This window comes from Pseudomonas sp. 20P_3.2_Bac5 (assembly GCF_025466035.1).
Taxonomy (GTDB): domain Bacteria; phylum Pseudomonadota; class Gammaproteobacteria; order Pseudomonadales; family Pseudomonadaceae; genus Aquipseudomonas.
In genome coordinates this window covers 1-55,821 of record NZ_JANLOA010000105.1, presented here as the reverse complement: position 1 = coordinate 55,821, position 55,821 = coordinate 1, and the positions used below count along the sequence as shown (strand labels likewise).

Below are 55,821 nucleotides of genomic sequence, written 5' to 3'. Positions count from 1 at the left end.
CGGCAGCACTTTCCGCGGACAGCATGACGGCGTCGGTGTAGTCCAGCACGGCGTTGGAGACGTCGGACACTTCCGCGCGGGTCGGCATCGGGTTCTGGATCATCGACTCCATCATCTGGGTCGCAACGATCACAGCCTTGTTGTGGCGGCGCGAGTGCAGAATGATTTTCTTCTGGATGCCCACCAGCTCGGCGTCGCCGATTTCCACACCCAGGTCACCACGGGCAACCATCACCGCGTCACTGGCGCGGATCAGGCCGTCGAGGGTCTCGTCGTCGGCCACGGCTTCGGCACGTTCGATCTTGGCCACCAGCCAGGCGGTACCGCCGGACTCGTCACGCAGGCGACGGGCGTATTCCATGTCGGACGCATCGCGCGGGAAGGAAACGGCCAGGTAGTCCACGTCCATTTCCGCAGCCAGCTTGATGTCGGCCTTGTCTTTCTCGGTCAGGGCCGGCGCGGTCAGGCCGCCACCCTTGCGGTTGATGCCTTTGTGGTCCGACAGCGGGCCGCCGATCAGTACCACGCAGTGCAGCGAATCTTCGGTGGCGGTCTCGACGCGCATGACCACGCGGCCGTCATCGAGCAGCAGTTCGTCGCCGACGCCGCAGTCCTTGACCAGATCCGGATAGTCGATGCCGACGATTTCCTGGGTACCGGCAGTCAGCGGGTGTGCGGTGGAGAAGGTGAAGCGGTCACCGACCTTCAGTTCGATACGCTTGTTGGCGAACTTGGCGATACGGATCTTCGGACCTTGCAGGTCGCCCAGCAGCGCCACATGGCGGCCGTGGCGAGCGGCGATTTCACGGATCAGCACGGCGCGAGCCTTGTGCTCGTCCGGGGTGCCGTGAGAGAAGTTCAGGCGGGCGACATCCAGGCCGGCAAGGATCAGTTGTTCGATCACTTCCGGTGAATTGCTGGCGGGGCCAAGGGTGGCGACGATTTTGGTACGGCGGATGGTCATGCACAGACTCCTGTAGTGAAGCGCAGCGAAAGGCTACTCCTGAAAAACGCTGTAGTCATTGTTCCTTTGCACTACCTTGGGAGGGGTGTGGGTGGCGTTTGAACGGCCATCGCGGGCGTTGTCGGGCCACTGCAGTCAAACCTGACAACGGCTATAGATTTGTAGGAAAACGCCGATATAGTGCTCAGCAAAGGAGAACCCCCATGCGAGCCCTGATCATCCTGGCGCTGGCGACCAGCGTCGTCGGTTGCACCCGCTGGTCCATGGACCATCATCTGAACAACGCCTACCGGGCTTACGACCGGGGCGATTGCGAGCGCGTCATGCTGGAGCTGTCGCAGGTCGACCGGACCAGTCGCGCGCGTCCGTTCATTCACCCGGAAGCCTCGATGCTGCGTGGCCAGTGCCTGGAGCGACAAAAGCTGTTCGTCGACGCGGCGCAGACTTACCAGTTCATCATTCAGCAGTACCCGCAGAACGAATACGCCTACCGCGCCCGCGCGCGTCTGGAGACCCTGGAGCAGTTGGGGCACTACCGCGCCGGTGAAGCGGCGGTGACCCATCCGGTGGGCGTGACGCCTCTTCGCTGATAACGCGCCGGGGCATTTTTGCTGTGGAACCTTTGTACCAGTCTGCGCTACTCTGATTGAAACAGACTGTGTACAAAGAGTTCACATCTGTACAAGAGCGGCACTAGCGCGACCCTGCTCAAAGGGTCATCCATTGCGATCCTCGCCATGCATACAGAGCGCCGAATAGAGCGTCACCTGCTCCCCTGTTTCCTCAAGGTATTCAACCGCTTCACGGATCAGCCCATCGGTTACCTGGGCAATGCTTCGGAAGACGGCCTGATGCTGATCAGCAACCTGCCACTGCTGGTTGGTCCGGACTTCGAACTGCAACTCAGGATCCCGAGCCGCACCGACGGGGTCCAGCGGGTCAACCTCACGGCCAGTTGTCTGTGGTGCCACGAAGACGAAAGTCCTGGTTTCTACGATTCCGGTTTCATGTTGTTGCAGGCGCCGCGGGAGTACGAGCAGTTGGTGGAAGCCTTGCGCGGCTACTTCAGTTTCCGCCCGTTGAACGCGTCGGCTTGAGTTAGACTTCGGCGATTTCCCCGTTCAGGACGAGGCCCGCCGTGAGCTCCATTTTCTGGCACGACTACGAAACCACCGGCATCAATCCACGCTGCGACCGGCCCTTGCAGGTCGCAGGCGTGCGTACCGATCTGGACCTCAACGAGATCGAGGCTCCGGTCAATCTCTTCTGCCAGCCCAGCGACGATATCCTTCCACACCCGGCCGCGTGCCTGATCACCGGTATCAGTCCGGCGCAACTGGCCAGGGACGGTTTGGCCGAAGCCGACTTCATGACCCGGGTGCATGCCGAGCTGTCCCGGCCAGGTACCTGTGGTGCGGGCTACAACACCCTGCGCTTTGACGATGAAGTGACGCGCTACAGCCTTTATCGCAACTTCTTCGACCCCTACGCCCGTGAGTGGCAGGGCGGCAATACCCGCTGGGACCTCATTGATACGGTGCGCACCGCCTATGCCCTGCGCCCGGAAGGTTTTCAATGGCCCGAGGTGGACGGCAAGGTCAGCCTGCGCCTGGAGTTGCTCAGCGCGGCCAATGGCATCGAACATGGCCAGGCGCACGAAGCGCTCTCGGATGTGCGTGCCACCATCGCTCTGGCCCGTTTGATCCGGCAGAAACAACCGCGCCTCTACGACTGGTTGTTTGCCCTGCGCAGTAAACAGAAAGTTCTCGACCAGATTCGCCTGTTGCAGCCCTTGGTACATATTTCCGGACGCTTCTCGGCCGCGCGTAATTATCTGGGGGTGGTGCTGCCGCTGGGCTGGCACCCGGCTAATCGCAACGCACTGATTGTTTGTGATCTTCATCAAAGCATTGAGCCGCTGCTGACGGAGGATTCCGAAGTATTGCGTCAGCGTTTATACACGCGGCGTGAGGAAATGCCTGACGGACAACTGTCAGTTCCCCTCAAGTTGGTGCACGTCAATCGTTGCCCGGTGCTGGCACCATTGAAGGTATTGCGCGCTGAAGATCAGCAGCGTTTAGGGCTGGATATGTCTGACTTGCTACAGCGGAGTGAACAGCTGATTGCCGCGAAAACGCAGTGGGAGAATAAATTGGCGTCAATTTATTCCGCTACTGAGTTCGCCGCCAGTGAAGATCCGGAACAACAGCTATATGACGGATTCTTTGGTGACCGTGATCGACGTTTGTGCGAGCAGGTGCGCAGTGTCGACCCACAACAATTGGCGGGTGAGCGCTGGATGTTCGATGACTCGCGGTTGTCCGAGTTGTTGTTCCGATATAGGGCTAGGAACTTTCCGTCGACCCTTAGTGAACAAGAGCAGTTGCAGTGGCGTGAATTCTGCCGGCAGCGCCTGACGAATGAAGCGATGGGCGCACCGCACACGCTGGCGGCGTTCGAATCCTCTTTGGCGCAGGCGTTAGGGGATGCTGACGGGGCGAAACGAGTGTTGCTGGAGGAGTGGCGTAGCCACGCGCAAACGTTGAAACAACGATTGGCGCTATAAGATTTGTAAAGGAGAGGTAAATAAAAACGCCAGCAATGCTGGCGTTTTTCATGAATCCGCAAGGCAGGACCCGGGAATTAACCCAGCAGGGTTGCCCAGCCTTCAACAACATCACCACCCCATTTGGCTTTCCACTCTTTCAGCGTTTTGTGGTTGCCGCCTTTGGTTTCGATGACTTCGCCGTTGTGCGGGTTCTTGTATTGCTTGACCTTGCGCGCGCGCTTGGTGCCGGCTGGTTTTGCCGCAGCGCCACGAGGTGCCTTGTTCAGTTTGGCTTCCGGATCCAGCAGGGCAATGATGTCACGCAGGGATTTGCCGTGGGCCCCCATCAGGTTGCGCAGGTCCTTTTCGAATTCCAGTTCTTTCTGCAGCTTGTCGTCTTCAGACAGATTCTTCAGACGGGCTTGCAGTTCTTTGATGGCTTCTTCAGTAGCGCGATACTCGTTGATCAGGGACATGCGGCATTCCTTGGATTAGGTAGTTCGGGATAAACAGTGGGGCAATAATAGTCAGACAATGTGACCAAGTAAACATACAAGTGCGAGGGGGTTTCAATGTTTGTTTGCCACGGCAGATTGTAGAGATAGAAATTTACAAATGTTCGCGGCGGCAACTACCCAACTTTTTAATGCATCGGTCGTTTCCGGGTGATGTTGTGCCCTGTCTTCGGGCGTGCCGTGGATGCGCCCGGACGTCACATCACTACTGTTGTTTTGCCGGGCAATCGTTAGAATGTGCGCCTTTGCGAGTTTCTGGAGCCCCCTGCATGCGTACCTATCGGCTGGTGATCGCTTGTCCCGACCGTGTCGGCATCGTCGCCAAAGTCAGTAATTTCCTGGCGTCCCACAATGGCTGGATCAACGAAGCGAGCCATCACTCCGATGACCTGAGCGGCTGGTTCTTCATGCGTCACGAAATCCGTGCCGATACCCTGCCATTCGATATCGAAGGTTTCCGCGAGGCGTTCGCGCCAATCGCCGAAGAGTTCTCGATGACCTGGCGGATCACCGACACCGACCAGAAGAAACGTGTCGTGCTGATGGCCAGCCGCGAATCCCACTGCCTGGCCGACCTGCTGCACCGCTGGCACAGCAATGAGCTGGACTACGATATTCCCTGCGTGATTTCCAACCACAACGACCTGCGCAGCATGGTCGAGTGGCACGGCATTCCGTTTTTCCACGTCCCGGTCGATCCGAAAGACAAACAGCCGGCGTTCGCCGAAGTGTCGCGTCTGGTCAAGGAACACCGTGCCGATGTCGTGGTGCTGGCGCGCTACATGCAGATCCTGCCGCCGCAGTTGTGCCAGGAATATGCCCAGCAGGTCATCAACATCCACCACAGCTTCCTGCCGTCCTTCGTCGGCGCCAAGCCGTATCACCAGGCGTCCTTGCGCGGTGTGAAGCTGATCGGTGCGACTTGCCACTATGTCACCGAAGAGCTGGACGCCGGTCCGATCATCGAGCAGGACGTGGTGCGTGTCAGCCACAGCGACAGCATCGAAGACATGGTGCGTTTCGGTCGTGACGTCGAGAAGATGGTGCTGGCCCGTGGCCTGCGTTATCACCTGGAAGACCGCGTGCTGGTGCACGGCAACAAGACTGTGGTCTTCAACTGACAGCACGAGGGCGGTGCGATGCGTGATCCACTGGATAAAGCCGCCGCCCATGCCCCGCCCACCCTGGGCGAGGGTTGCCTGAGTCGCTATGACCCCGACGCGCTGAGCAGCGAGGATGGCACCGAGTTTCCCGGTGCCGCTGAGCTGTGGCAGGCGCAGCTAGCGGGTGATGCGCTCGAGCAAGGGTCGACCGAGCAGCCAGAGGAACACCGGCCCGCCGGCGACCAGGTAGAAGTAGTAGGTCACCACACGCCAGACCAGCACCGCCGCCGCCGCGGTTGATTTGCCCACCATGGGCGTCAGTAGCGTGGCCGAGGTCAGCTCCGCGGCGCCGGCGCCACCGGGCAGCAGGCTGACTTGCCCGGCGCTCAACGAAAGTACCTGCACCAGGAAGCTCGTTATCCACTGCAAATTCCCGCCCAATCCGATCAACACCAGATACAGCACGCTGTAGCGCAGCGCCCAGTGCAGGCAGGTCAGGCCGAACACCAGCGCGAGAACGCGCCGTGGCAGGCGCAGGGTGGCTCGGAAGGCGCGGAAGAAATGCAGCAGGCGCCGCGCCCAGCGACGCCGGGTCAGTGGCGAAACCTTCACGCGCTTCAATAGCCGGCCGTTGAACCGCATCACTCCCCGTCGCCAGCGCACCAGCACCAGGCCCAGTCCCAAGGTGGCCAGCATCAGTACCGCGCTGCTGATCAGCAGTCCTTCGAGGCTGCGATTGAAGCTGTGGAACAGGGTGTAGACGACGATCCCGAGGACGGCGAAGAGAAAGAACAGCAAGTCGTTCAACTGATCCATGGCGAACACCGCGCCGCTGTGGGCCGGCCGCACCCGGTCGCGGGACAGCAGCGCCATCAGCGTCAGCGGTCCGCCGCTGCCGCCTGGCGTGGAACAGATGGCGAACTCGGTGGCCATGATCACGCCGAGGCTGCGTAGGCGGCCGATCTTCTCGCCCTGGCTGCCCAATAACAGACGCAGACGCATGGCGTTGAGGGTCCAGCACAGCACGATCATGCCGAACAGCGCCAACAGCAGACCGGGCGGGAAACTGCGCAGTCGCGGCAGCAGTTCGCTGCCGCCAAGCATGGCTGGCACCAGCGCCGCCATGACCAGCGCCGCCAGCAACCAGCCGATGCGATTCACGGGCCGGGCCTGCTGGCCAGCCAGGCCATCTTGGTCATGGGTGTGCGCCCGTCCGCCAACAGGCGTTGCAGGGTCTGCAGCCAATAGCGCCGGGAAAAACCGTGGCGCATGTCCACCGGGTGCAGGCCGAGGCGAAGGGTACTGGCCTGTTGCTGGCGGCTTTCCTGATAGGTGCAGACCATTTTCGACAGACCCCGGCGCCAGGCGCTGCGGGCGCTCCAGACCAGCCCCGGGGCTTTCACCGTGCTGAAATCGGGCAGGCGATATAAATGCTGTGGATCGCTGGTGTAATGCAGCGGCAGTGTGCGCAGCGCCTGCCGCGTGCCTTCGCTCATCAGCCAGGCAGGCGCGACGAAGCCGCTCAGGGGCCAGTCCATCCGCTCGAACACCTCGATCCCGGCGCTCAGTCGCTGCAAGGCCTGATCCTGATCGAGGCTATGGAATTCGCCTTCCCACGTATAAATGCGGCGCATGAAGTACTCGCCGGGCGAGCGCGGCGGCGGGCCGTCGTCGGCGTGGTAGTAGCCGTGCAGCGCCAGTTCGTCGCCACGGGCCAGGCGCTGATCCATGACGCGGCGAAAGTCAGGGGCGTTCTCCAGCGCGTTGCACTTATGGAAGTCGGGTACCACCAGCAAGGTCATGGGAATGTTGCCGAGGGCATCCACCGCTTCGACAAAGGGCTGGTAGTCCGGCCAGGTCTTCGGCGCCACGTCGTGCAGCACCAGTAGCACACTGCGCTCGGGCGCGGGATTGGCATCAGGCATGGGCGCGCACCGGCAGGTTGCTGTAGCCGAGCACGGCCCGGTAATGCTCCAGCAGGCCGCTGACCACGCTGTCCCAGCTGTAATGCTGCTCCACATGCAGGCGCGCCCGCTGGCCGAGGAGGGTGACATTGCGTTCGAACACTTGCGCCACGGCAGCGGCCATCGCCTGTCCGTCGCCCGGGGCGCAGAGTTGGCCGCAGCCAGGATCGACAATCTCGCGAAACGCCCCGGCCGCCACCGCCACCACCGGAATGGCGCTGGCCATCGCTTCGAGGATCACCAGGCCGAAGGTTTCCTGATCGCCGGCGTGCACCAGCAGGTCGGCGCTGGCCAGCAGCCGCGCCACTTCGCTGGCCGGGCGGAAGTGATCGAAGACGGTGACGTTGTCCGGCACATGGGCGGGCATGTGCGACCCTACCAGCAACAGGTGATACGGCTTGCCCAGGCGCTGGATGCAGTCCAGCAGCACCGGCAGGTTCTTCTCCCGCGAACCGCGTCCGGCGAACACCAGAAGGCGGGTATCGTCCGGCAAGCCCAGTTCGGCGCGCAGGCCCGGATCGCGATGGTCTGGATGGAAAGTGGCGAGGTCGACCCCGAGGCGCTGTACGTGGACATTGTCGATGCCGAGCCTGCGCAGCTTGCTGGCCATCACCTGACTGGGCGCCAGGACCCGGTCGAAATTGCCGTAGAGCTTGCTGACATAGGCTTCCACGTTCGGCGTGAACCAGTTGCCCATGCGGTTGCTCACCAGCAGCGGCAGGTCGGAGTGATAGAAACCGATCACGGGTACGTCCAGGCGCCGGCGCGCGCCGAGGGCGGCCCAGGCGGTGAGGTAGGGGTCACCGACCTCGATCAGGTCCGGTTGCAGTTCGTGCAGCACATTGCACCAGGGCGCGAGGCGCAGGGGGAAGCGATAGCCGTTGCCGAAGGGCAGGGGCGGCGCCGGGACTTCGTGGATTCCGTTGTGCTGGCAGGCGGTGGCGCCGGGGATCAACAGGCTGTGGCGTACGTTCGGGGTAAGTCCCAGGCGTCGGTGTTTGGCATCAAGATAGGTACGCACACCGCCGCTGGCGGGGGCGTAGAACATGGTGATGTCCGCGATATGCACGATCAGCATCCCTCCGGGATCGTCTTCAGAGACTGTCATCCGGCGTACTGGCTGCCGCGATGACGCGCCCTAAGGTTGACCTTCGTTAAGGATAGTTTGTTCGATCGGCGACAAAGGGCCCGGCGGCATTGCGCCGCCGGGCGGGGAGGGGTCAGATGCGGAAGCTGCCGACCAGATGCTTCAGGCGGCCGGCCTGTTCTTCCAGGTCGGAACAGGCGCGCAGGGTCGATTGCAGGTTCTCGACGCCTTCCTGGTTGAGCATGTTGATTTCGTTGATGTCCATGTTGATCGAGTCGACCACGGCGGTCTGTTCTTCGGTCGCGGTGGCGACCGACTGGTTCATGCCGTCGATCTCGCCGATGCGCTGGGTCACGCTGTTCAGGCGCTCGCCGGCCTGGTTGGCGATGGACACGCTGTCGTGGCTGTGGCGCTGGCTTTGGCCCATGGTTTCCACCGACTCGCGGGCGCCGACCTGCAGTTCCTCGATCATGCTCTGCACTTGCTGCGCCGACTCCTGGGTGCGGTGGGCCAGGTTGCGCACCTCGTCGGCAACCACCGCGAAGCCGCGACCGGCTTCACCGGCACGCGCGGCCTCGATGGCGGCGTTCAGCGCCAGCAGGTTGGTCTGCTGGGAAATGCTGGTGATCACTTCGAGGATCTGACCGATGTTCACGGTCTTGCTGTTCAGCGTCTCGATGTGGGTGCTGGACGTAGAAATCATGTCTGACAGACGGTTCATCGCCTGGATGCTGCGGTCCACGACCTGCTGGCCTTCTTCCGCCAAGTGCCGCGCGGAGCTTGCCTGTTGCGACGCCTGGGCGGCGTTGTGGGCAATTTCCTGGGCGGCCGCACCGAGCTGGTTGATCGCTGCGGCGACACTGTTGGTGCGGTTGGTCTGCTCGTCGGAGTTGACCATCGACGAGTTCGAGGCACTGACCACGCGCAGGGCCACTTCGTTGACGTGCTCGGTGGCCGAGGCCACTTCGCGGATCGACTCGTGGATACGCCCGACGAAGTGGTTGAAGGCCTTGCCGAGCGTGCCGAATTCGTCGTGGTTGTGGATGTTCAGGCGGCGGGTCAGATCGCCCTCGCCCTGGGCAATGCCTTCCATCGCGCGGGTCATGGTGTGCAGCGGACGCATCAGGACGCTGATCAGCAAGCCCAGCAGGCCGATGATGAAGCCGACCGCAATAATGGTGGCAACGACCGCCGAGGTGCGGAACTTGCTCAGCATTGCGTAGGCTTTGTCCTTGTCGACGGACAGACCGATGTACCAGTTCGCCGACGGCAGACCTTTCACCGGGGTGAAGCTGAGGATGCGGGTCTTGCCGTCGAGTTCGACTTCAACCGGGGCCTTGGTCAGGCGCGGCGTGTTCTGCGGGAACACGTCGGTCATCGACTTCATCGTCAGGTCTTTGTTCGGGTGCACCAGGATCTTGCCCTGGTCGTTGACCAGGAAGGCGTAGCCCATGCCGCCGAAGTTCAGCGAGTTGATGATTTCCACCAGGCCGTCCAGCGCCAGGTCGCCGCCCGCCACACCGATTTGCGGCGACACCGGCGAAATGATGGAAATCACCATCTTGCCGGTACTCGCATCAATATAGGGTTCGGTCAGAATGGTCTTGCCAGCGGCCAGGCCGTCCTTGTACCAGGGGCGTACGCGCGGATCGTAGCCGTCCGGCATTTTCATCAAGGGGCGAATGGTGAAATCACCATTGGGGTGGCCCAGGTAAACAGTGAGGAAACTGGAAGTCAGTGCCTTCTGGCCAAGCAGGTTGCCGGCATTCTGTGGATCGGCGGCAATGTTCTGAACAGCACTTTCTACCAGGAGCATCCGGCCATCGAAGAGGTTCTTGATGTTGGTGGCCGTGGTATCGCCCATTTCCTGAAGATAGTTCTCCAGGTTTTCGCGAATCGCATTACGCTGCAAGTAATCGTTGTACAGCGTAAACAGGGAAAACGCGATCATCACGATCAGTGAGGCGGCCAACAATATCTTGTGGCTGAAACGTAGGTTTTTATTCATGGCGTGTTGGGTCCGCTAAGGTCTTGAAGTCCGGGTCGCTTGCACGAAAGAGCAGCTTTAAAGCTGCGTGTGTCCCATATCCTTGTCGGGTTTTTCCTCACTTTCGGGTAATCAATCACACTTCGGTATCGGCTGAGTCACACCAAAGCTTTATATGGAGGATGAAAAAACATGCCAGATTCTTCGCAATTCGTGCTTGGCGGCGACTTGAGCGGAAAACCCGTGTCGCAGGCCATGCGCCTGGCCAACCGCCATGGCCTGGTGGCCGGCGCCACCGGTACCGGCAAGACCGTGACCCTGCAGCATCTGGCCGAGGCGTTCAGCGATGCCGGAGTGGCGGTGTTCGCCGCTGACGTCAAGGGCGACCTGTGCGGCCTCGGCGCGGTGGGCAACCCTCAAGGCAAGGTCGCCGAGCGGATCGCCGGGATGCCTTTCCTTGATTATCAGGCGCAGGCGTATCCGGTAACTCTGTGGGACATTCACGGTCAGTCCGGCCATCCCTTGCGCACAACGCTGAGTGAAATGGGCCCACTTTTATTAGGCAACCTGCTGGAGCTGAACGACAGCCAGCAGGCCGCGCTGTATGCCGCGTTCAAGGTCGCCGACCGCGAAGGGCTTTTGCTGCTGGATATCAAGGACCTCAAGGCATTGCTCGGTCACTTGAAAGACAATCCGCAAGTGCTCGGCGAAGACAGCGCACTGATGACCAGCGGTTCCTCCCAGGCCTTGCTGCGCCGGTTGGCGACGCTGGAGCAGCAGGGCGCCGAAGCGCTGTTCGGCGAGCCGGCGCTGCAACTGGAAGACCTGTTGCACCCCGCTGCGGATGGGCGCGGGCGGATTCATCTGCTCGATGCCAGCCGGCTGGTTCACGAGGCGCCCAAGGTCTATGCGACGTTCCTGCTGTGGCTGCTGGCTGAGTTGTTCGAGCAACTGCCGGAGCGCGGCGATGCCGACAAACCGCTGCTGGCGCTGTTCTTCGACGAGGCGCACCTGCTGTTCAATGGCACGCCCAAGGCATTGCAGGATCGCCTGGAACAGGTGGTTCGGCTGATCCGCTCCAAGGGCGTCGGGGTGTATTTCGTCACGCAGTCGCCCAGCGACCTGCCGGACGATGTGCTGGCGCAGTTGGGCCTGCGGGTTCAGCACGGGCTGCGTGCGTTCACCGCCAAGGAGCAGAAATCGCTGCGTGCGGTGGCTGACGGCTTCCGCCCGAATCCGGCTTTCGACACCCTGGCGGTGCTGACCGAACTGGGAATCGGCGAGGCGCTGGTCGGCACCCTGCAGGACAAGGGCACACCGGCGATGGTCGAGCGGGTGCTGATCGCGCCGCCGCAATCGCGGATCGGTCCGTTGAGCGAGGCCGAGCGCGCGGCGCTGATTGCCGCGTCGCCATTGGCCGGTCGTTACGACAAGCCGATTGATCGCGAGTCCGCCTACGAAATGCTTAACGCGCGCAAGGGCGAGGCGCCCGGCACGCCGGTGGCGGCACAGAAAGAAGAAGAGAGCCTGGCCGACAAGGCGGGTGAGTTCCTGCAAAGTGCAGCGGGGCAGGCGATCAAGTCTGCGGTGCGTCAGGCGGCCAACCAGTTTGGCCGGCAGTTGGTGCGCGGTTTGATGGGGTCGCTGTTAGGCAGCAAGCGCAAATAGTGGTTTCGCAGGCATGAAAAAGGCGCCCTTGGGCGCCTTTTTCAGTGCGGTGCGTTTTAGCTGATGAACTTGGTCGCCAGCCAGAACAGTCCCGCCGCCAGGCCCATCGTGGCCGGCAGGGTCAGGACCCACGCCAGCAGGATGGTCTTGACCGTGCCGCCTTGCAGGCCGCTCTTGTTGGCGACCATGGTGCCGGCAACACCCGAGGACAGCACGTGGGTCGTCGATACCGGTAGGCTGAAGATGTTGGCCATGCCGATCGCGCACGCCGCGGTGATCTGCGCCGACATGCCCTGGGCATAGGTCATGCCCTGCTTGCCGATCTTCTCGCCGATGGTCAGTACCACGCGCTTCCAGCCAACCATGGTGCCCAGGCCCAAGGCCAGGGCGACGGCCAGGATCACCCAGAACGGTGCGTATTCGGTGGTGGCGGTCAGGTCTTTACGCAGCTTGTCGAGGTCGGCCTTTTCACGGGGTTGCAGGACCGGCAGCTTGCCAACCTTCTTCGCCGTGTCGTCCAGGCAGAGCAGGTAGCGGCGCACTTCGACACGTTGCTCGGCGCTCAGGGCGCGGTAGTCGGTCACGCCTGCCAGCGACTGCTGCAGCGCGGCGATGGTCGGCTCGGTCTGGTGCGGGTTGCAGCTGAACTGCTCCGGCAGATCGCCCTTGGCGGCCTTGCCCAGAGCGAGGAATTCGCCCAGGGTTTCGTGATTGCGCTCGTAGAACTGGCTCAGGTGCAGGGTCGCGTCGCGGGTCCGCTCGATCTGGTAGGTCGTGCTGTTGAGGTCCAGAACGAACTGCGCCGGGACGATACCGATCAGCACCAGCATGATCAGGCCGATACCTTTCTGGCCGTCGTTGGAACCGTGCACGAAGCTCACGCCCATCGCGGACATGATCAGCACCAGGCGGTTCCAGAAGGGTGGGTGTTTCTTGTCGTCGAGCATGCGGCGCTGTTCTGGCGTCTTGTGCATCTTCGACAGCGGGCGCCACCATTTCAGGCCCAGCAGCACCAGCGCGGCAACGACAAAGCCGGCCATTGGCGAGAGCACCAGCGACATGCCGATATCGATCGCTTTCTGCCAGTTGACCCCGTCACCCAATGGAATGTCGTTGATCAGGGCGTTGGCGAGGCCAACACCGAGGATCGAACCGATCAGGGTGTGGGAGCTGGAAGCGGGGATGCCGAAGTACCAGGTGCCCAGGTTCCAGGCGATGGCTGCGGCCAGCAGAGAGAAGACCATGGCCAGGCCGTGCCCGGTGTTGACGTTGATCAGCAGCTCGACCGGCAGCAGGTGAACGATGGCGTAGGCAACGCCGACGCCGCCCAGCAGTACTCCGAGGAAGTTGAAGATCCCCGAGGCGAAGACCGCCAGCTGAGGAGGCATGGCTTTGGTGTAGATGACTGTCGCAACCGCGTTTGCGGTGTCATGAAAGCCATTGATGAACTCGAAGGCGAGGACGAAGGTCAAGGCGAGCAGGAGACTCACCAGTACCCACGCATCAAGTCCGCTGAATAATTCGATCATGAAGGTTTTCTGACCCGGTCATAAGGGGGCGCGATTATGCCAGAAATCCCCGGTAATCGATGCACTGGCTGCCGACCGGTTGATCGCTTCAGCGAAAGTTCCGTTCAGGTATCGAATGTGGCGGGTATCGGAAAACGTCGGCAAAAAGCCGGGAGAATGTGGCTTTCTGAAGGCAACAGGATGAATTTTTGATGTCGGAAAGGTTTCAAACAAACGTATGAAATTTGTGAGAATCCATTACGGTTTCATGTTCGCACGCGCAATGATAGACCCGGGTACCTGTTCGAACAGGTACCGGGAGGTCTTCGCGGCACGTTAATGAAGGGCGTGCGTCAAGGCTCTTCGGGCTTGAGTTCCTCTTCGATCTTGCGAAGTTCCTGGGCAAACGCCTGGTCCATGACGGTGGCGCGTTTGCGCCAGGGTTTGCGTTCCGGGTCGGGTTGAGCGGCATAAGTCGTGACTTCTCCGCCATAAACATCCTTGTAACGTTGTTCCTGGCGCTCAAGTTCCGCGCGCAGTTCTTCTTTCGTCACAGTGCTACCTGTTAATCAAAGTTAACGCTGGCTTTTCGCGAGGGCGTTGTTGCGAGAGTGCGTAACGCGCACGCGGCTACGTTGCCAGTGTAGTAATGGCTGTCGCAGCTACAGACATTCAGTAGGTGCCGACGCGCACTGGCGTCTGACACGCGGGATCTGGCAACTGACAACTTTACGTCAGTATTGGATCCGTTCTTGATGGCGCCGGGTGGGCGGCATCAGGTTTTGAGTATAGCAATTGCAATCAGGAAGGATACCGTTCAAGTAAGCCTTGCAAGAATGGACAATAAAAGAAGGGTCTTTGTTTCAACCGTTGTGGCGTACACCACTACTTCCGGGAAACATCCGGAGCGGGTTGCTCGATTGTGCTTTAAATGAAAAACGGCCTCGCTGGTGGGCGAGGCCGTGCCCGGGGACTTCTACGGTGGGTACCTGACCAGTCTCTCCAAGAAGCCACATTGTGGCTGGGGAAAGGTATAAGCAATTGTGGTCAGCGGTCAATTGCGATTATCGGTCGATGGTTCGATAATCGCCCTTGTGTGTGAGTGACCGAGGTGAGTCATGAGTGATGAAGCAACACCCAAAGGACCTGGCTTGAACGACAACGTGCGCAGTTCCTTTGCGTCCCTGGCGCCGCCCATCGTGGCTTCGCCGGCCCGGCGCATCCAGGCGTTCACCGGTGATCCGGATTTCATGACCTCTCTCGCGCGAGGTCTGGCAGTGGTGCAGGCGTTCCAGGAGCGCAAGCGGCACCTGACCATCGCCCAGATCAGCCACCGCACCGAGATTCCCCGGGCGGCGGTGCGCCGCTGTTTGCATACGCTGATCAAGCTCGGCTATGCCACCACCGATGGCCGCACCTATTCACTGCTGCCCAAGGTGTTGACGCTGGGCCATGCCTATCTGTCTTCGACGCCGTTGGCGGTGTCGGCGCAGCCTTATCTGGACCGCATGAGCGACCAGCTCCACGAGGCCTGCAACATGGCCACCCTGGAAGGCGATGACATCCTTTACATCGCCCGCTCGGCCACGGTCCAGCGGCTGATCTCGGTGGACCTGTCGGTAGGCGGCAGACTGCCGGCCTATTGCACGTCCATGGGCCGGATCCTGCTGGCGGCGCTGGATGACGCGACCCTCCACGAATACCTGGAACACGCCGACCTGCAGGCCAAGACCAGCCGCACCATCCACGACCCGCAAGCGCTGCTGGAATGCCTGCAACTGGTGCGGCAGCAAGGCTGGTGCGTCGTCGACCAGGAACTGGAGCAGGGCCTGCGTTCGATTGCCGTGCCGGTGTACGACGCTTCCGGCCAGGTGCTGGCCGCGCTCAACGTCAGCACCCACGCCGGCCGGGTCAGCCGCAGCGAACTGGAGCAGCGGTTCCTTCCGATCATGCTGTCCGCCAGCCGCGACCTCAGCACCCAGTTGTTCGCCTGACGGCAGCGCGATCCTGTTCGATAAACGCACACTGTTGCGTTTATCGAATTGCGCCGTCCGGTGCGCCTGATTAATGTCCCTCGCAACGGTTGGCCCGCCCCGACTGTCAATAATAATGAAGCGAGAGGCATAGCCCCATGACCCGCACCCTTTCCCCGAGCCGCCCGTCTCCCTGCCGACGATGCGGACGCTAGAAATTCCCGTCTGACTACACTGATCCGCCTTCGCTACGACGTGCGCGCCTGTCCGGTGCTCGCGCGCTTTCTTCTGGATAAAAAAACAATGAATAGTCCGCAAGCTGCTATCGGAACGCCCCTGGATGTCCAGTCGTTCATCAACGCCCAGCCCCTGTCGCGCTACCAATGGCGGGTGGTGATTCTCTGTTTCTTGATTGTCTTCCTCGACGGCCTGGACACCGCCGCCATGGGCTTTATCGCCCCGGCGTTGTCGCAGGACTGGGGCATTGACCGCGCCAGCCTGGGCCCGGTGATGAGCGCCGCGCTGATCGGCATGGTCTTCGGTGCCCTGGGTTCCGGGCCGCTGGCCGACCGTTTCGGACGCAAGGTGGTGCTGGTTGGCGCCGTGGTGTTGTTCGGCGCGTTCAGCCTGGCCTCGGCGTACAGCACCAATGTCGACCAGTTGCTGGTGCTGCGCTTCCTGACCGGCCTGGGTCTTGGCGCCGGCATGCCCAACGCCACCACGCTGCTGTCCGAGTACACCCCCGAGCGCCTCAAGTCGCTGCTGGTGACCAGCATGTTCTGCGGCTTCAACCTGGGCATGGCCGGTGGCGGTTTCATCTCGGCCAAGCTGATCCCGGCGTACGGCTGGCACAGCCTGTTGCTGATCGGCGGCGTGTTGCCGCTGCTGCTGGCGCTGGTGTTGGTGGTGTGGCTGCCGGAGTCGGCGCGTTTCCTGGTGGTGCGTAACCGCAGCATCGAGAAGATCCGCAAGACCCTCGCGCCCATTGATCCGGCGACCGTGGCCAAGGCCAGCGCCTTCACCGTGCCGGAACAGAAAACCGTCAAGAGCCGCAACGTGCTGGCCGTGATCTTCTCCGGCACCTACAGCATCGGCACCTTGCTGCTGTGGCTGACCTACTTCATGGGCTTGGTGATCGTCTACCTGCTGACGAGCTGGTTGCCGACCCTGATGCGCGACAGTGGCGCGAGCATGGAGCAGGCGGCGTTTATCGGCGCGCTGTTCCAGTTCGGTGGCGTGCTCAGCGCGGTGGGCGTGGGTTGGGCGATGGACCGTTTCAATCCGCACAAGGTTATCGGCACCTTCTACCTGCTGGCCGGGGTGTTTGCCTACGCGGTAGGGCAGAGCCTGGGCAACATCACCTTGCTGGCGACCCTGGTGCTGGTTGCCGGGATGTGCGTCAACGGCGCGCAATCGGCCATGCCATCGCTGGCGGCGCGGTTCTATCCGACCCAGGGCCGGGCGACCGGTGTGTCGTGGATGCTGGGCATCGGCCGCTTCGGCGCGATCCTCGGCGCCTGGATGGGCGCGACGCTGCTGGGGCTGGGCTGGAACTTCGAGCAGGTGCTGACGGCGCTGGTGATTCCAGCTGGTCTGGCGACTGTGGCGGTGGTGGTGAAGGGGATTGTCAGCCACGCGGATGCGACCTGAGAGTCTTTGTGGGCCATCGCGAGCAAGCTCGCTCCTACAGGGAGGTGATGTTGGCCGGCCTTCTGTAGGCGCGAGTTTGTGGGGGGCGCTGAACCGTCGCGATGGCTCATAAAGCTTGCTAACAATCCGTTCGATAATCGAACGCTATGCCGATTATCGGATTGAACAGCCCCGCCCCCCGCCTTAATCTGAATTCATACCGGCGCCGCTCAAGGCGCCTTGAAACCGACCTCGACTCAGCACATCCAGGAGTCTTCCATGGCTGCAATCCTCTCGCTCCACGACGCCGTGAAGCAGTTCGTCCACGACGGTGACAGCGTTGCCCTTGAAGGCTTCACGCACCTGATTCCGACCGCCGCCGGGCATGAAATCATTCGTCAGGGCAAAAAGGATCTGACGCTGGTGCGCATGACCCCCGACCTGATCTACGACCAACTGATCGGCGCCGGCTGCGCGAAAAAACTGATCTTCTCGTGGGGCGGCAACCCGGGTGTCGGCTCCCTGCACCGTCTGCGTGATGCCGTCGAGAAGCAATGGCCGCACGACATCGAAATCGAAGAACACAGCCACGCCGACCTGGCCAACGCCTACGTCGCTGGCGCTTCCGGCCTGCCGTTCGCGGTGCTGCGTGCCTACGCCGGCTCCGACCTGCCGAAGGTCAACCCGCTGATCAAGACCGTGACCTGCCCGTTCACCGGTGAAGTACTGGCCGCCGTGCCGTCGGTTCGCCCGGACGTCACCGTGATCCACGCGCAAAAAGCCGACCGCAAGGGCAACGTGCTGCTGTGGGGCATCCTCGGCGTGCAGAAAGAAGCGGCCCTGGCGGCCAAGCGCTGCATCGTCACCGTCGAAGAAATCGTCGACGACCTGCAGGCACCGATGAACGCCTGCGTCCTGCCGACCTGGGCCTTGTCCGCGGTCTGCCTGGTACCGGGCGGCGCGCATCCGTCCTACGCCCACGGTTACTACGAGCGCGACAACCGCTTCTACCAGGCCTGGGACCCGATCGCCCGCAACCGCGAAACCTTCACCGCCTGGATCGACCAGTACATCCGCGGCACCGCCGACTTCAACGAATTCAAGGCAAAACTGGCCAGCGCTTCGGAGGCTGCACAATGAGCTACTCCACCAATGAAATGATGACCGTCGCCGCCTCCCGCCGCCTGCAGAACGGCGCCGTATGCTTCGTTGGCATCGGCCTGCCGTCCAAGGCTGCCAACCTGGCCCGCCTGACGTCCTCGCCTGACGTGGTGCTGATCTACGAATCAGGTCCGATCGGCGCCAAGCCGACCGTACTGCCGCTGTCCATCGGTGACGGCGAACTGGCCGAAACCGCTGACACCGTGGTGCCGACCGGCGAAATCTTCCGCTACTGGCTGCAAGGCGGGCGAATTGACGTCGGCTTCCTCGGCGCCGCTCAGGTCGACCGCTTCGGCAACATCAACACCACCGTGGTCGGTGACTACCACGCGCCGAAAGTGCGCCTGCCGGGTGCTGGTGGCGCGCCGGAAATCGCCGGTTCGGCGAAGACCGTGCTGATCATCCTCAAGCAGTCCAACCGTGCGTTCGTGGACAAGCTGGACTTCATCACCTCCGTCGGCCACGGCGAAGGCGGCGACTCGCGCAAACGTCTGGGGCTGCCAGGCCAAGGGCCCGTGGGCATCATCACCGACCTGTGCATCATGGAGCCGGAAGCCGGCACCAATGAATTTGTGGTCACCGCGATCCACCCGGGCGTGACCCGTGAGCAGATCGTCGCCGCCACCGGCTGGGCCATCCGTTTCGCCGACAACGTCGAAACCACCGCCGAGCCGACCGAGGTCGAGCTGACTGCCCTGCGTGACCTCGAAGCCCGCACCGCCGCGGCCCACGGCCAGGCGCCAGGAGAAGCGTGATGCGTGACGTATTTATCTGCGACGCGATTCGCACCCCGATTGGCCGCTTCGGCGGTGGCCTGGCCGGCGTTCGCGCCGACGACCTGGCCGCCGTGCCGCTGAAGGCGCTGATCGAGCGCAACCCGACGGTCCAGTGGGACCAGATCGACGAAGTGTTCCTCGGCTGCGCCAACCAGGCCGGTGAAGACAACCGCAACGTGGCGCGCATGGCGCTGCTGCTGGCCGGCCTGCCGGAAAGCGTCCCGGGCGTGACCCTGAACCGCCTCTGCGCCTCGGGCATGGACGCGGTGGGCACCGCCTTCCGCGCCATCGCCAGCGGCGAGATGGAGCTGGCGATCGCCGGCGGCGTCGAGTCGATGTCCCGCGCGCCGTTCGTGATGGGCAAGGCCGACAGCGCCTACTCGCGCAACATGAAACTGGAAGACACCACCATCGGCTGGCGCTTCATCAACCCGCTGATGAAAGCCCAGTACGGCGTCGACGCCATGCCGCAGACCGCCGACAACGTGGCGGACGACCATCAGGTGTCCCGCGCCGACCAGGACGCCTTCGCCCTGCGCAGCCAGCAGCGCACCGCCGCCGCCCAGGCTGCCGGCTTCTTCGCTGAAGAAATCGTGCCGGTGCGTATTGCCCACAAGAAGGGCGAGACCATCGTCGAGCAGGACGAGCATCCCCGTGCTGAAACCACGCTGGAAGCGCTGACCAAACTGAAGCCGGTCAACGGCCCGGACAAGACCGTCACCGCCGGCAACGCCTCGGGCGTCAACGACGGTGCCGCGGCGATGATCCTCGCCTCGGCCGACGCGGTGAAAAAACACGGCCTGACCCCGCGCGCCCGCGTGCTCGGCATGGCCAGCGCCGGTGTGGCGCCACGGGTGATGGGCATCGGCCCGGTGCCCGCGGTGCTGAAACTCACCGAACGTCTGGGTGTTGCGGTCAGCGATTTCGACGTAATCGAACTCAATGAAGCCTTCGCCAGCCAGGGCCTCGCCGTGCTGCGCGGTCTCGGCCTGGCCGACGACGCGCCGCAGGTCAACCCGAATGGCGGCGCCATCGCCCTCGGTCATCCGCTGGGCATGAGCGGTGCGCGACTGATCCTCACCGCCTTGCACCACCTGGAAAAAACCGGTGGCCGCAAGGGCCTGGCGACCATGTGTGTTGGCGTCGGGCAGGGCCTCGCCCTGGCTATCGAGCGCGTGTAAAACCAATGACCCCGGACGGGCGGCCTCCACGCAAGGCCGGTTGTCCGGGGTGATTGTCTGGCGGAACGAGAGTGTTACCGAGTGTGTCTAGACTCAGTGATACCCTCCAGGAGTAAACAGCCATGACTTCAACCTATTACACCGGTGAAGAACGCAGCAAACGCATCTTCGCCATCGTTGGTGCGTCCTCGGGCAACCTGGTCGAATGGTTCGACTTTTACGTCTACGCCTTCTGCGCCATCTATTTCGCACCGGCGTTTTTCCCCTCCGACGACCCCACGGTGCAATTGCTCAACACCGCCGGTGTGTTTGCCGCGGGCTTTCTTATGCGCCCGATCGGTGGCTGGCTGTTCGGCCGCGTCGCCGACCGTCATGGCCGCAAGAATTCGATGATGATTTCCGTGCTGATGATGTGCGCCGGGTCGCTGGTGATCGCCTGCCTGCCGACCTACGCCAGCATCGGTGCCTGGGCGCCGGCGCTGCTGCTGGTGGCGCGGCTGTTCCAGGGCCTGTCGGTGGGTGGCGAATACGGCACCACCGCGACCTACATGAGTGAAGTGGCGCTGCGCGGCCAACGCGGTTTCTTCGCCTCGTTCCAGTACGTCACGCTGATCGGCGGGCAACTGCTGGCGGTGCTGGTGGTGGTGATCCTTCAGCAACTGCTCAGCGAGGACGAACTGCGGGCCTGGGGCTGGCGCATCCCGTTCGTGGTCGGCGCCATCGCCGCCGTGATCTCGCTGTTCCTGCGCCGCTCGCTGAAAGAAACCAGCAGCGCCGAAACCCGCAACGACAAGGAAGCCGGCAGCATCGCCGGGCTGTTCCGCAACCACACCGCCGCCTTCATTACCGTGCTCGGCTACACCGCCGGCGGCTCGCTGATTTTCTACACCTTCACCACCTACATGCAGAAGTACCTGGTGAACACCGCCGGGATGAGCGCCAAGACCGCCAGCTTCATCATGACCGGCGCGCTGTTCCTGTACATGTGCATGCAGCCGCTGTTCGGCATGTTGTCCGACCGGATCGGCCGGCGTAATTCGATGCTCCTGTTCGGTGCCCTGGGCACGCTGTTCACCGTGCCGATCCTGCTGGCGCTGAAGACCGTCACCAGCCCGTTCCTGGCTTTCGTACTGATCACCCTGGCGCTGTGCATCGTCAGTTTCTACACCTCCATCAGCGGCCTGGTGAAGGCCGAGATGTTCCCGCCACAAGTGCGCGCGCTGGGCGTCGGCCTGGCCTACGCGGTGGCCAACGCGGTGTTCGGTGGCTCTGCTGAATACGTGGCCCTTGGCCTGAAATCCATGGGCATGGAAAACACTTTTTACTGGTACGTTACCGCGATGATGGCCATCGCCTTCCTGTTCAGCCTGCGTCTGCCGAAGCAGGCCGCGTACCTGCATAACGATCATTGACCCAGCGGCGCGCCCTGACCGGCGCGCCCCGTTGAAGGACCTGTCATGACTCCACGACCGGGCAACCAGTTGTTCGATGCCTACTTCACCGCGCCCGCCATGCGCGAGATCTTTTCCGACCGTGGCCGCATCCAGGGCATGCTCGATTTCGAAGCCGGACTGGCCCGGGCCGAAGCCGCCGTCGGGGTGATCCCGGCGGTGGTGGTGGCGCCGATCGAGCTGGCCTGCAAGGCCGAGCGCTATGATTTCGCCGCCCTGGCCGAAGCCATCGGCATCGCCGGCAACTCGGCGATCCCACTGGTCAAGGCGCTGGGCAAGGTGATCGCCAGCGGCGTGGCCGAAGCCGAGCGCTACGTGCACCTCGGCGCCACCAGCCAGGACGCCATGGACACCGGCCTGGTCCTGCAATTGCGCGATGCCCTGGCCCTGATCGACGACGAACTGGCGCACCTGGCCGACGCCCTCGCCACCCAGGCCCGCGCCCACGCCGACACACCGCTGGCCGGCCGCACCTGGCTGCAGCATGCGACCCCGGTGACCCTGGGCATGAAGCTCGCCGGCACCCTCGGCGCCCTGGTCCGTCATCGCCAGCGCCTGCGCGAACTCAAACCGCGCCTGCTGACCCTGCAGTTCGGCGGCGCGTCCGGCACCCTCGCGGCGCTGGGCGACAAGGCGTTGCCTGTCGCCGAAGCGCTGGCCGATCAGTTGGGCCTGAACCTGCCGGAACAGCCGTGGCACACCCAGCGCGACCGTCTGGTGGAATTCGCCTCGGTGCTCGGCCTGGTCGCCGGCACCCTCGGCAAGCTGGGCCGCGATATCAGTCTGCTGATGCAGACCGAAGCTGGCGAAGTCTTCGAGCCGTCGGCGCCTGGCAAGGGCGGTTCCTCGACCATGCCGCACAAGCGCAACCCGGTGGGCGCCGCCGTGCTGATCGGTGCCGCGACCCGCGTCCCCGGCCTGCTCGCCACGCTGTTCGCCGCCATGCCCCAGGAGCACGAGCGCAGCCTCGGCCTGTGGCACGCCGAATGGGAAACCCTGCCGGAAATCTGCTGCCTGGTGTCGGGCGCGCTGCGTCAGGCGCGGATCATTGCCGAGGGCCTGGAAGTGGACGCCGCGCGCATGCGCCGCAACCTCGACCTGACCCAGGGCCTGGTCCTCGCCGAAGCCGTGAGCATCGTTCTCGCCCAGCGCCTGGGCCGGGATGCCGCGCACCATCTTCTGGAGACTTGCTGCAAACGCGCGGTCGCCGAACAACGTCATCTGCGCGCCGTGCTCGGCGACGATCCGCAGGTGAGCGCCGAACTGTCGGCGGACGAACTCGACCGTCTGCTGGACCCGGCTCACTACCTCGGCCAGGCTCGCGCCTGGGTTGAGCGTGCGCTGGCCGAACATCAACGATTCAAAGCCTGAGGAGGCTGCTGTGGGAAGCGTACAACTCGCCGATGGCGTTCTGAACTACCAGCTCGATGGCCCCGAAGGCGCACCGGTTTTGGTGCTGTCCAACTCGCTGGGCACCAACCTGCGCATGTGGGACACCCAGGTGCCGGCCTTCGCCACTCATTTCCGCGTGCTGCGTTATGACACCCGCGGCCACGGCGATTCGCTGGTCACCGACGGCCCGTACAGCATCGAGCAACTGGGCCGCGACGTGCTGGCGCTGCTGGATGCCTTGAAGTTGGACAAGGTGCATTTCTGCGGCCTGTCCATGGGCGGCCTGATCGGCCAGTGGCTGGGCATCAATGCACCGGAGCGCCTGAACCGCCTGATCGTCTGCAACACTGCGGCCAAGATCGGTACCCCGGAGATCTGGAACCCGCGCATCGAGATGGTCCTGCGTGACCGCGAGGCGGCGATGGTCGGCCTGCGCGATGCGTCCATCGAGCGCTGGTTCACCCCGGCGTTTGCCGGCGCCAACCCGGACCAGGCCAAGCGCATCACCGACATGCTCGCGTCCACCTCGCCTGAAGGCTACGCGGCCAACTGCGGCGCGGTGCGTGATGCCGATTTCCGCGATCAGTTGGGCGCAATCAAGGCGCCGCTGCTGGTCATCGCCGGCAGCGCCGACGCGGTGACCCCGCCGTCGGGCAGCCTGTTTATCCAGGAGCGGGTGGCCGGTGCCGAGTTTGCCGAGTTCCACGCTGCGCACCTGTCCAACGTTGAAGTGGGCGAGCCGTTCAGCCGCCGCGTCATCGATTTTCTGCTGGCCCGTTGAGGAGCTGTTTTCGTGGATGAGAAACAACGTTACGACGCCGGCATGCAAGTGCGTCGCGCGGTACTGGGCGATGCCCACGTGGACCGCAGCCTGACCAACCTGACCGAGTTCAACAGCGAGTTCCAGGAAATGATCACCCGCCACGCCTGGGGTGATATCTGGACCCGTCCGGGCTTGCCGCGGCACACCCGCAGCCTGATCACCATCGCCATGCTGATCGGCATGAACCGCAATGATGAGCTGAAACTGCACCTGCGCGCCGCCGCCAACAACGGCGTGACCCGTGACGAGATCAAGGAAGTGCTGATGCAGAGCGCGATCTACTGCGGGATTCCGGCGGCCAATGCCACCTTCCACCTGGCGGAATCGGTGTGGGATGAGTTGGGGGTTGAGTCGCGGGCTTGATCGTCAGGGCCTCATCGCCGGCAAGCCGGCTCCCACGCAAGACGGTGCTTTGTGGGAGCCGGCTTGCCGGCGATGAGGCCATCTGAATCAAACCACAGCCTTCTTCTCCCGAATCGCCACCGGCCCCGCATTGTGTTCCACCGCCGCCTTCAGCTCCGGCCGCAGCCCGAGCATGAACGCCAGTTCCGCCACCACGAACAACGGCCCGACGATCAGCCCGCTGATGTCATCGACGAACGCCGGTTTGCGCCCCTCGTAGTAATGCCCGACGAACTGGATCACCCAGCCGACGAAAAACAGTCCCAGCCCGGCCACCAGCCACACCGATGTGCTTTGCACCGCCAGCGCTTGCCCGGCCCACAGGCAGGCACCCAGCAGTGCACTCATCAGCACGCCGAAACGCAGGTCCAGGCGCAGGTAAAACCACACCGACGCCAGTGCCGCGACGAAGGCCGGCGACAGCCAGATCCCGCCCACTTCCAGTCCCGGCCGTGACAGCAGCACGGTGACCGCCACCACAATCATGGGGATGCCGATGAAGTGGGTGGCGATGTTGCGCGGATCACGGTGGTAGCTGGCATATTGACTCAGGTGTTCCACGAGGTTTTTCATTGTTATTCCTCCGGTTGGGATGGCCCAGCATGGACCGCGGCCGGGCGTCAGTCTGTCGCCTGGCCGACAGAGTCACTTTTCGAGGCTTTGGATGAACGATCGTTGCGCCTGGCGCGAGCAACTCTTGCATGGCCACTGGTTCCGGCAACTCTCACCTGCGTTGCAGGATAGCCTGCTGGACGCCGCCCGCCCGCGCACCCTGGCCGCCGGCGAGCGCCTGTTCCAGCGCGGCGATGCGCCCTGCGGGCTGTATGCGGTGCTGGCGGGCGCGGTGCGGATTGGCGCGGTGAATGCCGGGGGAAAGGAGGCGCTCTTGACCCTGATTGAGCCGCCGCACTGGTTTGGCGAAATCTGCCTGTTCGACGGCCAGCCGCGCACCCATGACGCTTTTGCTGAAGGGCAGACCACACTGCTGCGGGTGCCGCAGGCGACGCTGCTGAGCTTGCTTGACCAGCAACCGGCGTACTGGCGCGAGTTTGCCTTGTTGATGAGCCACAAGCTGCGTCTGGCGTTTGTCGCCCTGGAACAGCAAAGCCTGATGGGCGCCGCCCCGCGTTTGGCGTACCGGCTGCTGCAGATGGCCGCGGGGTACGGCGAGGTGGATGGCGAGCGGCGGGTGTTGCAGCTCTCCCAGGAGCAACTGGCGCTGATGCTGTCGCTGTCGCGGCAGACCACCAACCAGATTCTCAAGGCGCTGGAGCAGGACGGGGCGGTGCGTTTGAGTTATGGCGAGATCGAGATTCTTGATCCGGGGCGGTTGGAGCGGTTGGCTGGGAAGTGAGGGTGGTCTTCCATGCTCCTCTCGGCGACTATGTTCTAGTCGACGGTATATCAGCGTTCTCAAGATCGAGCGCCGCCCGCGCGGCGCATCGCGAGCGAGCTCGCTCCTACAATGAGTTGTGTTGCCCGCTCTTTGAGTTTGGCGATGAGTCGCGGGGAGGCTGTTGGGGCCGACTCGATACCGCGTCGTACAAACAAAGCGGTCAACTATGGCCCGACAGACATAGGCACGTTGCAACCACTGTAGGAGCGAGCTAGCTCGCGATGCGCCGCGCGGGCGGCGCTCGATCTTGAGAACGCTAAAAGCCTGTCGGCGAGCACTTGGCAGCCATTACCCGATTTACTGACTGGTGCCTGATGGGCTTTATACAACCATGAGGTGTGTAGATACCCATGCAGCGATCAGACCCCAAAAGCCACCCCATCAATCCGGCTGAAACGGCGACTGACTCAAAATCACCCCCGTCTCTTCCACATACTTCTGCCACTCCGCCAACAGCGCCTCCAGCTTCGCCGGCTGCTGCGTCGCCAGGTCATGAATCTCCCCCGGATCCCGACTCAGGTCATACAACTGCCAGGTCGCCGGCCCCACCGGCCCGGGGATGTACACCGCCTTCCAGTGCCCCTGGCGAATCGCCCGGCGGCCGAACAGTTCCCAGCCGGTGACGGTGTGTTCGTCATGCACCTGCTCGGTCTCGCCCGACAGATACCCCAACCACGATTTGCCTCGCAGCGGCGCGACATCGCGACCGCGCCAGCGCTTGCCGGGATGGCGCACGCCCGCCAGGTCGAGCAGGGTCGGGGTGATGTCCATCACCGTGCTGAATTCATGGCTGATCTGTTTTTGCCGGGCCAGCGCCGGGTAGTGCAGCAGCGCCGGCACGCGGATGCCGCCTTCGGTGGTGAAGGCCTTGAACAGCCGCGACGGCGCGGTGGCCGCCTGCGCCCAGTGCGGGCCGTACCAGACGTAGGAGTTGGCCCGGCCGATGTTTTCCAGGCTGTTGTCGTAATGCTGGTCGAGATAGCTGGCCAGGTGCGGACCGAATTTCGGGAAGGCTTCCAGCAGCGCGCCTTCGGCGCCGTTATCGGACATGAACAGCACCAGGGTGTTGTCCAGTTGGCCCTGGTTGCGCAGGTAGTCCAGCACCCGGCCGATGTTCCAGTCCATGCGCTCGACCATCGCCGCGTAAACCTCCATCGACCGTGCCGAACGCTGGCGTTGTTCGTCGCTCAGCGCCTGCCAGTGGCCGTCCACCGGATGAGCTTCGGTGTCGGCGGCGATCAGGCCGAGGGCGCGGAGTTTTTCCAGGCGCTCCTGGCGCAGCACCTCGGGGCCGGCGTCGTAGCGGCCCTTGTAGCGCTCGACCACCTCGGCCGGCGCCTGCAACGGCCAGTGCGGCGCGGAGAAGGGCAGGTAGGCGAAGAACGGCCGGCTCTGGTCGCGCTCCTTGAGGTACTGCAGCAGCTTGTCGCCGAAGGCATCGGAGGAATAGAAATCCTTCGGCAGTTCGTCGATGAACTGGTCGTCTTCGATGTACAGCGCCGGGGTGGATTTCAGCAGGCCCGGGGTGTTGTCATCGTAGGTCGGCTCGAAGCCATAGTGGTTGGCGGCCCCCGGCAGCAGGGCGAAGGAACGTTCGAAACCGCGGGCGTGGGGCGCCAGTTCGGCGGTCAGGCCCAGGTGCCATTTGCCGCTCATCAGCGTCTGGTAGCCGGCTTCGCGGAGCAATTCTGGCAGGGCCACCACGCGGTCGTTGAGGTAGCCCTCGTAGCCGGGCTTGCCGATCAGTTCCGGGGTCAGCGCCTCGGCCATTGTGCCGATGCCGGCGATATGGTGGTCGGTGCCGGTGAGCAGCATCGAGCGGGTCGGCGAGCAGGTGGGCGCGGTGTGGAAATCGGTCAGGCGCAGGCCGGCGCTGGCCAGGGCGTCGAGGTTCGGCGTGGCGATCTCGCCGCCGAACGCGCCGATGTCGGAGAAGCCCAGGTCGTCGGCAACGATGACCAGGAAGTTGGGGCGATGGCTCATGAAGCGCTCCTCAGCAGGCCAGGTAGGTCAGGGGCAGGTCGTGGATCCGCGCGACGGGCGGCGGCAGGTAGCGGTCGTCGCGGGTCAGCTCGTGCAGCAGGATTTCGCGCAGACGGTGGAAGTCCAGGCTGGCGCGCTCGCGCGGGTGCGGCAGGTCGATCTCGACCACGCGCTTGATCCGCCCCGGCCGCGGCTCCAGCACCACCACGCGGTCGGCGAGGAAGATCGCTTCCTCGACGTCGTGGGTCACCAGCAAGGTGGTGATGCGCGCCCGTTCGCGGATCGCCAGCAGTTCGTCCTGCATCTGCTGGCGGGTCAGGGCGTCGAGGGCGCCGAAGGGTTCGTCCAGCAGCAGAATGCGCGGGCTGGCTACCAGGCCGCGGGCGATCGCCACGCGCTGGGCCATGCCGCCGGAAAGTTGGTGCGGGTAGGCGGCGCTGAACGCTTCCAGGCCGACCAGGGCGATGAAGTCCTTGACCCGCTGCTGCTTCGCTGTCGTGTCCAGCGCTTCGTTGACCAGGCCCAGCTCGATGTTCTCGGCCACCGTCAGCCAGGGGAACAGGCGGTGTTCCTGGAAGACGATACCGCGCTCGCTGCCGATGCCGCTGACCCGCTTGCCGTCGATCAGGATCTGCCCCTGATAGTCGTTGTCCAGGCCGATCAGCAGGCGCAGCAGGGTGGACTTGCCGCAGCCGCTGGCGCCGACGATGGCGACGAATTCGCCTTCGCGGATATCCAGGTTGAAGTCGCGCAGCGCCTCGACTTCGCCATCGCTGACGGCGAAGCGCTTGCTGACCTGTTGAAAGCTGACCAAAGGGGAAACCCGTGCGTTCATGCGCGTCTCCAGCGCGTGGCACGCGCTTCGATATGTTGTCCGAGGGCGCTGAGCAGGGCGCCGGTGACCCCGACCAGGAGCATCCCGGCCATGATCTGGTCCATGCGCAGCAGTTGCTGGGCGGCGATCATCAGGCTGCCGATGCCACCGCCCGAAGGCATGAAGTATTCGGCGCCGATGGTGCCGAGCCAGGCGTAGATCAGGCCGATGCGCAGGCCGGCGAAGATCCCCGGCGCGGCGTTGGGCAGCACCAGCCGGCGCAGGCGTTGCCAGCGGCTCAGGCGCAGCACTCGGGCCGCTTCGTGCAGTTGCGGCGAGACGCTGGCGACGGCGCGTTGGGTGGCGATGAACAACGGGAAGAACGCCGCCAGGCCGACGAACACCCACTTCGCCAGTTCGCCCAGGCCGAACCAGGCGGTCAGCAGCGGCACCCAGGCGAACAGGGCAATCTGCCGCAACCCCGAGAGGCTCGGGCCAAGCAGTTGCTCGGCGCGCGGCGAGAGCCCCAGCCACAGACCGAACAACAGACCCAGCCCGCCCCCCAGCAGCAGGCCGCCGAGGGCGCGGCCGACGCTGATCGCCAGCGAGCCGCTGAGGCTGCCGTCGAGCACGCCGTTGCCGAGGGTGTCGAGCACCGCCAGCGGCGCCGCGAGAATATTCGCGTCGACCCATTCGGCCTGGCTCGCCACCTGCCAGAGGGCGAGCAACGCCAGCGGCAGGAACAGCGCCTGCACCCGCTCCACGCCGCGCAGGCGTTGGACCCGCAGTTCAGCGGTCGCCGGGTGCGGCCAGTGCAGCAGGCGACGGTCGAGCCAGCCGAGTCCACGGTCCATCAGCAGGCCGATCACGCCGATCACCGCGATGCAGACGAAAACGATATCCAGCATGAACAGTTGCCGTGCCCAGACCATCAGGTAGCCGATGCCTTCGCTGGAGGCCAGCAGTTCCACCGCCAGCAGCGAGGTCCAGCCGGTGGCCAGCGCCAGGCGCAGACCAGCGAAGAACGACGGCAGCGCCGCCGGCAGGATCAGCCGGGTGATCAACAGGCGCGGCGGCAGGCGCAGCACGGCGGCAGCTTCACGCAGACGGGGTTGGGCATCGCGCACGCCGACCAGGGTGTGCAGGGTGATCGGCACGATGATCGCCTTGACCAGCACCACCAACTTGAGGGTTTCGCCGATGCCGAACAGCGCCATGAACAGCGGCACCCAGGCCAGGGTCGGAATCTGCGCCAGCGCATTGAAGGTCGGCAGCACCAGGCGCTCGCTGCGTCTGCTGAAGCCCAGCCAGGCGCCGAGCACCGCGCCGGCACTGACCCCCAGCAGCAAGCCGACGAACAACCGCCAGAGACTGATGCCCAGGTGTAGCCAGAGTTCGCCGTGGCTCAGTTCGACGGCGCTGCTCCAGACCAGCGAGGGCGGTGGCAGGATCTGTTCGCTCATCCATTCATGGCGGCTCGCCAGCCACCACAACGCGGCCAGCGCCAGCGGCAAATACCAGGCGTTCAGCCGCTGCCAGGGCAGGCGGTTGAACCCTCGCGCGGTGGGCGGGGCGGTCAGCGGCAGGGCTGAGCGGGAAGCGTGGGCCATGAAGACCTCCGGGTCGGCTGCACAGGCGGTTCTTTGCTTATTTCTTATGGATCTATTTATTGATTGGTAAATTCGATCGGGTAATAAGAGAGGCATTTAAAGCCCAGTGTCGAAGCAGCGGCCAATGCATTCGAAGCATATTTTTCTTGTGCTTCATGCATAGTCAGTTGAAACGCTGGATACAGCGCTTATATGTAATCCGGTTATTAAAATGTAATTTCTTAGTATTTAACTTGCGCGGCCGAATAGCGTTAGGTGGCGGCACCATTACAAGGAGCCGCGTGCCATGAACCTGTCGCTCAACCGTGTTTTCAGCCTGTTCGCCGTCCCCGCCCTGGCCGCTGTGGTCGGCTGGCTGCCCGCCGAGGCGCTGGGCGCCGAGGTCAAGCAGATCCGCATCGCCGTGCCCGACCTGAGTGCCGGCACCCAGCACTCGGGCGGCGGCATCACCGACGTGTTGCAGGAACAGCAACTGCTGGAAAAAGCCTTCGCCGCCGATGGCATCAGCATCCAGTGGAATTACTTCAAGGGCGCCGGCCCGGTGATCAACGAGGCGTTCGCCAATGGCCAGGTGGACTTCGCCTACCTGGGCGACCTGGCGGCGATCATCGGCAAGGCCAACGGTGTCGATACCCGCCTGCTCGCGGCGACCGCGCGCGGGGTCAAACACTACCTCGGCGTCGCCCCGGACAGCGGCATCAAGACCCTGCAAGACCTCAAGGGCAAGCGCGTGGCGATCTTCCGCGGCACCGCCACGCAACTATCGTTCGATGCCGCGCTGGCCAGCCAGGGCCTGAGCGAGAAGGACCTGAAAGTCATCAACCTGGACTTCAACGCCGCCATCGCCGCGTTGGCCGCCAAACAGATCGACGCCACCTGGGGCTCGACCGGGATCACCGCGCTGAAGGAACGCGGCCTCGCCGAACTGCCGCTGAGCACCCGCGACCTGGGCGGCGCCGGTAATGTCCAGGCGGTGCTGGTGGGATCCGGTGCGTTTATCGATGCCCACCCCGAGATCGTCGCGAAGTTCCTTGCCGCGCAGCAGCCCGCCGTGCAGTGGCTGACCAGTGACGGCAACAAGGACGCCTATGTGCAACTGGTCTCGTCCCGCGCCAGCTATCCGCCGGCGATCCTCACCCATGACCTGAAGGACGAGCAGCTGAGCCAGATCTTCCCCGCCACCCTCGACGAACAGTTCCTCACCCGTCTGCAGGCCTCGGTGGACCTGGCGGCCAAGGAACGGCTGATCCGCAAGCCGTTCCAGGTCAACCAGTGGCTGGCGCCTCAGGCTATCCGGCCAGTTCCTGTGGCACAGGCTGGCGGTCAAGAGTGACCAGGGTTTCGATCATCGCCCGGGCGGCGGGCGAGAGGCGGTAACCGCTGCGGCTGACGATGCCGCAGCGGGCGCTGAGGCTGTCGAGGTTGGTGGGCAGGTTGCGCCAGTGCAACTGGATCAGCTCGCCGCGACCGATGTACGAAGAAAAGGCCTCTTCGGTGCCGATGCCAATGGCATTGCTGTCCTGCACCACCCGCAACAGGGTCGGCAGGTGTTCGGTCTGCACCTGGGGCGAGAAGTCGGTCTTGCCGCTCAGGTTGGCCAGCAGCTTGCGCACCCCGGGCGGGATCAGCGAGGTGGCCAGCGGGTAGTCGAACATGTCGTTGGTGGACAGGCTGTCCTTGGCCAGCAGCGGGTGGCCGGGGCGGCAGAAGAACAGGCCACGGCGGGGCGTGAGGGCTTGGGTGTGGAAATTCGGGTCGGCCTCGAAATGACGAATATCGGCGACGAAAAACTCCACCTCCTCACGGTTCAGCGCGCGGCTGAGCTTTTCCCAGTTATCCACTTGCAGGCGGGTGTGCACCTTCGGGTGCGCATTGACGAACTGCGCCAGCGCCCGCGGCACCAGTTCCGCCGCGGGCGCCGGACCGCAGCCGAAGCGCAGTTCGCCGGCATCGAGCTTGGTCATCTGCAGCACTTCGCTGCTCAGTTGCGCCGCGCCCTGCACCAGGCGCAGGGCGTGTTGCAGCACCACTTGACCTTCGGGCGTGGGGCGCAGGTCCTTGTTGCCGCGGTCCACCAACACGCAGCCGAATTCCTGTTCCAGGCCCTGAATGCTGCGGCTGAATGCCGGCTGGGTAATGCCCATGGCCTCGGCGGCGCGAACGAAACTGCGGTGTTCAGTAAGGGCGATGAAGTAGCGCAGTTGACGAAGATCCATATGCATTTCCGGCATTTCAAAAATAGGGCGAAGGTATTTGCCGCCACGGGAGACTGGGGTTTTAAATGCAAGCTCTTATTCCGTCAATGAAGCAGCTATTTATCTGTTAGTACTTATTCGCATAACGATAGAGCACTGTTCCAACGACAACTTCCGTGTCGTCAGCCAATGAGGGTTTGAACCATGAGCAATGCCGCACTCGCCGCAACCCCTGTCAGCCAAGCGCTGGACATTCACCCGGTCGCCGGACGCATCGGCGCCGAAGTGCGTGGCGTGCAACTGAGCGCCGATCTGGAGCCGGCGGTGATCGAGGCCATCCAGGCCGCACTGGTGGAACACAAGGTGCTGTTCTTCCGCGCCCAGCACCACCTCGATGACCAGGGTCAGGAAGCCTTCGCCCACCTGCTCGGCGAACCGATCGCCCACCCCACCGTGCCCGTGCGTGACGGCACTCGTTACCTGCTGGAACTGGATGGCGGCGAAGGGCGCCGCGCCAATTCCTGGCACACCGACGTGACCTTCGTCGACGCCTACCCCAAGGCCTCGATCCTGCGCTCGGTGGTGGCGCCGGTGTCCGGCGGCGACACGGTCTGGGCCAACACCGCGACGGCCTACAACGACCTGTCGCCGGCGCTCAAGGTCCTCGCCGAAGAACTGTGGGCGGTGCACAGCAACGAGTACGACTACGCCGGGGCCAAGCCCAATGTCAGCGTCGAGCAACTGGAAAATTATCGTCGGGTATTCACTTCCACCGTGTACGAAACCGAGCATCCGGTGGTGCGCGTGCACCCGGTCAGCGGTGAAAAGCACCTGCTGCTGGGGCATTTCGTCAAACGCCTGAAGGGCTATTCGCAGAACGATTCACAGCACCTGTTCAGCTTGTTGCAGGGGTATGTGACGCGTCTGGAGAACACCGTTCGCTGGCGCTGGCAGGCGGGGGACGTGGCGATCTGGGACAATCGCGCGACCCAGCATTACGCGGTGGATGACTACGGCACCCAGGGCCGAGTGGTGCGCCGGGTGACGTTGCAGGGGGATGTGCCGGTGAGTGTGGCGGGGGAGCGGAGCCGGACGGTGAAAGGCGCCTGATTCATTTTTTTGGGGGGAGCATCGCGAGCAAGCTCGCTCCTACAGGGGACTGAACTGTAGGAGCGAGCTTGCTCGCGATGAGGCCCGTGAAGCCTCAGAGAATCCCGATCGGATAGCTGATGATCAGCCGGTTTTCATCAAACGCGTTGGTGCTGTAGTCCCGACGCATGGTCGAGTTACGCCACTTCATCGACAGGTTCTTCAGCGCACCGCTCTGAATCACGTAGGTCAGTTCCGATTCCCGTGCCCATTCTTCACCGTCGTCCACCGTCGCGGTGTGCACGTTGTCGCCCTTGATGTAGCGGTTCATCAGGGTCAGGCCGGGTACGCCGAGGGCGGCGAAGTTGTAGTCGTGGCGCACTTGCCAGGAGCGTTCCTGGGCGTTGTCGAAGCTGGAGTTGTAGCTGTCGTTGGCCAGGGTGCCGCCGCTGGTGCCGTTGACGCGCATCCAGGCATCGTCGCCGCTGACTTTCTGCAGGCCGACATAGAAGGTGTTGCCACCGTAACGCGCCGAAAGCAGGGCCGAGGCGGTGCGGTTGTCGAGGTCGCCGGCCCGGGCCGAGCCATCTTCCTTGCCGAGGAAGTAGCCGAGGTTGGCGCCCAGGGTCCAGTCGCCCAGCGGCTGGCTGTGAACCAGGTTGATGTACTGCTGCTGGTAGATGTCCTTCAGTTCCGCGTTCCACAGACCGATCAGGGTGCGCTTTTCGTTGAAGGTGAATTCACCACCGGCGAAATTGAAGCGGTCGGAGGTGATCCCCCCGCGGCCGTTCATGAACATGTCTTCCATGCTCGCGTCGTTGCGCGGGCTGTTGCCGCGGAACTGCCCGGCATAGAGGGTCAGGCCGTCGATTTCCTGCGAGGTGAGCTGGCCACCGCGGAAGGTTTGCGGCAGCGAGCGACCGTCGTCGGAACGCAGGATCGGCAGCACCGGCATCCACTCGCCGACTTTCAGTTCAGTCTTCGACACCTTGGCTTTCAGGGCCACGCCGAGGCGGCCGAAATCGTCGGCCGGGCGGCCGTCGTCATGCACCGGCAGCAGGTGGGTGCCCGCGGTGCCTTTGCCGCCGTCGAGCTTGACCGAATACAGACCGAGGATATCGACACCGAAGCCGACAGTGCCTTGGGTGAAGCCGGACTTGGCGTCGAGGATGAAACTCTGGGTCCATTCCTCGCCTTTGCCCTGGGCGTTGGCCGGGTCGACGAAATTGCGGTTGATGTAGAAGTTGCGCAGGTTCAGGGAGGCCTTGGCGTCCTCGACGAAGCCGCTTTCAGCAGCCAGGGCGGGGAGGGCGCAAGTCATGGCAATGAAGCCGGGAAGCAGGTGTCGTGCTGGGTGCGGAGTGTTCATCGTCAATGTGTCTCTTGTTTTTATGTAAGCGAAACCATCCGCCATGACTGAAAAGGGTCACAGGCCGGGTTGCGTCTTTGGGGTTTGCGTTGGGAAAAGCGGCAAGAGGATGGTGCTGTGACGGACGGGGGCGAATCAATTCGTTACAGGCGGAAATGGGCGATTATCGAACGATAACTGAATGGTTAGTTTCTTTTGTTGCGTTGAAAACGCAGGGGGCGGGAGAGTTGCAGGAGAGCGGTGTGCAGCCATGAAAAAGCCCACCGCAGAGGGTGGGCTTTTCTACATCAGGTTCAGCCAGTTCAGCCTTTCGGCGTCTCGACCGAAGCTTGCTGCTGAGCATCACCGGTGCGCTCGTACCAGCCGCCACCGAGGGCCTTGTACAGATTGACCTCGCTGACCACCTGCGACAGCCGGTCAGTGATCAGCGACTGCTGGGCACTGAACAGGTTGCGCTGGGCGTCGAGGAACACCAGGTTGCTGTCCACGCCGATACGGTAGCGACGCTCGGCCAGGCGGTAGTAATCCTGGTTGGCGGCGACCAGATCGCGCTGGGCCTGCAACTGCTGGTTGAAGGTCTGCCGCGCAGCCAGACCATCGGAGACTTCCTGGAAGGCGGTCTGGATGGTCTTTTCGTACTTGGCGATGTTGATGTCTTTCTGGATCTTCGAGTAATCGAGGCTGGCCTTGAGCGAACCGGCATTGAAGATCGGCAGGTTGATCTGCGGCTGGAACAGCCACGTGCCGGAGCCACCCTTGAACAGGCCGCTCATGTCGGAGCTCAGGGTCCCGGCATTGGCGGTCAGGCTGATACTCGGGAAGAACGCCGCGCGGGCGGCGCCGATATTGGCGTTGGCCGCCTTGAGCAGGTGCTCGGCTTCCATGATGTCCGGACGCCGGGTCAGCAGGTCCGACGGCAGGCCGGCCGGCATTTCCGCGAGCAGGTCGCCGTCCAGCGGCAGGGCCGCCGGCAGGTTGCCCGGCAGACCGGCGCCGACCAGCAGGGTCAGGCTGTTGAGGTCCTGGGCCACCAGGCGCTGGTACTGCGCCAGCTTGACCCGGGCGCCTTCGACCGCGGTGCGGGCCTGGCTCAGGTCCAGGGCCGAGGCCACGCCGACGTCGCTGCTGCGCTGGGTCAGCTTGAAGCTTTCCTCGTAGGTTTTGAGGGTCTCGCCGGTCAGCTTGAGCAGGGCCTGGTCGGCCTGCCAGGTGTAATAGGCGTTGGCGACGCTGGCCACCAGGGCGATCTGCGTCGAACGGCGCGCCTGTTCACTGGACAGGTAGGTTTCCAGAGCCTGTTGGCTCAGGCTGCGCACCCGGCCGAACAGGTCCAGCTCATAGGCGCTGACGCCGATGGTGGCCGAATATTGGCTGCTGATGCTCGACTGGCCGGTCTGCGACATGTCCGCCGGCGTGCGCTGGCGTTGGCCGCTGGCGTTGGCCGAGACAGCCGGGAACAGGTCGGCGCGCTGGATGCGGTACTGCGCACGGTAGGCGTCGATGTTCAGCGCCGCGACCCGCAGGTCGCGGTTGTTTTCCAGCGAACCCTGGATCAACTGCTGCAGCGCCGGGTCGTGGAAGAACTGGCGCCAGCCTTGCTCGGCGGCGGCCACCTGGGCCGACTCGGCCGGCGAGTAGGCCGGACCTGCCGGCCACTCGGCCGCGACCGGCGCCTCGGGGGTCTTGTACTCGGGGATCAGCGAGCATCCGCCCAGGATGAACGCGGTGACCGCCAGGGATATCAGGGACTTGGTCATTGCCCAGCCTCATAGCGTGGAGTTTCAGGTGTGGCGTCTTCTTCGGGCTGTTTGCTGCCGAACAGCGACGACACGCTAACGAAGAACAGTGGCACCCAGAAGATGGCCAGAACGGTGGCCGTGATCATACCGCCGATCACCCCGGTACCAATGGCGTGCTGGCTGCCCGAACCCGCGCCGGTGGCGATGGTCAGCGGCACTACGCCGAGGATGAACGCCAGCGAGGTCATGATGATCGGACGCAGACGCATGCGGCAGGCTTCGATGGCGGCGTCGGCCAGGCTGCGGCCCTGTTCGTGCAGTTCCTTGGCGAACTCGACGATCAGGATCGCGTTCTTCGCCGCGAGGCCGATGGTGGTCAGCAGCCCCACCAGGAAGTACACGTCGTTGGACAGCCCGCGCATGCTGGCCGCCATCAGCGCACCGATGATACCCAGCGGCACCACCAGCACCACCGCGATCGGGATCGACCAGCTTTCGTACAGCGCCGCCAGGCACAGGAACACCATCAGCAGCGACAGCGCGAACAGTGCTGGCATCTGCGAACCCGACAGCTTCTCTTCATACGACATGCCGGTCCACGCGAAGCCGACACCGGCTGGCAGTTTGGCGGCCAGGCGTTCGACTTCGGCCATCGCCTCACCGGTACTGTAGCCAGGGGCTGGCGCACCGAGGACTTCCATTGCTTCGACGCCGTTGTAACGCGACAGCTTCGGCGCGCCGTAGATCCACTCGCCCTTGGCGAAGGAGGAGAACGGCACCATCTCGCCAGCAGCGTTGCGCACGTACCATTTCTGCAGGTCTTCCGGACTCATCCGCGACGAGGCTTCGCCCTGGAGGTAGACCTTCTTGACCCGGCCACGGTCGATGAAGTCGTTGACGTAGCTGGCACCGAGGGCGATCGACAGGGTGTTGTTGATATCGGAGATGGTGACGCCCAGCGCGCTGGCGCGTTCATCATCGATGGTCAACTGGTACTGCGGTTCGTCGTTCAGGCCGTTCGGACGCACAGCGGAGAGGATCTTGCTTTGCGCCGCCATACCGAGGAACTGGTTGCGCGCTTCCATCAGCTTGGCGTGGCCGACGCCGGCACGGTCCTGCAGGAACACGTCGAAACCGGTGGCGTTACCCAGTTCCAGTACCGCAGGCGGGGCGAAGGCGAACACCATCGCATCGCGGAAGGTGAAGAAGTGCTGCTGGGCACGGGTTGCCAGGTTGAACACGCTGTTTTCGGCAGAGCGCTCGCCCCACGGCTTGAGCATGATGAAGGCCATACCCGAGCTTTGACCGCGGCCCGCGAAGTTGAAGCCGTTCACGGTGAACACCGAGGCGACCGTGTCGGACTCCTTGTCCAGCAGGTAGGCGCGCATTTCATCGACCACCGCCTGGGTGCGCTCGGCACTGGAGCCGGCCGGGGTTTGCACCTGGGCGAACAGTACGCCCTGGTCTTCCTCTGGCAGGAACGCAGTCGGGATACGCATGAACAGCCAGACCATGCCGACCACGATCAGGATGTAGGCGAGGAAGTACGGGGCCTTGTGGCGCAGGATGTTGCCCACGCCGCGCTCGTAGCTCTGCACGCTGCGGTCGAAGTTGCGGTTGAACCAGCCGAAGAAGCCGCGTTTGGCCGTGTGGTGCTCGCCTTTCTTGACCGGCTTGAGCATGGTGGCGCAAAGCGCCGGGGTGAAGATCAAGGCAACCAGCACCGACAGGCCCATGGCCGACACGATGGTGATCGAGAACTGCCGGTAGATCACACCCGTGGAGCCGCCGAAGAATGCCATCGGCAGCAGTACCGCCGACAGTACCAACGCGATACCGACCAGCGCGCCCTGGATCTGGCCCATGGACTTCTTGGTCGCTTCCTTGGGTGAAAGCCCCTCTTCGGACATCACCCGCTCGACGTTTTCCACCACGACGATGGCGTCGTCCACCAGCAAGCCGATGGCCAGGACCATCGCGAACATGGTCAGGGTGTTGATGCTGAAACCTGCGGCGGCAAGGATGCCGAACGTACCCAGCAATACCACCGGCACCGTCATGGTGGTGATCACCGTGGCGCGGAAGTTCTGCAGGAACAGGTACATCACCAGGAACACCAGTACGATCGCTTCGATCAGGGTGTGGATCACGCCGCTGATCGATTCGGTCACCACCGGGGTGGTGTCATACGGGAACACCGCCTTCATGCCTGGCGGGAAGAACGGTTCGAGGTCGGAAATGGTCTTGCGCAGCGCCTTGGCGGTATCCAGGGCGTTGGAGCCGGTGGCCAGTTTCACGGCCAGGCCGGAAGCCGGCTTGCCGTTGAACTGGGCGCTGACCGCGTAGTTTTCACCACCCAGCGCGACCTTGGCGACATCGCCCAGGCGCACTTGCGAACCGTCGCGGTTGACCTTGAGCAGGATCTTTTCGAACTGCTCGGCGGTCTGCAGGCGGGTCTTGCCGATGATGGTCGCGTTCAGTTGCTGGCCGGGCAGGGCGGGCAGGCCGCCGAGTTGACCGGAAGACACCTGGACGTTCTGCGCGGCAACGGCGGTCTTGACGTCAACCGGGGTCAACTGGAACTTGTTCAGCTTGGCCGGATCGAGCCAGATGCGCATCGCGTACTGGGCACCGAAGACCTGGAAGTCACCGACACCGGCGGTCCGCGAGATCGGGTCCTGCATGTTCGAGACGATGTAGTTGGCCAGGTCGTCCTTGGTCATGCTGCCGTCTTCGGACACCAGGCCGATCACCAGCAGGAAGTTCTTGACCGCCTTGGTCACGCGGATACCTTGCTGCTGCACTTCTTGCGGCAGCAGCGGGGTGGCCAGGTTCAGCTTGTTCTGCACCTGGACCTGCGCGGTGTCAGGGTTGGTGCCCTGCTCGAAGGTCGCGGTGATGGTCATGCTGCCGTCGGAGTTACTTTCCGACGACACATAACGCAGGTTGTCGATACCGTTGAGCTGTTGCTCGATCACCTGGACCACGGTGTCCTGCACGGTCTGCGCGGAGGCGCCCGGGTAGGTCACGGCGATGGCGATCGCCGGCGGGGCGATGCTCGGGTACTGGTTGATCGGCAGCTTGAGGATCGACAGCGCCCCGACCAGCATGATCACCAAGGCGATCACCCAGGCGAAGATCGGGCGATCGATAAAGAATTTCGACATGGTTTATTCCCCTTTGGCCCCTGCGGTCGCGGCATTGGCCTGGGCTGGCTGGGCAGGCTTGATGTTGGTGGCTTCGCTCACCTTCACTTCGGCCCCCGGTTTGACGTACTGCAGGCCTTCGGTAATCAGGCGATCGCCTGGGTTCAGGCCTTCCTCGATCAGCCAGTCACTGCCGACGGTACGGCTGGCCTTGAGCTGACGCAGCTCGACCTTGTTGTCCTGGTTGACCACCAGGGCGGTCGGCTGGCCTTTCAGGTCGCGGGTCACGCCTTGCTGTGGGGCGAGGATGGCGGCGGCGTTCACACCGTTGTTGAGGCGGGCGTGGACGAACATGCCGGGCAGCAGGTTGTGCTCGGGGTTGGGGAACACGGCGCGCAGGGTCACCGAACCGGTGGTCTGGTCGACCGAGACTTCGGAGAACTCCAGGCGGCCTTCCTGAGCGTAGGTGCTGCCGTCTTCCAGCTTCAGGGTGACCTTGGCGGCGTTCTCGCCGACCTTCTGCAACTTGCCGCTTTCCAGTTCGCGACGCAGCTTGAGCAGCTCGGCCGAGGACTGGGTGACGTCGACGTAGATCGGGTCCAGTTGCTGGATCACCGCCATGGCGTCGGCCTGGCCGTTGCTGACCAGCGCGCCCTCGGTGAAGTTGGAGCGACCGATACGGCCGCTCAGCGGTGCCAGGACCTTGGTGTAGCGCAGGTCGATCTCGGCGCTTTTCAGCGTCGCTTCAGCCTGCAAACGTTTGGCCTGCGCGTCGTCGAATTCCTGGCGGCTGACGGCTTGTTCGGCCACCAGTTGCTTGTAGCGCTCGGACAGCGAGCGAGTCGATTGCAGGTTGGCCTTGGCGCTGGCCAGGGTTGCTTCGTAGACCGCTGAGTCGATCTGGTAGAGCTGCTGGCCTTCTTTGACCTCGCTGCCTTCCTTGAACAGACGCTTGAGAATGATGCCGTTGACCTGCGGACGCACTTCCGCGACCCGGTACGCAATGGTGCGACCTGGCAGATCGGAAACGAGGGTATAGGGTTGGGCCTGGAGGGTGACAACGCCGACCTGAGGAATCTGCGCCACGGGCGCCGCTTCTTCCTTTTTACAGCCGCTGAGCAGTGTTGCCAGGGCGACGGCGGAAACCAGAGCGGAAACAGCTGGCTTGAATTGCATGAAGATCCTCGGGTCAGAAAGAGCTGAAGACGCTCAAGAGTAATGGAAAACAGGATGTAGGAAAAAACTCTATCCGGGTGGATAAGTAGCATGCTAATGAATATACTTACATTCATGCTTGTTTGTAAACACCCGTTACCTTGTCCTCCCATTGCGCAAGGCACGAAACTAGAACACCCGGAACGCGGCCCCACCCCGGTCGCACCGGATCAGAAATCGGTCGCCCGATGCAGGCGACCGGCTCCTTGATGAGGTTGTACTGCCATGGTCCGTCGAACCAAAGAGGAAGCTCAGGAAACCCGTAACCAGATCCTTGAAGCTGCGGAAAAAGCCTTTTACAAGCGCGGGATTGCGCGTACCACCCTTGCCGACATCGCGGAATTGGCTGGCGTGACCCGTGGTGCCATCTACTGGCATTTCGACAATAAAGCCGAACTGGTGCAGGCCCTGCTCGACAGCCTGCAAGAACCGCTCGACGCCTTGGCCAGGGCCAGCGAGAGCGAGGAAGAACTCGACCCGCTGGGCTGCATGCGCAAGCTGCTGGTGCAGTTGATGCACCAGATGGCCAGCGATCCGAAGACGCGGCGTATCAACGAAATCCTTCATCACAAGTGTGAATTCACCGACGAGATGTGCGAGATCCGCCTCCAGCGCCAGAGCGCGACCGTCGACTGTCATGAACGCATCACTCGCTCGCTGGGCAACGCCATCAAGCGCGGGCAGTTGCCGACGGATGTCGACCCGGAGCGCGCGGCCGTGGCCCTGTTCGCCTACATCGACGGGCTGATCCGGCGCTGGCTGCTGCTGCCGGACAGCTTCGACCTGTTCAACGATGCCGAACGCTGGGTCGATACAGGGCTCGACATGCTGCGCGTGAGCCCTGCCCTGCGCAATTGAGGTTTTGTGAGCATTTGTGAATCTTTGTATTTCAAATTGAGCTGAGTTGTTTCCAACGCCGGGCTGAGCAAGAATCGGCCTGGCGTTCGTCATTATGAGCGCTGGGGTCCAAGCGGATACTTAGCTGGCTAATTAAATTTTCTTCATCGAGTCCGGACATGACCGCGCAGACCCCGACCCTCAGAGGCGCCGAGCAACCGCTGCGGGGGATTGCCCTGATCTGCCTGGCGGTGCTGCTGTTCGCCAGCCACGACGCCCTGTCCAAATACCTTTCCGGGTTCTACCCCATTGTCATGGTGGTGTGGGCGCGCTACGTGGTGCACACGTTGCTGATGCTGGTGGTGTTCGTGCCGCGTACCGGGCTGTCGGCGGTGGTGCGAACGCGGCGGCCGATGTTGCAACTGGCCCGGGCGCTCTGCCTGATCGGCACCAGCCTGTTGTTCACCACGGGGCTGCGTTATATCCCGCTGGCCGAAGCCACGGCGGTCAACTTTCTCGCGCCCTTGATGGTGACCGCGCTGTCGGTGCCGCTGCTGGGTGAGCGGGTCAGTCGCGGGCAGTGGATCGCGGTGCTGGCCGGCTTTGTCGGCGTGCTGATCGTGATTCGCCCCGGCGGCGCGCTGTTCACCCCGGCGATCCTGCTGCCGCTGGGCTCGGCGTTCTGCTTCGGCTGCTATCAGTTGCTGACCCGCAAGCTCAGCGCCACCGACAGCCCCACCACCAGCAACTTCCTCACCGGGATCTTCAACAGCCTGATCATGACCGCGCTGGTGCCGTTCTTCTGGACCGTGCCGACCTTCGGCCATGCCTTGTTCATGCTCGGCCTTGGCACCTGCGGGATGCTCGGTCACATGCTCCTGACCCAGGCCTTCCGTCACGCCGCGCCGGCCATGCTGGCGCCGTTCAGTTATGGCCAGATCCTCTTCGCCGGAATGTTCGGCTACCTGATCTTCGACCACAGCCCGGACGTCTTTGGCGTGGTCGGCATTTCCGTCATCTGCCTCAGCGGCCTGGCCGTGGCCTGGGTGCAGCGGCGCGGTTGAACACCTGTCAGTGACCGCGCAGTTCGCGGTTGGGCAGGGCCAGCGCCGCTGCCAGGCCGAACAGCGAAATCGCCGCGCTGCCCAGCAACAGGTTGCGGAAGGTCACCGACAGCTCGGCCTGTACCGCCAGGTTCGCCTCGCCGGCGCGCAGGCTGCCGAGTAGGGCTTCGCCCGCGAGGGCGTAGCCGCCGTCCTGCAACATCGCCAGCAACAATGCCGACATCAGGGCCACACCCACCGCGCCGCCGAGCGAGCGGAACAGGTTGGTGGTGCTGGTGGCGACGCCGATGTCCTGCTGCTGCACCGCGCTTTGGGTCGCGACCAGCGAGGTCGGGAACTGGGTGCCGGCGGCGATGCCGGTCAGCAGCATGAACAACCCGCTGAGCAGGCCGGAGGAGGGCGGGCTCAGCGCCATGCCGACAATGGCCAGCGGCATCAGCAGGCTGCCGAAGAGAATCTGGGGCTTGAAGCGGCCGGTCATGTTGGTCAGGCGACCGGCGCAGTAAGCCCCGATCGGCAGGCCCATGGCCAGTGGCAGCAGGTGCAGCGCGGCGCTGTCGGCACCGGCGCCGGTGATGCTCTGGTAGCGCAGCGGCATCAGCATGGTCAGCGAGATGGCCTGGAAGCTGGTGAAGAAGATGGTGCACCAGCACAGCACCGCGACCCGGTTGCCAAACAGCTTCAGCGGCAACAGCGGTTCCGGCGCACGGCGTTCATACAGCACGAATAGGGTCAGGCCGAACAGCGCGGCCGCCAATAGCGCCAGCACCGCTTGGCTATGCCACGGGTGGCCCTGGCCGATCAGGGTGATGGCCAGCAGCAGGCCGGTAAGGCCGAGGATCAACAGCAAGGCGCCGGGATAATCGACTTTGGCCTGGCGTTGCGGCGTCGCCAGCCCGCGCAGGCTGTTGCGGGTCACCCACCAAGCGGTCAGGCCCAGCGGCAGGTTCAGCCAGAACACCCAGCGCCACGACAGGTACTCGGTCAGTAAACCTCCGAGCACCGGCCCGGCCACACTCGCCGCCGCGTACATGCTGCTGAAGTAAGCCTGGTAGCGCCCGCGTTCCCGGGGTGGCACCAGATCGCCGAGGATCGCCTGGCTGACCGAGACCATGCCGCCAGCGCCGATGCCTTGCAGCACCCGCGCCAGCACCAGTTGTTCCATGTTCTGCGCCGCGGCGCAGAACACCGAGGCGAGGGTGAAGATCGCAGTGCCGGACAGGATCATCCGCCGCCGCCCATACAAATCGCCGAGCTTGCCGTAGATCGGCGTGGCCACGGTCATCGCCACCATGTAGCCGGAGATGACCCAGGCCAGCAGGCCGACATCGTTGAACTGCGTGGAGATCGCCGGCATCGACACGGCGATGATGGTCTGGTCCAGAGCGCCGAGGAAGATCGCCAGCATCAGCGCGACGAGGACGGTCTTGATGGCGGGCTGGGGTGTGCTCAGTTGGGTCACGGCAGGCTCGTTACTTATTGGAGTCTTCAGGGCCTCATCGCTGGCGTGCCGGGGCGCCGAACCGCAGCGATGAGGCCCTTGGGGGCAAATAAAGTATGTCCGAGTCTATCCGATAGCTTGCTAAGCGTCTGCAATGGCCTCGTAAGGCAGCCCGACGTAGTTTTCCGCCAGGGTCTTGCGGCCCGCCTCGGAGCTGACGAAGTAATCCAGTTCAGTCTGCTGGATGCGTTGGCTGAACGGGTCGCTGTCAGGGAAGCGGTGCAGGATCGAGGTCATCCACCACGAGAAGCGTTCGGCCTTCCAGATCCGCCGCAGGCAGATGGACGAGTACTGCTCGAGCAAGTCAGTGCGGCCTTCGGCGTAGACCCGGCGCAGGATGTTGAACAGGGTGCTGACGTCACTGGCGGCCAGGTTCAGGCCCTTGGCGCCCGTCGGCGGGACGATGTGCGCGGCGTCGCCGACGAGGAACATCCGCCCATATTGCATCGGTTCGACCACGAAGCTGCGCAGCGGCGCGATGCTTTTCTCGATCGACGGCCCGGTCACCAGGCGCTCGGCCAGCTCGGCGGGCAGGCGGGTCTTGAGTTCGTCCCAGAAACGCTCGTCGGACCAGTCCTCGACTTTTTCGTCGGCGCCCACTTGCACGTAATAGCGGGTGCGGGTCGGCGAGCGCATGCTGCACAGGGCGAAGCCGCGTTCGTGACGGGCGTAGACCAGTTCTTCGTTGACCGGCGGGGTATCGGCGAGGATGCCCAGCCAGCCGAACGGGTAGACCCGCTCGAACACCTTCAGCGCATCGGCCGGGATCGATTGCCGGGCGACGCCGTGGTAGCCATCGCAACCGGCGATGTAGTCGCAGTCCAGGCGGTGCACCTGGCCGTCTTTTTCGTAGGTCAGCCAGGGCTGCTCGGACTTCGGCTCATGAGGCTGCACGTTTGTCGCCTCGTAGACGGTGACGGCGCCGCAGGCTTGGCGGGCGGCCATCAGGTCGCGGGTGACTTCGGTCTGGCCGTAGATCATTACTCCCTGGCCGCCGGTCAGGCCCTTGAGGTCGATGTGTTCGCGGCGACCGTCGAAGGCCAGTTCGAAACCGTCATGGGGCAGGCCTTCGGCGTCCATGCGCTCGCCGACCCCGGCCTCGCGCAGCAGGTCGACCATGCCTTGCTCCAGCACCCCGGCACGGATGCGGCCGAGCACGTAGTCAGGGCTCTGGCGTTCGACGATGACGTTGGAAATCCCGGCGTTGTGCAGCAACTGGCCGAGCAGGAGACCGGACGGACCGGCACCGATGATTGCGACTTGAGTTTTCATTGTTATTGTCCCAGGCAGCTTCAGCACAACGCCGAAGGCATCTTATAGTGGTGAGCGCCTGTATTTTTCGCCTGTAATTGCGGCGGAAGAAGGGATAAAGGCACAGCAAAACTGTACTTTTCGCCAATACGGGCGATTATCGAGCATTCAGCCAAGGGGCGGACGATGGTGGCAAAAGCGGCGATTCCGGTGTTCAAGCTCTACGGCGAGTCCCTCGACTGGCCGACCCCCGACCTGCTTCACAGCGAGTCGATCCCGGCCCGCAGCCGCCTGCACCATTGGGAAATCGAGCCGCACCGGCACGCCGACCTGTGCCAGTTGCTGTTCCTTTACCGGGGCACCGCCGAGGTGGAACTGGAAGGCCAGGCGCGCACCCTGCGCGAGCCGGCGCTGCAAGTGGTGCCGCCGCTGTGCGTGCATGGTTTTCTTTTTTCCGAGGATGTCGACGGCTACGTGGTGACCCTGGCCGCGCCGCTGGTGGCCTTGCTCCACCAGCAATTGGGCAGCGCTCCGGCGCCGTTGACCCAGGCCGGAACCTGGCTGGCCGGCGCCGATGCCGACTATCTCTACAGCCTGTTCAGCACCTTGCAGGCCGAATACCAGAGCGACCAGCCGGGTCGCGACCTGCAACTGCGTTCGATCATCAACCTGCTGGTGGTGTGGATCAGCCGCCGGCACCTGCAACGTCAGGCTGGCGCGCAGGTGCCCGAACGCGGCCGCGAGCAGTTGCGGCGCTTCAATCAACTGGTGGAACGCAGTTTTCGCCAGCATCCGGCAGTGGAGGACTTGGCGCATGAGGTGGGGGTTTCGGTGACGTCGCTGAACACCCTCTGCCGCGAACTGGCCGGGCAATCGGCGCTGCAGATCATTCACCAGCGCCTGTTACTGGAGGCCAAGCGCGAGCTGATCTACACCACCCTGAGCATCAACCAGTTGGCGGACAGCCTGGGGTTCGCCGATCCGGCGTATTTCTCACGGTTCTTCCGCCGTCTGACGGGCTTGTCACCCCGCGCCTTTCGCCAGCGTGAACCCAACGAGAGCGGGCTTACCTGAGCGCACTGAGGGTGGCGGTGTGCGGCACGCAGTGGGCGAGGCCGCAACTGGCGGCGGACCACGGCTGGTTACGGGTCTGCTCGACCCGGTAGGCAGCGGTTGCGTAAAGCCCCATGACGGCGACGATACCCAGGACGATGGCGCATTTTGCGGTTTTGACACCCATGATGCTGTCCTCCGGCGACCAACACATGCTGTTACTCGCATGTTGTTACGAAGGATAGTCCAGCACAGCGCAAGTTGCTCAAGCCAGCGCCTGGTCCCATTCCGGGATGTCGGTGAAACGCTCGGCGAGGAAGTCCAGCATGCTGCGCAGCGTCGCCGGCATGTGCTTGCGCGAGGTGTACACGGCGTAGAGGTTCAGCGTCATCGGCCTGGCTTGGGGCAGCAGGCGTATCAGTTCGCCGCTGCGCAGTTTTTCCGCCGCGAGGTAGGTCGGCAGCATGGCGATGCCGGCGCCGGCCAGGGTCGCTTGTTGCAGGGTCAGCGCTTCATTGGCGCTGATGTTGCCGTGCACCGGCACCGCGACATTCTCGCCAGCCACGTCGAAGTGCCAGAGGCTGCGGCCGAAATAGGAGTGGGTCAGGCAGTTGTGGCTGCTCAGTTCCTCCACCCGCGTTGGCGCAGGGTGCCGCCGCAGGTACTCGGGCGAGGCGCAGATCACCGAGTTGCAGACGCTCAGGCGCCGGGCGATCAGGTTCGGGTCGATGTCGTTGCTGGTGCGGATCGCCAGGTCGATGCGTTCGTCCACCAGGTTGACGGTGCGGTCGAGCATCTGCAGATCGACCTTCACCAGCGGATAGCGTTTGACGTACTCGGCCACCGCGTCCACCAGTTGCGCCTGGCCGAACGAGGTGCTGACGCTGATCCGCAGCTCGCCGCGCGGCGCTTCGTCCGGGGCGCTGATTGCCGCCTGCAGGTCGCCGGCGAGGTCAAGCATCTGCCGGCAACGCGGGAGAATTTCATTGCCGGCGGCGGTCAGGCTCAGCTTGCGCGTGGTGCGTTGCATCAGGCGGGCGCCGACCCAGTTCTCCAGGTCCGCCAGATAGCGCGAAATCACCGGGCGCGACATGTCCAGATGGTCGGCGGCGGCGGATTGGCTGCCCAGGTCGACAACGGTGACGAAGACCCGCATTGCGGTAAGACGGTCCATGATTTGTCCGATTTCTGAAACAAACTATGTCCAAGCATCGCATTTTTTGCGTCGAATCGCGCAACTAAGCTGTGAGCCATTGCCCCTCACAGGAATTGCCCGATGCTTCGCCTTTTCTCGCCACGCCGCCTGTTGCTGGCCCTGTTTGCCCTGCTCTGCATCGCCCGCGCCAACGCGGCGGGTGCGCCGCTGGAACTGACGGTCTACAACCCGGGGACCGATGCGCTGTTCCCGGTCAGTTCGGTGATCGTTGCCGGCAAGCACGACGCCATTCTGGTAGACGCCCAATTTGGCAAGGCCCAGGCCGAGCAGGTGGTGGACAAGCTGCGCGCCAGCGGCAAACACCTGACCACCATCTACATCAGCCACGGCGACCCGGACTACTACTTCGGCCTCGACACCCTGGTCAGCGCCTTCCCTGACGCCCGCGTGGTCGCCAGCGCGCCGACCGTCGAGCACATCAAGAAGACCATGGACGCCAAGCTCGCCTACTGGGGCCCGCAAATGGGCAGCGACAAACCGCAGCGGCTGATCGTGCCGCAGGTGCTGGACGGTGATCGCCTGCTGCTGGAAGGCCAGGCGTTGCAAGTGATCGGCCTCGACGGCCCGCAGCCGGATCGCAGCTTTGTCTGGATTCCGTCGATCAAGGCGGTGGTGGGCGGCATCCTCGTGGCGGAAAACCTTCATGTGTGGATGGCCGACACCCAGACCGCGCAATCCCATGCCGACTGGCTGACCGGCTTGCAGCGTATCGAAAATCTGCACCCGGTCACCGTGGTGCCGGGCCATTTCCTCGGCAAAAACAGCGGTTCGCTGGACGCTGTGCGCTTTACTGCGGGATACATTCGCGCCTTCGATGAAGAAAGCGCCCGCACCGCCAATGCCGCCGGTCTGACGGCGGCGATGAAGCAACGTTACCCAGGCCTGGCCGAGGAAAGCTCCCTGGAGCTGGGAGCCAAGGTCGCCAAGGGCGAAATGCAGTGGTAAGTCATTCAATCCTGATCGGAGGTTTTTCATGAGCAAGATCGCAATCATCGGCGCCACCGGCCGTGCTGGCAGCCAATTGCTGGAAGAGGCCCTGCGCCGTGGTCACAGCGTTACCGCCATCGCCCGTGATCCGGCGAAGTTGCAGGGCCGTGCCGGGGTGACCCCGCTGGCGCTGGACATCAAGGATGGCGCGGCGCTGGAAAAAGCGCTGGCCGGGCAGGACGTGGTGCTGAGCGCCGCGCATTTCTCCGGCATTCCCGCCGAGACGTTGCTGGCGCCCGCGAAGAAGGCTGGCGTCAAGCGTGTGCTGGTGGTGGGCGGCGCTGGCAGCCTGCTGCTGCCGGACGATTCGCGGGTCATCGACAGCCCGGACTTTCCGGAAGCCTACAAGGCCGAAGCCAGTGCCGGCGCCGCGTACCTCGATGCGCTGAAGCAGGAGAAGGAGCTGGACTGGACCTTCCTTTCGCCATCGGCGGAATTCGTTGAAGGCGAGCGCACCGGCACCTTCCGTCTGGGCAAGGATCACCTGCTGATCGGCGCGGACGGCAAGAGCTGGATCACCTTTGCCGATTTCGCTATCGCGTTGCTGGACGAGGTCGAGAAACCAGCGCATTCGCGCCAGCGGTTTACTGTCGGGTATTGATCTTCAGGCCTCATCGTCGGTTTGCCGACGATGAGGCCCTTGAAGTCATCGGCTGTTCGCCTGCTCCACCAGCCACTCAAACAACGCCAGCAACCCCGGCGGCGCCTCTTTCTCCGGCCGCACCAGGTAATACGCTTTCCCCGTCGCCACTCGCAGCTCGAACGGCGACACCAATCGCCCGCCCGCCAGATCCTCGCCGATCAACGACCAATCGCCGATCGCCACCCCGGTGCCCTGCACCGCCATCGCCATGGCCATGTCCAGCGTTTCGAAATGCTGGCGCTTGCCCTGTGCCGACAGGCTCGATCCCGCCGCTTCCAGCCAGGTCTGCCAGTCGCGCTCGTCTCGCGCCGGGTGTAGCAGCATGTGTTTTTCCAGGTCTGCCACCTCCCGCAGTGGCAGTTTTCCCGCCAGCAACTGCGGCGAACACACCGGCGTCAGTTGTTCATCGAACAGCTTCAGCAGCGGCATCGCGGTCTCGGGCTCGGCGCCATAGACTACCGCAGCATCGAAGCCTTCACGACGAAAATCCCCGCCGTGCTGGAGGGTGGTGGTCAGCTCCACCGGGACGTCCGGGCGCAGCGCCTGCCATTCCATCAGCCGCGGCAGCAGCCAGCGCATCACGCAGGTTGGCGCCTTGAGTTGCAAGGTCGTGCCGGCGGCGCCGATCTGCTGCACGCCGTCCTCGATCAGCGCGAATACCTGCTGCACCCGTGGCAGCCATTCCTGGCCCTCGCGAGTCAGGCTCAGGCCGCGGGCCTGGCGCACGAACAGCGGGTAGCCGAGCTGTTCTTCCAGCCCGGCGATCTGTCGGCTGACGGCACCCTGGGTCAGGTGCAACTGCTGCGCCGCGTGGGTGAAATTGCAGCACTGGGCGGTGACCAGGAAGGTGTGCAGGGCGGGGAGGGGCGGGAGTCGTTTCATTGGTCAGGAGCCATGATCTGGGCGCATGGCTAGTATGAGGAACTTTGCATTGTGCCGGTAGCCGCCCGGCGGTCCAATTAACGCCTGCTCCGAAAACCAACAACAGGCGAACGAACATGGCGACTTGCGGCGAAGTGCTGGTAAAACTCCTCGAAAACTATGGCGTGGACCATGTCTTCGGCATTCCCGGCGTGCACACCGTGGAGCTGTATCGCGGCCTGGCCGCGTCGTCCATTCGCCATATCACCCCGCGTCACGAGCAAGGCGCCGGCTTCATGGCCGACGGCTATTCGCGTACCCGCGGCAAACCGGGCGTGTGCTTCATCATCACCGGTCCGGGCATGACCAACATCACCACCGCCATGGGCCAGGCCTACGCCGACTCGATCCCGATGCTGGTGATTTCCAGCGTGCAATCGCGCAACGCTCTCGGCGGTGGTCGCGGCAAGCTGCACGAACTCCCGGCGCAGAGCAATCTGGTGGCCGGCGTCGCCGCCTTCTCCCACACCTTGATGAGCGCCGATGATTTGCCGGCGGTGCTGGCCCGGGCTTTTGCGGTGTTCGAGGGCGCGCGCCCGCGTCCGGTGCATATCGAGATCCCGCTGGACGTGATCGTCGAAGAGGCCGATCACCTGCTGGCGAGCGAGCCGGTGCGTGTCGCCCGGGCCGGTGCTGCGCCTTCGACCGTGGCGAAAATGGCCGAGTTGCTGGCGGGCGCGCGGCGTCCGCTGATCCTCGCCGGTGGCGGCGCCATCGACGCCAGCGCCTCGCTGACCCGCCTCGCCGAATACCTGCAGGCGCCGACTGCGCTGACCATCAATGCCAAGGGCATGCTGCCGTCGAATCACCCACTGCTGATCGGCTCGACCCAATCGCTGGTGGCGACCCGCGAACTGGTGCGCGAGGCTGACGTGGTGCTGGCCATTGGCACCGAGTTGGGCGAGACCGACTACGACGTGACGTTCAAGGGCGGCTTCGAGATCCCTGGCACTTTGCTGCGCATCGATATCGACCCTGACCAGACCGTGCGTAACTATCCGCCGAAGCTCGCCCTGGTCGCCGACTCCCGCGAAGCCAGCGATGCGTTGCTGCTGGCCCTGGCCGAACAGCCGGCGCCGGTGCGTGCCGCCGAGTGGGGGCCGGCCCGTGCCGCGCGCCTGCGGGAAACCTTGGCCGGCCAGTGGGATGTGGCGGCGCAGGCGCAGACCTTATTCCTGCGCACCATCCTGCGGGCGCTGCCGGATGCGGTGCTGGTGGGCGATTCGACCCAGCCGGTCTACACCGGCAACCTGACCTTGGACCTGGACCAGCCACGCCGCTGGTTCAACGCCTCCACCGGTTACGGCACCCTCGGTTACGCCTTGCCGGCGGCGATGGGCGCCTGGCTGGGCAGTGCCGAAGATCCGCAGGCGCGGCTGCCTGCGGTGTGCCTGATCGGTGACGGCGGCATCCAGTTCACCCTGCCGGAACTGGCCAGTGCCGTGGAAGCCCAGGTACCGCTGATCGTCCTGCTGTGGAACAACCAGGGCTACGAAGAGATCAAGCGCTACATGGTCAACCGCGATATCGAACCGGTGGGCGTGGACATCCACACCCCGGACTTCATCACCATCGCCAAGGGCTTTGGCTGCGCGACCGAGGCGGTGAGCGATATCGAGCCCCTGCGTCAGGCCCTGCTCAAGGCCCGTGAACGCAAAGGCCCGACGCTGATCGAGATCGACCAGTGGCAGTGGACCGAGACGGTCCTGGCCTGAGGCTGCTGACTGCGGTAGCGGCTACAGCGCGCTGCGCAACCGCGCCATATCGCGCAGCGGCGGCGCGCCGTAGGCTCGGCTGTATTCGCGGCTGAACTGCGACGGGCTTTCATACCCCACCCGATAGCCCGCCACCGCCGCCTCCAGCCCGTCGTTGAGCATCAACCGACGGGCTTCCTGCAAGCGCAACTGCTTCTGGTACTGCAACGGACTCATCGAGGTCACCGCCTTGAAACGGTGGTGCAGGGCCGAGGCGCTGAGGTTCACTTCCCGGGCCAGTTCTTCGATGCGCAGCGGTTTGTTGTAGTGGTCGTTGAGCCACTGGATCGCCTGGCAGACGCGGTGGGTCTGGCTGTTGGACATGGCGATTTCGTACAGCCGGTAACCTTGTTGCCCACGCAGCAGGCGGTAAAGGATCTCGCGACGAATCAGCGGCGCGAGGACCGCGATGTCCTTCGGCGTTTCCAACAGGCGGATCAGGCGCAGCAGGGCGTCCAGCAGCGGTACGTCCAGCCTTTCCACATACAGCCCGCGCCCCGACGCGGCCGGGACACCCATGGGACCGGCCTCGGCAATCAGGTTATTGATTTCCGCCGGGTCGATATCCAGGCGGATGCCCAGGCTCGGGTTCTCCGGGCTGGCATCGAGGTATACGCCACTGATCGGCATCGCCACCGACACCACCATGTAATGCAGCGGGTCGTACACATAGCGTTCGTCGCCCAGGTGCACCGCCTTGCTGCCTTGCGCGAGGATGCACAGCGCCGGCTGGGCGAGGGTCGGCATCGAACGGATGTTTTCTTCGTGACGCACCAGATACAGGCCGTTGATTGCCGAGCACTCTGGCGCGGCGTGGCGGCGGACGAGATCGGCCAGCGCCTGGCGCTGGGATTCGAGGGCGGAGTCGAGCAGTTCGGGGGATGACATGGAGAGGCTTCCTCGGCGGATCCTCGCAGCATAGGTTTGTGCAAGTGCGCACGCTAGCCGGATGCTGTCGTGTTCTTGCACGATCCTGCTGCCACCTTGGTGCCGTCACCAAATTGAAGCGATTGCCATTGCCTGATGCCCTCTCGGCGAAATCGCCGTGGGTGCTGGCTCGCCGCAATGAACTCAGTGAGGCATGCAGGATCAGGCAATCGTTCGACAGCTTTCGCCTAACGTCCTCGCGCGGCGGCCCGTACTCTTGGCAGCCTGGCAGTTTTCTCTGGCCGTCTTCAGGAGCACCGCACATGACGTCATCTCAACCGGTCAGCCACCTTTCCTTCGTGCGCGCCAGCGCGGGCCGTTCCGCAGAACTGGGCGAACGTCTTCAGCAATTGCTCGAACCCAGCCGGCGTACCCCGGGTTGCCTGGCGTTCACCCTGCAACGTTCCACCTGCGATGCCGACTTGTGGTTGCTCAGCAGCCACTGGCGCGACCAGGCGGCGATGAGCGGTTACTTCAACTCGCCCAGCCTGCAGGTGTTTGGCGAGCTGGTGCAAGCGCGGGTGCTGGACAGCCTCGATCTGCACACCTTCAGCGAGCCCGGCGCAGGTTAGAATGAGCGCCTTTTTTCGTCACTGATGGGGATCGAGCAACATGGCTCGCAGAGTATTCGTAGGTTTCGAAGCAGTATCGGCGGTGGTTCCCGGCGAAGGCGGCTACAGCGCCGCCATCGCGGTGAAAGGCCTGGGCGCCAGCGGCGCGCCGCGTTTCCACAAGGTGCTGCCGGAGCAGACCTTCAAGACTGCCGCGGACGCCGATGAAGCGGCGTCCGCCGAGCTTGAGCGGCTCAGCGGCGTCAACGCGGACGCCGAGCTGGTCTGGTAAGCGCAAGGCTCAGACCTGTGGGCGCCTCATCTGGAAGAGGTTGCCCAGCTCGAAATAATCCGCCGGACCGCCGCCACGCAAAATAGGCTCGGCGGCGGCGGTGTCGTAGATGCCGTCTTTCAGCAGGTGTTCGGCGATATGCACGGCCACCACTTCACCAAGAATCAGCCAGCTCGGCACCAACGCGTGGTCAGCGCGCTGCAATTGCACGATCTGGCTGACCTTGCATTCGAACGACACCGGGCTTTCCTGCACCCGTGGTACGGCGATCACCCGTGAGGCGGCGGGGGTGAGCTGGCTCAGGGCAAACTCATCGACTTCCGGCGCGACGGCCGCGCAGCTCTGGTTCATCGCCTCGGCGAGCGGACGGGTGGCCAGGTTCCAGGCGAATTCACCGGTCTGCTCGATGTTGTTCAGGCTGTCTTTGCGCCCGACGCTGCAGAAACCGATGATCGGCGGAATGTAGTTGAAGGCGTTAAAGAAGCTGTAGGGCGCAAGGTTCAGGCGGCCTTGGGCGTCCTGGGTGGAAATCCAGCCGATGGGACGTGGGCCGACGATGGCGTTGAACGGATCGTGGGGCAGGCCGTGGCCTTTTGCGGGTTCGTAGTAGTACATCGATCAAGCCTTGTGGCGAGTGCACGGACGCCTAGTGTGCCAAGTGCCGCGTTCCCTGAAAACGATTAAGCCCGGCCGAAGCCGGGCTGTGAAGACGTTGCATCGGTGTTAGCTGATGCGGCCAGCCGGGGTACGGTCGAAACCGTCAGCGGCGACTTTGCCGGCTGGGGTGCGGTCGAAGCCGTCAGCGGCGACTTTGCCGGCTGGGGTACGGTCGAAGCCGTCGGCAGCGACTTTGCCGGCTGGGGTACGGTCGAAACCGTCGGCGGCGACTTTGCCAGCCGGGGTGCGGTCGAAGCCGTCAGCCGCTACAGCCGCCGGGTGGGCTGGTGCATAGCCGAAGTTGTGAGCGTTGGTGCGGTCGAAACCATCGGCGGCGAAAGCGTTGGCGGTCAGGATCGAGAAGGCCAGGGTCAGGATCAGTTTGCTTTTCATGGTCGTTGCTCCGGGGTAGTGAGGGTTGTTTGTTTCTATGGGTTTGATGCTACGCCGATTAATTCGATTAAAAAGCGCAAAAAATCGGCTATAGAAATCGATTTACTCGATGTATTTGGGCGCGATCAGTCCGTTTCAACTGCTCGGATTGCTCTTGCGGGGAACAGCGCTGCCCGTCTCACAAAGCATGCGCGCCCAAGGTTATTGCCGGATTAACGGGATTTTCTCGGGCCAAACGCTTTTTTCATTTCGCGCTGACCTCTTTTTCATCGCCGCTTGCGCAGTCTCTGCCGCACTTGCCCTCTGGAGCTTCGAGCCGATGAATAAACTCCCGCAAATCACCCTGGCGTTCTGGATCATGAAGATCTGCGCCACCACGCTTGGAGAGACAGCGGGCGACCTGCTGTCCATGACGCTCAACGTGGGTTACGCGCTGAGCTCCGTGATCCTGATTAGCGTGTTCCTGGTCACGCTGGTGACGCAGTTGTTTTCCCGGCGTTATCACCCGGTGCTGTACTGGCTGGTGATCCTCTCCACCAGCACGGCCGGCACCACCATGTCGGACTTCATGGACCGCACCCTGGGCCTGGGCTATGCCACCGGCTCGGCGATCCTGATCGGCATCCTGGCGTTGACCTTCGCGCTCTGGCGCCTGAGTGGCGATCCGATCAACGTCAACAACATCAGCACCCGCCGTAACGAGCTGTTCTATTGGGTGGCGATCCTGTTTTCCAACACACTGGGCACGGCCCTGGGTGACTACCTGGCCGACGACTCGGGCCTGGGCTTTGCCGGTGGCGTCCTGGTGGTGGGGGCGGCGATCGGGGTGGTGGTGCTGGCGCGTTACTGGACACGGATCTCGGGCGTGTTGCTGTTCTGGATTGCCTTCGTCCTGACCCGGCCATTCGGAGCGACCCTGGGCGACTTCCTGACCAAACCCCACGAAAAAGGCGGGCTGGATTTCGGCACGGTGGGATCGTCGCTGGTGCTGGGCGGGATCCTGCTGGGCTTCATCCTCATGGCGCATCACTTCAACCGGCGCGAGCAGCCGGCGCGGGTGGCGGAGCTGTCCTGAGTTCTGAGCGC

General features: G+C 63.6%; 51 protein-coding genes and 1 pseudogene (1 of these 52 only partly in view). 26 read left to right on the top strand and 26 right to left on the bottom strand.

The window, feature by feature from the left end; genetic code table 11:
• Window positions 1-964 carry the 5' portion of a pyruvate kinase gene (gene pyk / locus NTD88_RS19025; RefSeq protein WP_095154749.1) on the bottom strand. It extends 488 nt beyond the left edge of the window, so the window shows 964 of its 1,452 coding nt (coding positions 1-964); its start codon is at window positions 962-964; its stop codon lies beyond the left edge, outside the window.
• A 203-nt stretch (window positions 965-1,167) separates the two neighbouring features.
• On the opposite strand from pyk, the gene NTD88_RS19020 reads away from it, so the two are divergent.
• The 3 genes from NTD88_RS19020 (at window position 1,168) to sbcB (ending at window position 3,530) form a co-directional block, all read left to right on the top strand.
• Complete coding sequence (locus tag NTD88_RS19020; protein WP_095154750.1) at window positions 1,168-1,554, top strand: hypothetical protein; 387 nt, start codon at window positions 1,168-1,170, stop codon at window positions 1,552-1,554.
• Between the two features lie 147 nt (window positions 1,555-1,701).
• The gene (locus NTD88_RS19015) at window positions 1,702-2,061 is read left to right on the top strand and encodes a PilZ domain-containing protein (RefSeq protein ID WP_095154751.1); all 360 of its coding nucleotides are present in this window, start codon (window positions 1,702-1,704) and stop codon (window positions 2,059-2,061) included.
• Between the two features lie 41 nt (window positions 2,062-2,102).
• Window positions 2,103-3,530, top strand: coding sequence for an exodeoxyribonuclease I (sbcB, locus tag NTD88_RS19010; protein WP_262154320.1), 1,428 nt, complete (start codon window positions 2,103-2,105; stop codon window positions 3,528-3,530).
• Window positions 3,531-3,607: 77 nt separating this feature from the next.
• Here sbcB and mvaT read toward each other — a convergent pair whose 3' ends face one another.
• On the bottom strand, window positions 3,608-3,988 hold the full coding sequence (gene mvaT / locus NTD88_RS19005) for a histone-like nucleoid-structuring protein MvaT (protein WP_095154753.1): 381 nt from the start codon (window positions 3,986-3,988) through the stop codon (window positions 3,608-3,610).
• A gap of 308 nt (window positions 3,989-4,296) precedes the next feature.
• Between mvaT and purU the strand changes: the two genes are divergently transcribed.
• A complete protein-coding gene (gene purU, locus NTD88_RS19000) occupies window positions 4,297-5,148 on the top strand; it encodes a formyltetrahydrofolate deformylase (RefSeq protein WP_095154754.1) in 852 nt (283 codons plus the stop codon).
• 159 nt (window positions 5,149-5,307) lie between these two features.
• On the opposite strand, the gene NTD88_RS18995 is transcribed toward purU, so the two are convergent.
• The 5 genes and pseudogenes from NTD88_RS18995 to NTD88_RS29320 form a co-directional block, all read right to left on the bottom strand.
• A complete protein-coding gene (locus NTD88_RS18995) occupies window positions 5,308-6,291 on the bottom strand; it encodes a YbhN family protein (RefSeq protein WP_262154319.1) in 984 nt (327 codons plus the stop codon).
• Window positions 6,288-7,055, bottom strand: a complete 768-nt coding sequence (locus NTD88_RS18990) for a DUF2334 domain-containing protein (RefSeq protein WP_095154756.1) — start codon at window positions 7,053-7,055, stop codon at window positions 6,288-6,290. Before NTD88_RS18990 ends, NTD88_RS18995 begins: the two co-directional genes overlap by 4 nt.
• A complete protein-coding gene (locus NTD88_RS18985; protein WP_262128228.1) occupies window positions 7,048-8,172 on the bottom strand; it encodes a glycosyltransferase family 4 protein in 1,125 nt (374 codons plus the stop codon). Before NTD88_RS18985 ends, NTD88_RS18990 begins: the two co-directional genes overlap by 8 nt.
• A 142-nt stretch (window positions 8,173-8,314) precedes the next feature.
• Window positions 8,315-9,079, bottom strand: coding sequence for a methyl-accepting chemotaxis protein (locus NTD88_RS29325; RefSeq protein ID WP_371864274.1), 765 nt, complete (start codon window positions 9,077-9,079; stop codon window positions 8,315-8,317).
• Between the two features lie 90 nt (window positions 9,080-9,169).
• Window positions 9,170-10,132, bottom strand: a pseudogene (locus NTD88_RS29320) (cache domain-containing protein); the annotation flags it as partial.
• A gap of 228 nt (window positions 10,133-10,360) precedes the next feature.
• Here NTD88_RS29320 and NTD88_RS18975 point away from each other — a divergent pair.
• A complete protein-coding gene (locus NTD88_RS18975; protein WP_095154759.1) occupies window positions 10,361-11,836 on the top strand; it encodes a helicase HerA-like domain-containing protein in 1,476 nt (491 codons plus the stop codon).
• A gap of 56 nt (window positions 11,837-11,892) precedes the next feature.
• Here NTD88_RS18975 and NTD88_RS18970 read toward each other — a convergent pair whose 3' ends face one another.
• Entirely contained in the window at window positions 11,893-13,365 is a 1,473-nt protein-coding gene (locus NTD88_RS18970) for an inorganic phosphate transporter (protein WP_262154318.1), read from the bottom strand.
• 332 nt (window positions 13,366-13,697) lie between these two features.
• Window positions 13,698-13,898 carry a hypothetical protein gene (locus NTD88_RS18965; RefSeq protein ID WP_095154761.1) on the bottom strand — a complete coding sequence of 67 codons (201 nt, stop codon included), beginning with the start codon at window positions 13,896-13,898 and terminating at the stop codon, window positions 13,698-13,700.
• A gap of 564 nt (window positions 13,899-14,462) precedes the next feature.
• Between NTD88_RS18965 and pcaR the strand changes: the two genes are divergently transcribed.
• The 9 genes from pcaR to pcaC all read left to right on the top strand — a co-directional run bounded on the left by pcaR (window position 14,463) and on the right by pcaC (window position 24,093).
• Complete coding sequence (pcaR, locus tag NTD88_RS18960) at window positions 14,463-15,338, top strand: pca regulon transcriptional regulator PcaR (RefSeq protein ID WP_175652194.1); 876 nt, start codon at window positions 14,463-14,465, stop codon at window positions 15,336-15,338.
• Between the two features lie 282 nt (window positions 15,339-15,620).
• Window positions 15,621-16,967 (top strand): MFS transporter, encoded by a 1,347-nt coding sequence (locus NTD88_RS18955; protein ID WP_262154317.1) that lies wholly within the window; start codon window positions 15,621-15,623, stop codon window positions 16,965-16,967.
• 258 nt (window positions 16,968-17,225) lie between these two features.
• Window positions 17,226-18,086, top strand: coding sequence for a CoA transferase subunit A (locus NTD88_RS18950; RefSeq protein WP_110971738.1), 861 nt, complete (start codon window positions 17,226-17,228; stop codon window positions 18,084-18,086).
• Window positions 18,083-18,862 (top strand): CoA-transferase subunit beta, encoded by a 780-nt coding sequence (locus NTD88_RS18945; RefSeq protein WP_262154316.1) that lies wholly within the window; start codon window positions 18,083-18,085, stop codon window positions 18,860-18,862. Before NTD88_RS18950 ends, NTD88_RS18945 begins: the two co-directional genes overlap by 4 nt.
• Entirely contained in the window at window positions 18,859-20,064 is a 1,206-nt protein-coding gene (gene pcaF / locus NTD88_RS18940) for a 3-oxoadipyl-CoA thiolase (protein WP_262128231.1), read from the top strand. The genes NTD88_RS18945 and pcaF overlap by 4 nt, the downstream gene beginning before the upstream one ends.
• 122 nt (window positions 20,065-20,186) lie before the next feature.
• A complete protein-coding gene (locus NTD88_RS18935) occupies window positions 20,187-21,476 on the top strand; it encodes an MFS family transporter (RefSeq protein ID WP_262154315.1) in 1,290 nt (429 codons plus the stop codon).
• A gap of 45 nt (window positions 21,477-21,521) precedes the next feature.
• Entirely contained in the window at window positions 21,522-22,886 is a 1,365-nt protein-coding gene (locus tag NTD88_RS18930; protein WP_262154314.1) for a 3-carboxy-cis,cis-muconate cycloisomerase, read from the top strand.
• A gap of 10 nt (window positions 22,887-22,896) precedes the next feature.
• Window positions 22,897-23,688, top strand: coding sequence for a 3-oxoadipate enol-lactonase (gene pcaD / locus NTD88_RS18925; protein ID WP_095154769.1), 792 nt, complete (start codon window positions 22,897-22,899; stop codon window positions 23,686-23,688).
• A 12-nt stretch (window positions 23,689-23,700) separates the two neighbouring features.
• Window positions 23,701-24,093: a 4-carboxymuconolactone decarboxylase gene (pcaC, locus tag NTD88_RS18920; protein WP_095154770.1), complete on the top strand. Its 393-nt coding sequence runs from the start codon at window positions 23,701-23,703 to the stop codon at window positions 24,091-24,093.
• Between the two features lie 87 nt (window positions 24,094-24,180).
• Here the strand turns inward: pcaC and NTD88_RS18915 are convergent, their stop codons facing one another.
• On the bottom strand, window positions 24,181-24,705 hold the full coding sequence (locus NTD88_RS18915) for a DUF962 domain-containing protein (RefSeq protein ID WP_262153922.1): 525 nt from the start codon (window positions 24,703-24,705) through the stop codon (window positions 24,181-24,183).
• Between the two features lie 91 nt (window positions 24,706-24,796).
• Between NTD88_RS18915 and NTD88_RS18910 the strand changes: the two genes are divergently transcribed.
• Entirely contained in the window at window positions 24,797-25,486 is a 690-nt protein-coding gene (locus NTD88_RS18910; RefSeq protein ID WP_262153921.1) for a Crp/Fnr family transcriptional regulator, read from the top strand.
• Window positions 25,487-25,909: 423 nt separating this feature from the next.
• On the opposite strand, the gene NTD88_RS18905 is transcribed toward NTD88_RS18910, so the two are convergent.
• From NTD88_RS18905 to NTD88_RS18895, 3 genes are read right to left on the bottom strand one after another with little or no spacing between them, the layout of a single operon-like run.
• Window positions 25,910-27,511, bottom strand: coding sequence for an arylsulfatase (locus NTD88_RS18905; protein WP_262153920.1), 1,602 nt, complete (start codon window positions 27,509-27,511; stop codon window positions 25,910-25,912).
• A gap of 10 nt (window positions 27,512-27,521) precedes the next feature.
• Window positions 27,522-28,346, bottom strand: a complete 825-nt coding sequence (locus NTD88_RS18900) for an ABC transporter ATP-binding protein (RefSeq protein ID WP_262153919.1) — start codon at window positions 28,344-28,346, stop codon at window positions 27,522-27,524.
• A complete protein-coding gene (locus NTD88_RS18895) occupies window positions 28,343-29,935 on the bottom strand; it encodes an ABC transporter permease (protein ID WP_262153918.1) in 1,593 nt (530 codons plus the stop codon). The genes NTD88_RS18900 and NTD88_RS18895 overlap by 4 nt, the downstream gene beginning before the upstream one ends.
• Window positions 29,936-30,221: 286 nt before the next feature.
• Here NTD88_RS18895 and NTD88_RS18890 point away from each other — a divergent pair, with 286 nt between their 5' ends.
• Complete coding sequence (locus NTD88_RS18890) at window positions 30,222-31,268, top strand: ABC transporter substrate-binding protein (protein WP_262128240.1); 1,047 nt, start codon at window positions 30,222-30,224, stop codon at window positions 31,266-31,268.
• On the opposite strand, the gene NTD88_RS18885 is transcribed toward NTD88_RS18890, so the two are convergent.
• The gene (locus NTD88_RS18885; protein WP_262153917.1) at window positions 31,225-32,151 is read right to left on the bottom strand and encodes a LysR family transcriptional regulator; all 927 of its coding nucleotides are present in this window, start codon (window positions 32,149-32,151) and stop codon (window positions 31,225-31,227) included. The genes NTD88_RS18890 and NTD88_RS18885 overlap by 44 nt on opposite strands.
• Before the next feature lie 183 nt (window positions 32,152-32,334).
• On the opposite strand from NTD88_RS18885, the gene NTD88_RS18880 reads away from it, so the two are divergent.
• The gene (locus NTD88_RS18880; RefSeq protein WP_262128242.1) at window positions 32,335-33,240 is read left to right on the top strand and encodes a TauD/TfdA dioxygenase family protein; all 906 of its coding nucleotides are present in this window, start codon (window positions 32,335-32,337) and stop codon (window positions 33,238-33,240) included.
• Window positions 33,241-33,334: 94 nt separating this feature from the next.
• On the opposite strand, the gene NTD88_RS18875 is transcribed toward NTD88_RS18880, so the two are convergent.
• From NTD88_RS18875 to NTD88_RS18860, 4 genes are all read right to left on the bottom strand, one after another.
• Entirely contained in the window at window positions 33,335-34,588 is a 1,254-nt protein-coding gene (locus NTD88_RS18875; RefSeq protein WP_262153916.1) for an OprD family porin, read from the bottom strand.
• Between the two features lie 302 nt (window positions 34,589-34,890).
• Complete coding sequence (adeC, locus tag NTD88_RS18870; protein WP_095154780.1) at window positions 34,891-36,345, bottom strand: AdeC/AdeK/OprM family multidrug efflux complex outer membrane factor; 1,455 nt, start codon at window positions 36,343-36,345, stop codon at window positions 34,891-34,893.
• Window positions 36,342-39,494, bottom strand: coding sequence for a multidrug efflux RND transporter permease subunit TtgB (gene ttgB, locus NTD88_RS18865; RefSeq protein WP_262153915.1), 3,153 nt, complete (start codon window positions 39,492-39,494; stop codon window positions 36,342-36,344). The genes adeC and ttgB overlap by 4 nt, the downstream gene beginning before the upstream one ends.
• Before the next feature lie 3 nt (window positions 39,495-39,497).
• Window positions 39,498-40,649: an efflux RND transporter periplasmic adaptor subunit gene (locus NTD88_RS18860; protein ID WP_262153914.1), complete on the bottom strand. Its 1,152-nt coding sequence runs from the start codon at window positions 40,647-40,649 to the stop codon at window positions 39,498-39,500.
• Between the two features lie 264 nt (window positions 40,650-40,913).
• Here NTD88_RS18860 and NTD88_RS18855 point away from each other — a divergent pair, with 264 nt between their 5' ends.
• Window positions 40,914-41,546 (top strand): TetR family transcriptional regulator, encoded by a 633-nt coding sequence (locus NTD88_RS18855; RefSeq protein ID WP_095154783.1) that lies wholly within the window; start codon window positions 40,914-40,916, stop codon window positions 41,544-41,546.
• 158 nt (window positions 41,547-41,704) lie between these two features.
• Window positions 41,705-42,589 (top strand): DMT family transporter, encoded by an 885-nt coding sequence (locus tag NTD88_RS18850; RefSeq protein ID WP_262153913.1) that lies wholly within the window; start codon window positions 41,705-41,707, stop codon window positions 42,587-42,589.
• Between the two features lie 7 nt (window positions 42,590-42,596).
• On the opposite strand, the gene NTD88_RS18845 is transcribed toward NTD88_RS18850, so the two are convergent.
• Both NTD88_RS18845 and pobA read right to left on the bottom strand, forming a co-directional pair.
• Window positions 42,597-43,997 carry an MDR family MFS transporter gene (locus NTD88_RS18845; protein ID WP_095154973.1) on the bottom strand — a complete coding sequence of 467 codons (1,401 nt, stop codon included), beginning with the start codon at window positions 43,995-43,997 and terminating at the stop codon, window positions 42,597-42,599.
• Window positions 43,998-44,171: 174 nt separating this feature from the next.
• Window positions 44,172-45,362, bottom strand: a complete 1,191-nt coding sequence (gene pobA / locus NTD88_RS18840; RefSeq protein ID WP_262128247.1) for a 4-hydroxybenzoate 3-monooxygenase — start codon at window positions 45,360-45,362, stop codon at window positions 44,172-44,174.
• A 165-nt stretch (window positions 45,363-45,527) separates the two neighbouring features.
• Between pobA and NTD88_RS18835 the strand changes: the two genes are divergently transcribed.
• Complete coding sequence (locus NTD88_RS18835) at window positions 45,528-46,415, top strand: helix-turn-helix domain-containing protein (RefSeq protein ID WP_262153912.1); 888 nt, start codon at window positions 45,528-45,530, stop codon at window positions 46,413-46,415.
• On the opposite strand, the gene NTD88_RS18830 is transcribed toward NTD88_RS18835, so the two are convergent.
• Both NTD88_RS18830 and NTD88_RS18825 read right to left on the bottom strand, forming a co-directional pair.
• Window positions 46,408-46,581: a hypothetical protein gene (locus tag NTD88_RS18830; RefSeq protein ID WP_175652214.1), complete on the bottom strand. Its 174-nt coding sequence runs from the start codon at window positions 46,579-46,581 to the stop codon at window positions 46,408-46,410. The genes NTD88_RS18835 and NTD88_RS18830 overlap by 8 nt on opposite strands.
• A 78-nt stretch (window positions 46,582-46,659) precedes the next feature.
• Window positions 46,660-47,568 carry a LysR family transcriptional regulator gene (locus NTD88_RS18825; RefSeq protein ID WP_262153911.1) on the bottom strand — a complete coding sequence of 303 codons (909 nt, stop codon included), beginning with the start codon at window positions 47,566-47,568 and terminating at the stop codon, window positions 46,660-46,662.
• Between the two features lie 102 nt (window positions 47,569-47,670).
• On the opposite strand from NTD88_RS18825, the gene NTD88_RS18820 reads away from it, so the two are divergent.
• Window positions 47,671-48,555: an MBL fold metallo-hydrolase gene (locus NTD88_RS18820; RefSeq protein ID WP_262153910.1), complete on the top strand. Its 885-nt coding sequence runs from the start codon at window positions 47,671-47,673 to the stop codon at window positions 48,553-48,555.
• A 28-nt stretch (window positions 48,556-48,583) separates the two neighbouring features.
• Window positions 48,584-49,198, top strand: a complete 615-nt coding sequence (locus tag NTD88_RS18815; protein ID WP_262153909.1) for an NAD(P)-dependent oxidoreductase — start codon at window positions 48,584-48,586, stop codon at window positions 49,196-49,198.
• Between the two features lie 45 nt (window positions 49,199-49,243).
• Here NTD88_RS18815 and NTD88_RS18810 read toward each other — a convergent pair whose 3' ends face one another.
• Window positions 49,244-50,122: a LysR substrate-binding domain-containing protein gene (locus tag NTD88_RS18810; RefSeq protein WP_262153908.1), complete on the bottom strand. Its 879-nt coding sequence runs from the start codon at window positions 50,120-50,122 to the stop codon at window positions 49,244-49,246.
• 116 nt (window positions 50,123-50,238) lie between these two features.
• On the opposite strand from NTD88_RS18810, the gene NTD88_RS18805 reads away from it, so the two are divergent.
• Window positions 50,239-51,876 carry a 5-guanidino-2-oxopentanoate decarboxylase gene (locus NTD88_RS18805; RefSeq protein ID WP_262153907.1) on the top strand — a complete coding sequence of 546 codons (1,638 nt, stop codon included), beginning with the start codon at window positions 50,239-50,241 and terminating at the stop codon, window positions 51,874-51,876.
• A gap of 21 nt (window positions 51,877-51,897) precedes the next feature.
• Here NTD88_RS18805 and NTD88_RS18800 read toward each other — a convergent pair whose 3' ends face one another.
• The gene (locus NTD88_RS18800) at window positions 51,898-52,803 is read right to left on the bottom strand and encodes an AraC family transcriptional regulator (RefSeq protein WP_262153906.1); all 906 of its coding nucleotides are present in this window, start codon (window positions 52,801-52,803) and stop codon (window positions 51,898-51,900) included.
• 302 nt (window positions 52,804-53,105) lie between these two features.
• Between NTD88_RS18800 and NTD88_RS18795 the strand changes: the two genes are divergently transcribed.
• Both NTD88_RS18795 and NTD88_RS18790 read left to right on the top strand, forming a co-directional pair.
• On the top strand, window positions 53,106-53,414 hold the full coding sequence (locus NTD88_RS18795) for a putative quinol monooxygenase (RefSeq protein WP_095154794.1): 309 nt from the start codon (window positions 53,106-53,108) through the stop codon (window positions 53,412-53,414).
• A gap of 40 nt (window positions 53,415-53,454) precedes the next feature.
• A complete protein-coding gene (locus NTD88_RS18790) occupies window positions 53,455-53,685 on the top strand; it encodes a hypothetical protein (RefSeq protein WP_095154795.1) in 231 nt (76 codons plus the stop codon).
• Window positions 53,686-53,694: 9 nt separating this feature from the next.
• Here NTD88_RS18790 and NTD88_RS18785 read toward each other — a convergent pair whose 3' ends face one another.
• Both NTD88_RS18785 and NTD88_RS18780 read right to left on the bottom strand, forming a co-directional pair.
• The gene (locus tag NTD88_RS18785; protein WP_095154796.1) at window positions 53,695-54,300 is read right to left on the bottom strand and encodes a flavin reductase family protein; all 606 of its coding nucleotides are present in this window, start codon (window positions 54,298-54,300) and stop codon (window positions 53,695-53,697) included.
• Between the two features lie 108 nt (window positions 54,301-54,408).
• Window positions 54,409-54,735, bottom strand: a complete 327-nt coding sequence (locus NTD88_RS18780) for a hypothetical protein (protein WP_262153905.1) — start codon at window positions 54,733-54,735, stop codon at window positions 54,409-54,411.
• 319 nt (window positions 54,736-55,054) lie between these two features.
• On the opposite strand from NTD88_RS18780, the gene NTD88_RS18775 reads away from it, so the two are divergent.
• Entirely contained in the window at window positions 55,055-55,810 is a 756-nt protein-coding gene (locus tag NTD88_RS18775; RefSeq protein ID WP_262153904.1) for a hypothetical protein, read from the top strand.
• The last annotated feature ends 11 nt before the right edge of the window (window positions 55,811-55,821 follow it).

Bases quoted from the DNA above. Each gene is read 5' to 3' on its own strand.
- NTD88_RS19020 (WP_095154750.1), top strand. From the start codon at position 1,168: ATGCGAGCCCTGATCATCCTGGCGCTGGCGACCAGCGTCGTCGGTTGC.
- NTD88_RS19015 (WP_095154751.1), top strand. From the start codon at position 1,702: ATGCATACAGAGCGCCGAATAGAGCGTCACCTGCTCCCCTGTTTCCTC.
- mvaT (WP_095154753.1), bottom strand. From the start codon at position 3,988: ATGTCCCTGATCAACGAGTATCGCGCTACTGAAGAAGCCATCAAAGAA.
- purU (WP_095154754.1), top strand. From the start codon at position 4,297: ATGCGTACCTATCGGCTGGTGATCGCTTGTCCCGACCGTGTCGGCATC.
- NTD88_RS18990 (WP_095154756.1), bottom strand. From the start codon at position 7,055: ATGCCTGATGCCAATCCCGCGCCCGAGCGCAGTGTGCTACTGGTGCTG.
- NTD88_RS18985 (WP_262128228.1), bottom strand. From the start codon at position 8,172: ATGCTGATCGTGCATATCGCGGACATCACCATGTTCTACGCCCCCGCC.
- NTD88_RS29325 (WP_371864274.1), bottom strand. From the start codon at position 9,079: ATGGTCAACTCCGACGAGCAGACCAACCGCACCAACAGTGTCGCCGCA.
- NTD88_RS18975 (WP_095154759.1), top strand. From the start codon at position 10,361: ATGCCAGATTCTTCGCAATTCGTGCTTGGCGGCGACTTGAGCGGAAAA.
- NTD88_RS18970 (WP_262154318.1), bottom strand. From the start codon at position 13,365: ATGATCGAATTATTCAGCGGACTTGATGCGTGGGTACTGGTGAGTCTC.
- pcaR (WP_175652194.1), top strand. From the start codon at position 14,463: ATGAGTGATGAAGCAACACCCAAAGGACCTGGCTTGAACGACAACGTG.
- NTD88_RS18955 (WP_262154317.1), top strand. From the start codon at position 15,621: ATGAATAGTCCGCAAGCTGCTATCGGAACGCCCCTGGATGTCCAGTCG.
- NTD88_RS18950 (WP_110971738.1), top strand. From the start codon at position 17,226: ATGGCTGCAATCCTCTCGCTCCACGACGCCGTGAAGCAGTTCGTCCAC.
- NTD88_RS18945 (WP_262154316.1), top strand. From the start codon at position 18,083: ATGAGCTACTCCACCAATGAAATGATGACCGTCGCCGCCTCCCGCCGC.
- NTD88_RS18935 (WP_262154315.1), top strand. From the start codon at position 20,187: ATGACTTCAACCTATTACACCGGTGAAGAACGCAGCAAACGCATCTTC.
- NTD88_RS18930 (WP_262154314.1), top strand. From the start codon at position 21,522: ATGACTCCACGACCGGGCAACCAGTTGTTCGATGCCTACTTCACCGCG.
- NTD88_RS18915 (WP_262153922.1), bottom strand. From the start codon at position 24,705: ATGAAAAACCTCGTGGAACACCTGAGTCAATATGCCAGCTACCACCGT.
- NTD88_RS18910 (WP_262153921.1), top strand. From the start codon at position 24,797: ATGAACGATCGTTGCGCCTGGCGCGAGCAACTCTTGCATGGCCACTGG.
- NTD88_RS18905 (WP_262153920.1), bottom strand. From the start codon at position 27,511: ATGAGCCATCGCCCCAACTTCCTGGTCATCGTTGCCGACGACCTGGGC.
- NTD88_RS18900 (WP_262153919.1), bottom strand. From the start codon at position 28,346: ATGAACGCACGGGTTTCCCCTTTGGTCAGCTTTCAACAGGTCAGCAAG.
- NTD88_RS18895 (WP_262153918.1), bottom strand. From the start codon at position 29,935: ATGGCCCACGCTTCCCGCTCAGCCCTGCCGCTGACCGCCCCGCCCACC.
- NTD88_RS18890 (WP_262128240.1), top strand. From the start codon at position 30,222: ATGAACCTGTCGCTCAACCGTGTTTTCAGCCTGTTCGCCGTCCCCGCC.
- NTD88_RS18885 (WP_262153917.1), bottom strand. From the start codon at position 32,151: ATGGATCTTCGTCAACTGCGCTACTTCATCGCCCTTACTGAACACCGC.
- NTD88_RS18880 (WP_262128242.1), top strand. From the start codon at position 32,335: ATGAGCAATGCCGCACTCGCCGCAACCCCTGTCAGCCAAGCGCTGGAC.
- NTD88_RS18875 (WP_262153916.1), bottom strand. From the start codon at position 34,588: ATGAACACTCCGCACCCAGCACGACACCTGCTTCCCGGCTTCATTGCC.
- adeC (WP_095154780.1), bottom strand. From the start codon at position 36,345: ATGACCAAGTCCCTGATATCCCTGGCGGTCACCGCGTTCATCCTGGGC.
- ttgB (WP_262153915.1), bottom strand. From the start codon at position 39,494: ATGTCGAAATTCTTTATCGATCGCCCGATCTTCGCCTGGGTGATCGCC.
- NTD88_RS18860 (WP_262153914.1), bottom strand. From the start codon at position 40,649: ATGCAATTCAAGCCAGCTGTTTCCGCTCTGGTTTCCGCCGTCGCCCTG.
- NTD88_RS18855 (WP_095154783.1), top strand. From the start codon at position 40,914: ATGGTCCGTCGAACCAAAGAGGAAGCTCAGGAAACCCGTAACCAGATC.
- NTD88_RS18850 (WP_262153913.1), top strand. From the start codon at position 41,705: ATGACCGCGCAGACCCCGACCCTCAGAGGCGCCGAGCAACCGCTGCGG.
- NTD88_RS18845 (WP_095154973.1), bottom strand. From the start codon at position 43,997: ATGCTGGCGATCTTCCTCGGCGCTCTGGACCAGACCATCATCGCCGTG.
- pobA (WP_262128247.1), bottom strand. From the start codon at position 45,362: ATGAAAACTCAAGTCGCAATCATCGGTGCCGGTCCGTCCGGTCTCCTG.
- NTD88_RS18835 (WP_262153912.1), top strand. From the start codon at position 45,528: ATGGTGGCAAAAGCGGCGATTCCGGTGTTCAAGCTCTACGGCGAGTCC.
- NTD88_RS18830 (WP_175652214.1), bottom strand. From the start codon at position 46,581: ATGGGTGTCAAAACCGCAAAATGCGCCATCGTCCTGGGTATCGTCGCC.
- NTD88_RS18825 (WP_262153911.1), bottom strand. From the start codon at position 47,568: ATGGACCGTCTTACCGCAATGCGGGTCTTCGTCACCGTTGTCGACCTG.
- NTD88_RS18820 (WP_262153910.1), top strand. From the start codon at position 47,671: ATGCTTCGCCTTTTCTCGCCACGCCGCCTGTTGCTGGCCCTGTTTGCC.
- NTD88_RS18815 (WP_262153909.1), top strand. From the start codon at position 48,584: ATGAGCAAGATCGCAATCATCGGCGCCACCGGCCGTGCTGGCAGCCAA.
- NTD88_RS18810 (WP_262153908.1), bottom strand. From the start codon at position 50,122: ATGAAACGACTCCCGCCCCTCCCCGCCCTGCACACCTTCCTGGTCACC.
- NTD88_RS18805 (WP_262153907.1), top strand. From the start codon at position 50,239: ATGGCGACTTGCGGCGAAGTGCTGGTAAAACTCCTCGAAAACTATGGC.
- NTD88_RS18800 (WP_262153906.1), bottom strand. From the start codon at position 52,803: ATGTCATCCCCCGAACTGCTCGACTCCGCCCTCGAATCCCAGCGCCAG.
- NTD88_RS18795 (WP_095154794.1), top strand. From the start codon at position 53,106: ATGACGTCATCTCAACCGGTCAGCCACCTTTCCTTCGTGCGCGCCAGC.
- NTD88_RS18790 (WP_095154795.1), top strand. From the start codon at position 53,455: ATGGCTCGCAGAGTATTCGTAGGTTTCGAAGCAGTATCGGCGGTGGTT.
- NTD88_RS18785 (WP_095154796.1), bottom strand. From the start codon at position 54,300: ATGTACTACTACGAACCCGCAAAAGGCCACGGCCTGCCCCACGATCCG.
- NTD88_RS18780 (WP_262153905.1), bottom strand. From the start codon at position 54,735: ATGAAAAGCAAACTGATCCTGACCCTGGCCTTCTCGATCCTGACCGCC.
- NTD88_RS18775 (WP_262153904.1), top strand. From the start codon at position 55,055: ATGAATAAACTCCCGCAAATCACCCTGGCGTTCTGGATCATGAAGATC.